49 protein-coding genes (1 of these 49 cut by a window edge) are annotated in these 55,755 nt (G+C 72.9%); 27 read left to right on the top strand and 22 right to left on the bottom strand.

The window, feature by feature from the left end; translation table 11 throughout:
• Positions 1–132: 132 nt before the first annotated feature.
• The gene (locus ACFV2X_RS05420) at positions 133–1,446 is read left to right on the top strand and encodes a phosphodiester glycosidase family protein (RefSeq protein WP_385612344.1); all 1,314 of its coding nucleotides are present in this window, start codon (positions 133–135) and stop codon (positions 1,444–1,446) included.
• An 18-nt stretch (positions 1,447–1,464) separates the two neighbouring features.
• Here ACFV2X_RS05420 and ACFV2X_RS05415 read toward each other — a convergent pair whose 3' ends face one another.
• The 4 genes from ACFV2X_RS05415 to ACFV2X_RS05400 form a co-directional block, all read right to left on the bottom strand.
• Positions 1,465–1,659 (bottom strand): hypothetical protein, encoded by a 195-nt coding sequence (locus ACFV2X_RS05415; protein WP_014174314.1) that lies wholly within the window; start codon positions 1,657–1,659, stop codon positions 1,465–1,467.
• A 200-nt stretch (positions 1,660–1,859) separates the two neighbouring features.
• Positions 1,860–3,035: an acyl-CoA dehydrogenase family protein gene (locus ACFV2X_RS05410; RefSeq protein WP_385611723.1), complete on the bottom strand. Its 1,176-nt coding sequence runs from the start codon at positions 3,033–3,035 to the stop codon at positions 1,860–1,862.
• Positions 3,032–4,231, bottom strand: a complete 1,200-nt coding sequence (locus ACFV2X_RS05405; RefSeq protein WP_385611721.1) for an acyl-CoA dehydrogenase family protein — start codon at positions 4,229–4,231, stop codon at positions 3,032–3,034. The genes ACFV2X_RS05410 and ACFV2X_RS05405 overlap by 4 nt, the downstream gene beginning before the upstream one ends.
• Entirely contained in the window at positions 4,228–5,232 is a 1,005-nt protein-coding gene (locus ACFV2X_RS05400; RefSeq protein ID WP_385611719.1) for an NADPH:quinone oxidoreductase family protein, read from the bottom strand. The genes ACFV2X_RS05405 and ACFV2X_RS05400 overlap by 4 nt, the downstream gene beginning before the upstream one ends.
• 272 nt (positions 5,233–5,504) lie before the next feature.
• Here ACFV2X_RS05400 and egtA point away from each other — a divergent pair, with 272 nt between their 5' ends.
• The 5 genes from egtA to ACFV2X_RS05375 all read left to right on the top strand — a co-directional run bounded on the left by egtA (position 5,505) and on the right by ACFV2X_RS05375 (position 11,377).
• Positions 5,505–6,770, top strand: coding sequence for an ergothioneine biosynthesis glutamate--cysteine ligase EgtA (gene egtA, locus ACFV2X_RS05395; protein WP_385611717.1), 1,266 nt, complete (start codon positions 5,505–5,507; stop codon positions 6,768–6,770).
• On the top strand, positions 6,767–8,101 hold the full coding sequence (gene egtB / locus ACFV2X_RS05390) for an ergothioneine biosynthesis protein EgtB (protein WP_385611715.1): 1,335 nt from the start codon (positions 6,767–6,769) through the stop codon (positions 8,099–8,101). Before egtA ends, egtB begins: the two co-directional genes overlap by 4 nt.
• 20 nt (positions 8,102–8,121) lie before the next feature.
• Positions 8,122–8,877 carry an ergothioneine biosynthesis protein EgtC gene (egtC, locus tag ACFV2X_RS05385; RefSeq protein WP_385611713.1) on the top strand — a complete coding sequence of 252 codons (756 nt, stop codon included), beginning with the start codon at positions 8,122–8,124 and terminating at the stop codon, positions 8,875–8,877.
• A complete protein-coding gene (egtD, locus tag ACFV2X_RS05380) occupies positions 8,874–9,839 on the top strand; it encodes an L-histidine N(alpha)-methyltransferase (protein ID WP_385611711.1) in 966 nt (321 codons plus the stop codon). The genes egtC and egtD overlap by 4 nt, the downstream gene beginning before the upstream one ends.
• A 293-nt stretch (positions 9,840–10,132) precedes the next feature.
• Positions 10,133–11,377 (top strand): transglycosylase family protein, encoded by a 1,245-nt coding sequence (locus ACFV2X_RS05375; RefSeq protein ID WP_385611709.1) that lies wholly within the window; start codon positions 10,133–10,135, stop codon positions 11,375–11,377.
• Here ACFV2X_RS05375 and ACFV2X_RS05370 read toward each other — a convergent pair.
• Positions 11,357–11,956, bottom strand: a complete 600-nt coding sequence (locus tag ACFV2X_RS05370; RefSeq protein ID WP_385611707.1) for a TIGR00730 family Rossman fold protein — start codon at positions 11,954–11,956, stop codon at positions 11,357–11,359. The two genes, ACFV2X_RS05375 and ACFV2X_RS05370, sit on opposite strands and share 21 nt — an antisense overlap.
• Positions 11,953–12,696 (bottom strand): isopentenyl transferase family protein, encoded by a 744-nt coding sequence (locus ACFV2X_RS05365; protein WP_385611704.1) that lies wholly within the window; start codon positions 12,694–12,696, stop codon positions 11,953–11,955. Before ACFV2X_RS05365 ends, ACFV2X_RS05370 begins: the two co-directional genes overlap by 4 nt.
• A gap of 210 nt (positions 12,697–12,906) precedes the next feature.
• Between ACFV2X_RS05365 and ACFV2X_RS05360 the strand changes: the two genes are divergently transcribed.
• Together ACFV2X_RS05360 and ACFV2X_RS05355 are read left to right on the top strand one after the other, a co-directional pair.
• Positions 12,907–13,635, top strand: coding sequence for a transketolase (locus ACFV2X_RS05360; protein ID WP_385611702.1), 729 nt, complete (start codon positions 12,907–12,909; stop codon positions 13,633–13,635).
• Positions 13,636–13,695: 60 nt separating this feature from the next.
• Entirely contained in the window at positions 13,696–15,336 is a 1,641-nt protein-coding gene (locus tag ACFV2X_RS05355) for a B12-binding domain-containing radical SAM protein (protein ID WP_385611700.1), read from the top strand.
• On the opposite strand, the gene ACFV2X_RS05350 is transcribed toward ACFV2X_RS05355, so the two are convergent.
• Complete coding sequence (locus tag ACFV2X_RS05350; protein WP_385611697.1) at positions 15,323–17,257, bottom strand: ABC transporter ATP-binding protein; 1,935 nt, start codon at positions 17,255–17,257, stop codon at positions 15,323–15,325. The two genes, ACFV2X_RS05355 and ACFV2X_RS05350, sit on opposite strands and share 14 nt — an antisense overlap.
• A gap of 184 nt (positions 17,258–17,441) precedes the next feature.
• Between ACFV2X_RS05350 and ACFV2X_RS05345 the strand changes: the two genes are divergently transcribed.
• Positions 17,442–18,503: an SGNH/GDSL hydrolase family protein gene (locus ACFV2X_RS05345; protein WP_385611695.1), complete on the top strand. Its 1,062-nt coding sequence runs from the start codon at positions 17,442–17,444 to the stop codon at positions 18,501–18,503.
• Here the strand turns inward: ACFV2X_RS05345 and ACFV2X_RS05340 are convergent.
• Together ACFV2X_RS05340 and ACFV2X_RS05335 are read right to left on the bottom strand one after the other, a co-directional pair.
• Entirely contained in the window at positions 18,498–19,412 is a 915-nt protein-coding gene (locus tag ACFV2X_RS05340; RefSeq protein WP_385611692.1) for an SDR family oxidoreductase, read from the bottom strand. The genes ACFV2X_RS05345 and ACFV2X_RS05340 overlap by 6 nt on opposite strands.
• Positions 19,409–20,200 carry an SDR family oxidoreductase gene (locus ACFV2X_RS05335; protein WP_385611690.1) on the bottom strand — a complete coding sequence of 264 codons (792 nt, stop codon included), beginning with the start codon at positions 20,198–20,200 and terminating at the stop codon, positions 19,409–19,411. Before ACFV2X_RS05335 ends, ACFV2X_RS05340 begins: the two co-directional genes overlap by 4 nt.
• Before the next feature lie 79 nt (positions 20,201–20,279).
• Between ACFV2X_RS05335 and ACFV2X_RS05330 the strand changes: the two genes are divergently transcribed.
• The 4 genes from ACFV2X_RS05330 to ACFV2X_RS05315 are packed head-to-tail and all read left to right on the top strand — an operon-like array spanning position 20,280 to position 23,720.
• Positions 20,280–21,071, top strand: a complete 792-nt coding sequence (locus ACFV2X_RS05330; protein WP_385611687.1) for an enoyl-CoA hydratase family protein — start codon at positions 20,280–20,282, stop codon at positions 21,069–21,071.
• Positions 21,072–21,088: 17 nt separating this feature from the next.
• Positions 21,089–21,937 (top strand): CoA transferase subunit A, encoded by an 849-nt coding sequence (locus tag ACFV2X_RS05325; RefSeq protein WP_385612342.1) that lies wholly within the window; start codon positions 21,089–21,091, stop codon positions 21,935–21,937.
• On the top strand, positions 21,934–22,671 hold the full coding sequence (locus tag ACFV2X_RS05320; RefSeq protein ID WP_385611685.1) for a CoA-transferase subunit beta: 738 nt from the start codon (positions 21,934–21,936) through the stop codon (positions 22,669–22,671). Before ACFV2X_RS05325 ends, ACFV2X_RS05320 begins: the two co-directional genes overlap by 4 nt.
• The gene (locus tag ACFV2X_RS05315; protein WP_385611682.1) at positions 22,671–23,720 is read left to right on the top strand and encodes an NAD(P)H-dependent flavin oxidoreductase; all 1,050 of its coding nucleotides are present in this window, start codon (positions 22,671–22,673) and stop codon (positions 23,718–23,720) included. The genes ACFV2X_RS05320 and ACFV2X_RS05315 overlap by 1 nt, the downstream gene beginning before the upstream one ends.
• A 106-nt stretch (positions 23,721–23,826) precedes the next feature.
• Here the strand turns inward: ACFV2X_RS05315 and ACFV2X_RS05310 are convergent, their stop codons facing one another.
• The 3 genes from ACFV2X_RS05310 to ACFV2X_RS05300 form a co-directional block, all read right to left on the bottom strand.
• A complete protein-coding gene (locus ACFV2X_RS05310; protein WP_385611679.1) occupies positions 23,827–24,984 on the bottom strand; it encodes an acetyl-CoA C-acetyltransferase in 1,158 nt (385 codons plus the stop codon).
• A gap of 43 nt (positions 24,985–25,027) precedes the next feature.
• Positions 25,028–25,615 carry a TetR/AcrR family transcriptional regulator gene (locus ACFV2X_RS05305; protein WP_385612339.1) on the bottom strand — a complete coding sequence of 196 codons (588 nt, stop codon included), beginning with the start codon at positions 25,613–25,615 and terminating at the stop codon, positions 25,028–25,030.
• A gap of 76 nt (positions 25,616–25,691) precedes the next feature.
• Positions 25,692–26,510 (bottom strand): SDR family oxidoreductase, encoded by an 819-nt coding sequence (locus ACFV2X_RS05300; protein ID WP_385612337.1) that lies wholly within the window; start codon positions 26,508–26,510, stop codon positions 25,692–25,694.
• Positions 26,511–26,571: 61 nt separating this feature from the next.
• Here ACFV2X_RS05300 and ACFV2X_RS05295 point away from each other — a divergent pair, with 61 nt between their 5' ends.
• The 3 genes from ACFV2X_RS05295 (at position 26,572) to ACFV2X_RS05285 (ending at position 30,000) form a co-directional block, all read left to right on the top strand.
• The gene (locus tag ACFV2X_RS05295; RefSeq protein ID WP_385611676.1) at positions 26,572–27,783 is read left to right on the top strand and encodes an acyl-CoA dehydrogenase family protein; all 1,212 of its coding nucleotides are present in this window, start codon (positions 26,572–26,574) and stop codon (positions 27,781–27,783) included.
• A 43-nt stretch (positions 27,784–27,826) separates the two neighbouring features.
• Entirely contained in the window at positions 27,827–28,831 is a 1,005-nt protein-coding gene (locus tag ACFV2X_RS05290; protein ID WP_385611674.1) for an acyl-CoA dehydrogenase family protein, read from the top strand.
• Positions 28,832–28,995: 164 nt separating this feature from the next.
• Complete coding sequence (locus ACFV2X_RS05285; RefSeq protein WP_385611672.1) at positions 28,996–30,000, top strand: LacI family DNA-binding transcriptional regulator; 1,005 nt, start codon at positions 28,996–28,998, stop codon at positions 29,998–30,000.
• Between the two features lie 21 nt (positions 30,001–30,021).
• Here the strand turns inward: ACFV2X_RS05285 and ACFV2X_RS05280 are convergent, their stop codons facing one another.
• Complete coding sequence (locus ACFV2X_RS05280; RefSeq protein ID WP_385611670.1) at positions 30,022–30,831, bottom strand: PaaX family transcriptional regulator C-terminal domain-containing protein; 810 nt, start codon at positions 30,829–30,831, stop codon at positions 30,022–30,024.
• A gap of 86 nt (positions 30,832–30,917) precedes the next feature.
• Here ACFV2X_RS05280 and ACFV2X_RS05275 point away from each other — a divergent pair, with 86 nt between their 5' ends.
• Positions 30,918–32,564 carry an acyl-CoA dehydrogenase family protein gene (locus ACFV2X_RS05275; RefSeq protein ID WP_385611669.1) on the top strand — a complete coding sequence of 549 codons (1,647 nt, stop codon included), beginning with the start codon at positions 30,918–30,920 and terminating at the stop codon, positions 32,562–32,564.
• Positions 32,565–32,726: 162 nt separating this feature from the next.
• On the opposite strand, the gene ACFV2X_RS05270 is transcribed toward ACFV2X_RS05275, so the two are convergent.
• Positions 32,727–33,332, bottom strand: coding sequence for a hypothetical protein (locus tag ACFV2X_RS05270; RefSeq protein WP_385611668.1), 606 nt, complete (start codon positions 33,330–33,332; stop codon positions 32,727–32,729).
• Positions 33,333–33,466: 134 nt separating this feature from the next.
• Between ACFV2X_RS05270 and ACFV2X_RS05265 the strand changes: the two genes are divergently transcribed.
• The gene (locus tag ACFV2X_RS05265) at positions 33,467–34,222 is read left to right on the top strand and encodes a hypothetical protein (protein ID WP_385611666.1); all 756 of its coding nucleotides are present in this window, start codon (positions 33,467–33,469) and stop codon (positions 34,220–34,222) included.
• On the opposite strand, the gene ACFV2X_RS05260 is transcribed toward ACFV2X_RS05265, so the two are convergent.
• Together ACFV2X_RS05260 and ACFV2X_RS05255 are read right to left on the bottom strand one after the other, a co-directional pair.
• Entirely contained in the window at positions 34,200–35,489 is a 1,290-nt protein-coding gene (locus tag ACFV2X_RS05260) for a cytochrome P450 (protein WP_385611663.1), read from the bottom strand. The genes ACFV2X_RS05265 and ACFV2X_RS05260 overlap by 23 nt on opposite strands.
• 65 nt (positions 35,490–35,554) lie before the next feature.
• Positions 35,555–36,406: a metallophosphoesterase family protein gene (locus ACFV2X_RS05255; RefSeq protein ID WP_385611661.1), complete on the bottom strand. Its 852-nt coding sequence runs from the start codon at positions 36,404–36,406 to the stop codon at positions 35,555–35,557.
• Between the two features lie 103 nt (positions 36,407–36,509).
• Here ACFV2X_RS05255 and ACFV2X_RS05250 point away from each other — a divergent pair, with 103 nt between their 5' ends.
• Positions 36,510–36,971, top strand: a complete 462-nt coding sequence (locus tag ACFV2X_RS05250; RefSeq protein WP_385611659.1) for a universal stress protein — start codon at positions 36,510–36,512, stop codon at positions 36,969–36,971.
• A gap of 67 nt (positions 36,972–37,038) precedes the next feature.
• Here ACFV2X_RS05250 and ACFV2X_RS05245 read toward each other — a convergent pair whose 3' ends face one another.
• On the bottom strand, positions 37,039–37,257 hold the full coding sequence (locus ACFV2X_RS05245; protein ID WP_385611656.1) for a dodecin: 219 nt from the start codon (positions 37,255–37,257) through the stop codon (positions 37,039–37,041).
• Between the two features lie 213 nt (positions 37,258–37,470).
• Between ACFV2X_RS05245 and ACFV2X_RS05240 the strand changes: the two genes are divergently transcribed.
• Together ACFV2X_RS05240 and ACFV2X_RS05235 are read left to right on the top strand one after the other, a co-directional pair.
• On the top strand, positions 37,471–39,795 hold the full coding sequence (locus tag ACFV2X_RS05240; RefSeq protein WP_385611653.1) for a toxin C-terminal domain-containing protein: 2,325 nt from the start codon (positions 37,471–37,473) through the stop codon (positions 39,793–39,795).
• Positions 39,780–40,661: a hypothetical protein gene (locus ACFV2X_RS05235; protein WP_385611651.1), complete on the top strand. Its 882-nt coding sequence runs from the start codon at positions 39,780–39,782 to the stop codon at positions 40,659–40,661. The genes ACFV2X_RS05240 and ACFV2X_RS05235 overlap by 16 nt, the downstream gene beginning before the upstream one ends.
• 10 nt (positions 40,662–40,671) lie before the next feature.
• Here the strand turns inward: ACFV2X_RS05235 and ACFV2X_RS05230 are convergent, their stop codons facing one another.
• From ACFV2X_RS05230 to ACFV2X_RS05215, 4 genes are all read right to left on the bottom strand, one after another.
• Positions 40,672–41,706, bottom strand: coding sequence for an NAD-dependent epimerase/dehydratase family protein (locus tag ACFV2X_RS05230; protein ID WP_385611648.1), 1,035 nt, complete (start codon positions 41,704–41,706; stop codon positions 40,672–40,674).
• 34 nt (positions 41,707–41,740) lie between these two features.
• The gene (locus ACFV2X_RS05225) at positions 41,741–43,579 is read right to left on the bottom strand and encodes a transketolase (protein WP_385611645.1); all 1,839 of its coding nucleotides are present in this window, start codon (positions 43,577–43,579) and stop codon (positions 41,741–41,743) included.
• A gap of 40 nt (positions 43,580–43,619) precedes the next feature.
• Positions 43,620–44,945, bottom strand: coding sequence for an NAD(P)/FAD-dependent oxidoreductase (locus ACFV2X_RS05220; RefSeq protein ID WP_385611643.1), 1,326 nt, complete (start codon positions 44,943–44,945; stop codon positions 43,620–43,622).
• 146 nt (positions 44,946–45,091) lie between these two features.
• Positions 45,092–46,333: an FAD-dependent monooxygenase gene (locus tag ACFV2X_RS05215; RefSeq protein ID WP_385611640.1), complete on the bottom strand. Its 1,242-nt coding sequence runs from the start codon at positions 46,331–46,333 to the stop codon at positions 45,092–45,094.
• 205 nt (positions 46,334–46,538) lie between these two features.
• On the opposite strand from ACFV2X_RS05215, the gene ACFV2X_RS05210 reads away from it, so the two are divergent.
• From ACFV2X_RS05210 to ACFV2X_RS05200, 3 genes are read left to right on the top strand one after another with little or no spacing between them, the layout of a single operon-like run.
• Positions 46,539–47,324, top strand: coding sequence for a hypothetical protein (locus ACFV2X_RS05210; RefSeq protein WP_385611638.1), 786 nt, complete (start codon positions 46,539–46,541; stop codon positions 47,322–47,324).
• Complete coding sequence (locus tag ACFV2X_RS05205) at positions 47,321–49,459, top strand: bifunctional serine/threonine-protein kinase/ABC transporter substrate-binding protein (RefSeq protein WP_385611636.1); 2,139 nt, start codon at positions 47,321–47,323, stop codon at positions 49,457–49,459. Before ACFV2X_RS05210 ends, ACFV2X_RS05205 begins: the two co-directional genes overlap by 4 nt.
• 2 nt (positions 49,460–49,461) lie before the next feature.
• Positions 49,462–51,612 carry a bifunctional serine/threonine-protein kinase/ABC transporter substrate-binding protein gene (locus ACFV2X_RS05200; RefSeq protein ID WP_385611634.1) on the top strand — a complete coding sequence of 717 codons (2,151 nt, stop codon included), beginning with the start codon at positions 49,462–49,464 and terminating at the stop codon, positions 51,610–51,612.
• Between the two features lie 51 nt (positions 51,613–51,663).
• Here the strand turns inward: ACFV2X_RS05200 and ACFV2X_RS05195 are convergent, their stop codons facing one another.
• The gene (locus tag ACFV2X_RS05195; protein ID WP_385611633.1) at positions 51,664–52,530 is read right to left on the bottom strand and encodes an Fpg/Nei family DNA glycosylase; all 867 of its coding nucleotides are present in this window, start codon (positions 52,528–52,530) and stop codon (positions 51,664–51,666) included.
• A gap of 183 nt (positions 52,531–52,713) precedes the next feature.
• Here ACFV2X_RS05195 and ACFV2X_RS05190 point away from each other — a divergent pair, with 183 nt between their 5' ends.
• The 3 genes from ACFV2X_RS05190 to ACFV2X_RS05180 form a co-directional block, all read left to right on the top strand.
• Complete coding sequence (locus tag ACFV2X_RS05190) at positions 52,714–54,081, top strand: hypothetical protein (protein WP_385611630.1); 1,368 nt, start codon at positions 52,714–52,716, stop codon at positions 54,079–54,081.
• A gap of 129 nt (positions 54,082–54,210) precedes the next feature.
• Positions 54,211–55,257, top strand: coding sequence for a LacI family DNA-binding transcriptional regulator (locus tag ACFV2X_RS05185; protein WP_385611627.1), 1,047 nt, complete (start codon positions 54,211–54,213; stop codon positions 55,255–55,257).
• A gap of 165 nt (positions 55,258–55,422) precedes the next feature.
• Positions 55,423–55,755, top strand: the 5' end (the start) of a protein-coding gene (locus tag ACFV2X_RS05180; protein WP_385611624.1) for a lipase maturation factor family protein. 1,113 nt of this gene lie beyond the right edge of the window; the window shows 333 of its 1,446 coding nt (coding positions 1–333); it begins with the start codon at positions 55,423–55,425; its stop codon lies beyond the right edge, outside the window.

Raw genomic sequence — 55,755 nt, 5'->3', positions numbered from 1 at the left:
CCGGTTGGGCAGGGGCGTGCGAAGAGTTCCGCGGGTGGTCTCCAGCCATTTCCGTACCGTTCCCGCGGCACGCGCGGCGCGTCCCGAAGCGATGGCCCTGGCCTGGTGGTTGACGGGAGGTGCGCCGTGGCAGTGAGGAGACCCGCGGGAAATACGCGAACGCGTGCGGGGGTGGCGGTGGCGGTGGTCCTCGCCTGGGGCGTACTGGCCGGAGCGGGCCCGGCCGGGGCGGGTTCCGTGCCCACCCTTCACGCCGCGCCCCGCTATCTGGAGCACACCGCGCTGGCGCCCGGCGTGGAGTACCGCCAGTTCACACTGGCCACCTCGCACGGCACGGCGCTGGGCCATCTGCTCACCGTCGATCTGCGGCAGCCTGAGGTCTCGCTCGACCTGCTCCACCCCGACGCGGTCGCCTCGCGCGCCCGGGTCTCCACGATGGCCGCCGAGCGCTCCGCGATCGCCGCCGTGAATGGCGACTTCTTCGACATCACCGAGACCCAGCACCCCGGCGTGAACGCGACGGGCGCCGCGGTGGGCCCAGAAGTCACGGGCGGGCTGCCGCTCAAGTCGGCGGTGCCCCAGGGCCAGCGGTTCGGCCCGGCGGCACCGCTCGGCACCTCCACCGAGGACGTCATCGGGGTCGGCGCCGACCGGATCGCCCGGGTGGGTCGGCTGACCCTGCGCGGCACGGTGACGGCGGAGGGGCGGGGCACCCGGCCGCTGCGCGGGCTGAACCAGTACGCGGTGGCCGTGGACGGCATCGGGGCGTACACCTCCGACTGGGGCAGCGCGTCCCGGGTGCGGGCCACCTGCGGTGTGGACACCGCCCGGTCGGCGCCCTGCAGCGCGGAGACCTTCGAGGTGACGGTGCGTGAGGGCCGGGTCGCCGAGCGGGCGGTCATGCCCGGCAAGGGCCCGATCGAGGCCGACTCGTTCGTCCTGGTGGGGCGGGAGGCGGGGGCGCGGGCGCTGCGCGAGCTGCGGGTGGGCGACCCGGTGCGCTTCGACTACGGGCTGCGCGATACGCACGGCCCACGGTTCGCCTTCGCGCTCGGCGGCTTTCCGGTCGTGCGCGACCGCCACAGGCTGAAGGGGCTCGACCCGGTCACCGGGGCGGTGCGCACGGCGGCGGGCATCGGCGACCGCGGGCATCGGCTGTATCTGCTGGTGCTGGACGGCGAGATGGCCTACCGCGCCGGGCTGACCCTCAGCGAGCTCGCGGATGTGATGCTGGGCCTCGGCGCCGACGATGTGGTCAACCTCGACGGCGGCGGCTCCTCGACGCTCGTGGCGCGGGAGGCGGACGGTGGGCGGTTGACCGTGCGCAACCATCCCTCGGGCGGCACCGAGCGACTGGTCCCCAACGGGATCGCGGTGTTCAGCCGCGCCCGGCCCGATGTACGGTCTCAGCCCGACGTACCGTCCCAGCCGGACGACCGCCGCTGAGCCCGCGCGACCCGCCGGTCAGGGCCGGACGCTGCTGACCACGTCCGCGGTCGCCGCCAGCCCCTCGGAGATGGTGGGCGCGATGCTGCTGCTGGCCAGGTAGAAGCCCAGCGTGACGCAGACCAGCGCATGGGAGATACGCAGCCCTCCGCTCCGCAGGAAGACCACCGCCAGGATCAGCAGCAGTAGGACCACGGAGATCGAAATGGCCATGGCGAGCCTCCTCAGGCGCTTCATGAGGATCGGAATCCGGCCGCCAGTTTCGCCCAGTTATGCCCTTGACCCGCGCCATCGCGGTGCTCCATACGAGTGCCGATCACGGGTGCGAACGCCCCGGCCGCCCTCGGACGGCACGCCACGGCCGCTCCCGGGGCCGCGCGAAGCGCCACGCGCGGCCCCGGGAACGGGGCTGCTCAGCCGACGGAGGCGGGCAGGTCCACCAGTCCGGCCAGCGCCTCGCGGTGGTGGCCGGGGGTGCCGAGCGCGATCTCGTCGCTCTTGGCCCGCTTGAGGTAGAGATGCGCCGGATGTTCCCAGGTCATGCCGATCCCGCCGTGCAGTTGCACGCACTCCTCGGCAGCGTGCACCGCGACCCGCGCGCAGTACGACTGGGCGACCGCCACCGCGATGGGGACCTCGGGGCCGTCCGCGGCGAGCGCGTCGGCGGCGTGCCGGGCCGCGGCGCGGGCGGAGACCAGCTCCAGCCAGAGCCTGGCCAATCGATGTTTGAGCGCCTGGAACGAACCAATGGGGCGGCCGAACTGATGGCGCTCCTTGGTGTGCCGTACGGTCTCCGCCAAACACCATTCGGCCAGACCCAGTTGCTCGGAGGCGAGCAGCCCGGCCCCCGCCATAAGGGCCCGGCCGACGGCGGCCCGGGCGCGGTCGGGCCCGGCCAGGCGGCGGGCCGGGGCCTGAGCGAAGTGGAGCGCGGCGAGCGGCCGGGTGAGGTCGAGCGCGGTCAGCGGCTCGACGGTGACGCCGCCGGTAACGCCGGTGACGCCTGGGGTGTCGAGGTCCACGGCGTAGAGCCCGTACCCGTCCGGGCCCTCGGCGGGGACCAGCAGCACATCCGCCCCGACCGCGCCCGCCACGCCGCCGACCCGGCCGCTCAGGGCGCCGTCGGCGCCGGCGGTGACGGTCGCGGGCGGCGCGCCGCCGGGCGCGGTGGACAGCGGCAGCGCGAGCGCGCCGACCGCACTCCCCTCGGCGAGCCCGCCGAGCAGCCGGGCCACCTGCTCCTCGTCGGTGTCGCAGCCCAGCAGGGCGGAGACGGCGAGCACGGCGCTGGTGAGATAGGGAACGGGGGCGACCGAGCGGCCCAGCTCCTCCAGCACGACGGCGGCCTCCCGTGCGGTGGCGCCCTGTCCGCCCAGCTTGTCGGGCACCAGCAGCCCGGCCGTCCCCATCTCCACGGCGAGCGAGCGCCACAGCGCGGGGTCGTACGGGCGGCGGCCCTCCGCCTCGGTGAGTACGGCGGAGGGCGGGCAGCGGTCGGCGAGCAGCGACCGCACGGCGGCGCGCAGATCGTCCTCGGCCTCGGAGTAGAGCAGATCGGCCTCGGAAGTGAGCTTGTCCGGGGTACTCATCGGGGCAGGTCCTTCCACGGGAGGTCCTTGTCGGTCCGCGGCTCGGACGGCAGGCCCAGGACGCGTTCGGCGACGATGTTGAGCAGCACCTCGGAGGTGCCGCCCTCGATGGAGTTGCCCTTGGCGCGCAGATACCGGTAGCCGGCCTCGCGCCCGGTGAAGTCGACGAGCTCGGGGCGGCGCAGCGTCCAGTCGTCGTACAGCAGGCCCTCCTCGCCCAGCAGTTCCACCTCCAGGCCGCTGATCTCCTGGTTGAGGCGGGCGAAGGCGAGCTTCATCGCCGAGCCCTCGGGGCCGGGCTGGCCCATCGCGAGTTGCTGGCGCAGCCGTTCGCCCGCCAGCCGGGCGGCCTCGGCCTCCACCCACAGCCCGAGCAGCCGCTGGTGGAGATCGTGGGTGCGCAGCTCGGGCCGCTCGCGCCAGACCGTGGCGATCCGGCCGATCATGCCGCCCTCACGGGGGACGCGGCCGCCGCCGATGGCGACGCGCTCGTTCATCAGGGTGGTCTGGGCGACCTTCCAGCCCTCGCCGACCTCGCCGAGGCGCCGGCTGTCGGGGATGCGCACGCCGGTGAGGAAGACCTCGTTGAACTCCGCCTCGCCGGTGATCTGGCGCAGCGGGCGTACCTCGACCCCGGGGTCGGTCATATCGCAGATGAAGTAGCTGATACCGCGGTGCTTGGGCAGGTCCGGGTCGGTGCGGGCGATCAGGATCGCCCAGCGGGCGAGGTGGGCGCTGGACGTCCAGACCTTCTGCCCGTCGATCACCCAGGTGTCGCCGTCGCGCACCGCCCGGGTGCCGAGGGCCGCGAGGTCGGAGCCGGCTCCCGGTTCGCTGAACAGCTGGCACCACACCTCCTCACCGGTCCACAGGGGGCGCAGCAGACGGGTGCGCTGCTCGTCGGTGCCGAAGCCGAGGATGGTGGGTGCGGCCATGCCGAGGCCGATGCCGATGCGGCGGGGGTCGTTGTCCGGCGCGCCCGCTGCGTCGAGTTCGGCATCCACGACGGACTGCAGGGAGCGGGGGGCACCCAGCCCGCCGAGCCCCACCGGGTAGTGGATCCAGGCGAGTCCGGCGTCGAAGCGGGCCCGCAGAAAGTCCAGCCTGGCCGTGGTGGCCACGGGGTGCTCGGCGAGCAGCTGCCTGACCTGGTCGCGCAGTCCGTCGGCGGTCACCCGCTCCGTGGTCGTACTCATCGCCCCTCCCCCTGGCGCTGCCCCGGGACGACCACGACGCGGCCGGTGGTGGTGCCGTCCGCGACGCGCTGGACGGCGTCGGCTGCCGCGTCCAGCGGCACCCGCTCGCTGACCAGGGGGCTGACCGTGCCCTGGGCGGCGAGGCGCGTCAGCTCGTCGTGGCAGGCGCGGACGGCGGCGGGGTCGTGGGTGTTGTACAGGCCCCAGTGGAGGCCGAGGATGGCGTAGTTCTTGACGAGGGCGTGGTTGAGGGCGGCCTGGGGGACGACGCCGCTGGCGAAACCGACGACCACGATCCGGCCCTCGAAGGCCACGCACTTGACCGACTTGGCGAACGCGTCGCCGCCGACCGGGTCGTAGATCACATCGGCGCCCCGTCCGCCGGTGGCCTCCTTGACAGCCACCACGATGTCCTCGTGCCGCCGGTCGATCACCAGGTCGCAGCCGAGCTCCCGGGCCACCTTGGCCTTGTCCTCGCCGCCGACCACGCCGATCACCCGCGCCCCGTGGGCCTTGCCCAGCTGGACGGCGGCGCTGCCGACGCCGCCCGCGGCGGCGTGCACGAGCAGCGTCTCGCCGGGCTGCAGCCGGGCCCGGCGGTGCAGGCCGAACCATCCGGTCTGGTAGCCGATGTGCAGCGCCGCGGCCTGCGCGTCGTCCAGCGCGTCGGGCGCGGGCAGCGCGGCCGCGGCGCTGACGACCGTGGTCTCGGCGAAGCCGCCGGTGGGCAGCGCGGGGGTGGCAATGACCCGGTCGCCCGGGCGGCCCTGCGCGCCCTCGCCGACGGCCAGGACCTCGCCGCACACCTCGACGCCGGGGGTGAACGGCAGTGGCGGGCGCACCTGGTACTGGCCGCGGCACAGCAGGGCGTCGGGGAAGTTGACGTCGGCGGCCCTGACCCGCAGCAGCAGCTGTCCGGGCCCGGCGGCCGGCTCCGCCACTTCTTCCAGCCGCATCACCGCACGCGGCTCGCCCGTCTCGTGCACTCGCCATGCCTGCATACCGGTGGCCTCCCACGCCCTGTCGGTCGGGGCGCGGTCCCCGCGCCGAGCGCATACTAACCAGTCGGTACGACCAGCGGAACCGTCCGGCGGGGCGCGTCCGGATCACTCCGCCGGGCGACGGATGCACTCTTGTGCGACGCTGGACGGGCCCTGAGGCTGGATGGGCCCTTGAGTCAGACGCCACCGACAGGTGAGGGTGGGCAGCGGCAACGCGGCTCGTAGCAGCCCAAAAAGGCGCGCGAACCGAGCCCATCCACACGGGACGGGAGATGACGACTGTGCCCGACAACCAGGCGATCAACGAAGCCGAGACAGAGGCCCGAATACGCGGCATCTGTTTCAAGACCGGACCGCCCCGGCGGTTCGGTGTCGAGCTCGAATGGCTCGTACACGATGTGCACCACCCCGCACACCCCGTGGAGACCGCCCGGCTGGAGGCCGCGGTCACCGCACTGCGCGAACTGCCGCTCCGGTCCAGCCTCACCTTCGAACCGGGCGGCCAGCTGGAGCTCAGCTCCCTCCCGGCCGGCTCGCTCACCGCCCTGGTGGAGTCCGCCGCCGCCGATCTGGCGCTCGTACGCCCGCTCCTCGCCCGCCTCGGCCTGGGCATCGCCGGCCACGGGCACGACCCCTGGCGCCCGCCACGCCGCTTTCTCGCCACTCCCCGCTACGCCACGATGGAGAGCTACTTCGACCGCCGTGGACCGGCCGGGCGTTCCATGATGTGCAACACCGCCTCCGTGCAGGTGTGTGTGGACGCCGGCCACGACGAGCCGGGACCGCTCGGCGTCGGGCGGCGCTGGCGGCTGGCCCACCTGCTGGGGGCCGTGCTGACCGCCGCCTTCGCCAACTCTCCCCTGCGCCAGGGCGCGCCCACCGGCTACCGCTCGACGCGGCAGGCCCTGTGGACCGCGATGGACCCGGGCCGGACGCTGGCGCCACCTGCCGGCCCGGACCTGCGGGCCGCCTGGGCCGGGTATGTGCTGGACGCGCCCGTGATGGCCATCCGGGACGGCGAGGAGGCGTGGGCCGTGCCGTACGGGCTCACCTTCCGCGACTGGGTCCGCACCGGCGCGCCCCGGCCGCCCACCCGGGACGACCTCGACTACCACATATCGACCCTCTTCCCGCCCGTACGCCCCCGCGGCCATCTGGAGCTGCGCATGATCGACGCGCAGCGCGGCGACGACGGCTGGATCGTCCCGCTCGCCGTCACCGTGGCCCTCTTCGACGACCCTGAGGCGACGGAGACCGTCTACCGCGTGGTGAAGCCCCTCGCCGAAACGGCGGGCCCGGAGCCCGCGCCCGCCAATCCGCTGTGGCGCTCCGCCGCCCGCCACGCCCTCGCCGACCCCGAACTGCGCGCCGCCGCGACCGTCTGCTTCACCACGGCCCTGGAGGCGCTGCCCCGGCTCGGAGCCTCCCCCGCCATCACCTCCGCCGTCGCCGCCTTCACCGACCGCTATGTCGCCCGCGGCCGGTGTCCCGCCGACGATCTGCTCACCCCCGTCACCGGGAAGGAGTACCGGCCATGACCGCTCCCGGCCCCGACACCGACCCCGAGGCGCTGCGCCGCAGCGCCACAGCGGCGCTGCGGCGCGCGCGCGAACGCACCGGCACCCTCACCACCTGCGTCGACGAACACGACCTCACCGCCCAGCACTCCCCGCTGATGTCACCGCTGGTCTGGGACCTGGCCCACATCGGCAACCAGGAGGAGCAGTGGCTGCTGCGCGCGGTCGCCGGGCAGGAGGCGCTGCGGCCCGAGATCGACTCGGTGTACGACGCCTTCGAGCACCCGCGCGCCAAGCGGCCCTCGCTGCCGCTGCTGCCGCCCGCCGAGGCCCGCGGATACGTGGCCGATGTACGCGGCCGGGTGCTCGATGTGCTCGAGCGGATCCCGCTGCGGGGCGGGCCGCTGGTCGACGCCGCCTTCGCGTTCGGCATGATCGCGCAGCACGAGCAGCAGCACGACGAGACGATGCTCATCACCCACCAGCTGCGCCAGGGGCCCGCCGCGCTCACCGCCCCGCCACCGCCGGACACCGCGAACGGCACCGCGCTGCCGGCGGAGGTGCTGATCCCCGGTGGCTCGTTCACCATGGGCACCTCCACCGAGCCCTGGGCCCTGGACAACGAGCGCCCGGCCCACCGGCGGGTGGTCCCCGCCTTCTTCATGGACACCACCCCGGTCACGGCCGGCGCCTACGCGCGGTTCATCGAGGACGGCGGCTACGAGCGGCGGCGCTGGTGGACCGAGGCGGGCTGGCGCCACATCCGCGAGCACAGCCTCACCGCGCCGCTGTTCTGGCGGCGCGAGGGCGGGCAGTGGTTGCGCCGGCGGTTCGGCGTGACGGAGCCGGTGCTGCCCGATGAGCCCGTGGTGCATGTGAGCTGGTACGAGGCCGACGCCTACGCCCGCTGGGCGGGCCGGCGGCTGCCCACCGAGGTGGAGTGGGAGAAGGCCGCCCGGCACGATCCGGCCGACGGCCGGTCCCGGCGCTACCCCTGGGGCGACGCCGACCCCACCCCGGTCCACGCCAACCTGGGCCAGCGCCATCTGCGGCCGGCCCCGGCCGGCAGCTATCCGCGCGGTGCCTCGCCGCTCGGCGTCCGGCAGCTGATCGGCGACGTATGGGAGTGGACGGCCAGCGACTTCCTGCCCTACCCGGGGTTCCGGGCCTTTCCGTACCGCGAGTACTCGGAGGTTTTCTTCGGTGACGCGTACAAGGTGCTGCGCGGCGGCTCCTTCGCCGTGGACCAGGTCGCCTGCCGCGGCACCTTCCGCAACTGGGACCTGCCGATACGCCGTCAGATCTTTTCGGGCTTCCGCACCGCGCGCGACGCGGCGCCCGGGGAAGCGTGAACCGGAAGGGGGTGATGCCGATGTGCCGGCATCTCGCCTATCTCGGACCCAACACCCCCGTGGGGGAACTCCTCATCGCGCCCCCGCACGGGCTGTACCGCCAGTCGTACGAGCCACGGCGGCAACGGCACGGCCGGATGAACGCCGACGGGTTCGGCGTCGGCTGGTACGCGGAGGGTGACCCGGTGGCCGCCCGCTACCGGCGCGCCGGGCCCATCTGGGCCGATCCGTCGTTCACCGATCTGGCCCGGGTGATCCGGACCGGCTCGCTGCTGGCCGCCGTGCGCAACGCCTCGGAGGCGAGCGCCGACGGGGAGGCGGGCGCCGCCCCCTTCGCCTCGGGGGCCTGGCTGTTCAGCCACAACGGCAGGGTCGAGGACTGGCCCCACTCCGTGGCCGACCTCGTCACCACCCTGCCGCCCGCCGATCTGCTGCGGCTGGAGGCGCGCTGCGACGCGGCGTTCCTGTGGGCGCTCACGCTGCATCGGCTGCGCCTGGGCCACGACCTGCCCGCGGCACTGGGCGAGACCACCGGCACAGTGGCCGCTTCGGCGCCCGGGTCGCGGCTGAATCTGCTGCTCACGGACGGCGAGACCATCGCCGCCACTACCTGGGGCGACACCCTCAGCTATCTGGCCGATCCGGGTCACAGCGTGGTGGTCGCCTCCGAGCCGTACGACGACGACCCGCGCTGGACCGACGTCCCCGACCGCACCCTGCTCACCGCCACCCGCTCCGATGTTCAGCTCACCGCACTCAAGGAGGCTTCCCTGTGAGCCCCTTCACCATCACCCGTACCCTGCCCGCCGACGCCACAGCCGCCGCGCTGCGCGCCGATGTGGCCGAGGGGCTTACCCGGACCCCCAAACAGCTGCCGCCGAAGTGGTTCTACGACGCCCGCGGAAGCGAGCTGTTCGAGCGGATCACCGAGCTGCCCGAGTACTACCCGACCCGCGCGGAGCGGGAGATCCTGGTCGCCCGGGCCGCGGAGATCGCCGCCGCGACCAGCGCCCGTACCCTCGTCGAGCTGGGTTCCGGCTCCTCCGAGAAGACCCGCCATCTGCTCCGCGCACTGCCGGATCTGCATGCCTATGTACCCGTGGACGTGAGCGAGAGCGCACTGACCCTCGCGGGGCGCGCCCTGCTCGCCGAGCATCCGGAGCTGACGGTGCACGCGCTCGTCGCCGACTTCCTGGAGGGGCTTGCCCTTCCGCAGGGTACGCCGGGCCCGCGCCTGGTGGCGTTCCTCGGCGGCACCATCGGCAATCTGCTGCCCGTTGAGCGGGCCGGGTTCCTCACCTCGGTCAGCGCCCTGCTGGCGCCCGGCGACGCGCTGCTGCTGGGCACCGACCTGGTCAAGGACGAGGCCACGCTGGTGGCCGCGTACGACGACGCTCAGGGCGTCACGGCGGAGTTCAACAAGAATGTGCTGGCCGTCCTCGACCGGGAGTTGGGCGCGGACTTCGACCCGGCGGACTTCGACCATGTGGCGCTGTGGGACGCCGAGCACGAGTGGATCGAGATGCGGCTGCGGGCCCGCAGTGCCATCACCGCGAAAATCCCGGCGCTGGACCTCGCGGTGCACCTCGCGGCCGGGGAGGAGATCCGCACCGAGGTCTCCGCGAAGTTCCGCCAGGAGCGGGTGCGGGCGGAGCTCACCGCGGCGGGGCTCCAGCCGCGGCGGTGGTGGACCGACAGCGAGGGGCGGTTCGCGCTGTCGCTCGCGGTCCGGGCGTAGGGGCTGAGCGCCGGGTCGCCCTCCTCCCCGCTCAGTCTCGGGGCGCACCCACCGGCGCCAGGGGCGCGCAACTCCGCTGTCACCACGCCCTGTTGAAATCACTACACTCCGTTCCACCCACAACACCGACCGAAATAATGTGATCCACGTCACTCTCCAGCGGTGAGGCCGCAGCGCAGCGCGTTGCGGCCTTCAACCGTGCCCCAACTCCCTCTTGATGTGGCGAAATCCACACCCTTAATCTTTGGCGCGCCCGGCAGCGCGCCGCGAAGGCGCATGAGAAGGAGCCGTCCATGGCCTTACGCGGACGCCACCGCCGCTACAAGCCCAACCGCATCTCCCGCGCCTCGCTCAGCGTCACCGCGGGCGGCGCCGGTATCGCCCTGCCGCTGGTCGGTGCGGCCGGGGCGGGCGCGGCCTCCGGGGAGACCTGGGAGAAGGTCGCCCACTGCGAGTCCACCGAGAACTGGGACATCAACACCGGCAACGGCTTCTACGGAGGCCTGCAGTTCACCCAGTCCACCTGGGAGGCGTACGGCGGGTCCGCGTACGCACCCCGGGCCGACCTGGCCACCAAGGACCAGCAGATAGCCGTCGCCGAGAAGGTGCTCGACGCCCAGGGCCCCGGCGCCTGGCCGAACTGCTCGGGGCGGGCCGGCCTGACCCGAGCCGACGCCGCCCCGCAGAGCGCGCCCAGGGCCAAGGCCGCGGGCGCGTCGGCGACGACACACCAGCAGGCCGACCGCACCCCGCAGACCAAGCGCGACACGCCGACGCCCACCAGCCTCCCGGGCCGCACACCGGCCAAGGACAGCGCGTACGTGGTCATCAGCGGCGACACGCTGACCCGGATCGCCAAGCGGCACGATGTCGACGGCGGCTGGCAGACGATCTACCAGGCCAACCGCGAGACCGTCGGCGGCGACCCGGATCTGATCTTCCCAGGTCAGAAGCTCTCTCTGAACGACTCCGGGGCCAAGGCCAAGGCCAAGCCCAAGGCGAAGCACGAACCCAAAGCCGAGCCCAAAGCCAAGGCGAAGCCGAAGGCCGAGCGGCCGTCGAAGGCCGCCAAGCCGGACCGCCACCACCGGACGCCCCACAAGCCCGCCGCCAAGAAGCCCGCCGGCACCTCGGAGTTCACCGCCCCGGTCAGCGGGGTCGGTCCGAGCACGGCGTACCGCGCGGCCGGGGGCAGCTGGTCGAGCGGCTATCACACCGGCATCGACTTCCCCGTGGGCATCGGCACCTCGGTCAAGGCCGTCGGTGCCGGCCGGGTGGTCTCGGCGGGGTGGGCCGACGCATACGGCTACGAGGTGGTCATCCAGCACCCGGACGGCCGGTACAGCCAGTACGCCCATCTGTCGCAGCTGTCCGTCCGGGCGGGCCAGCAGGTGGGCGGCGGCCAGCAGGTGGGCCGCAGCGGCTCGACGGGCAACGCCACCGGTCCGCATCTGCACTTCGAGATCCGCACCGGCCCCGGTTACGGCTCCGATATCAATCCGCTGGCCTATCTGCGCTCACACGGCGTCTCCATCTGAGCAGGCCGAGCAGGCTGAGCGGGCGCGCGCGGCGAGCCGGGGCAGGAGGTCCCCGGGCCGCTCGCAGACCACGATGCCGTCCACGTCGCGGCGCGACACGAACCCTTCGGCCGCGGCGTGGGCGAGGAAGGCGAGCAGGGGCTGGTAGAAGCCGTCGGTGTCGAGGACGGCGCACGGCTTGTCGTGCAGCCCGATCTGAGCCCATGTCAGCGCCTCGAAGAACTCCTCGGCGGTGCCGAGCCCGCCCGGCAAGGCGACGAAGGCATCGCCGAGTTCCGCCATGCGCGCCTTGCGCTGATGCATGTCCTCGACGACCAGGAGCCGGGTGAGACCGGTGTGGCGGATCTCGTGGCGCGCCAGGTGCCGCGGGATGACGCCCGTGACAGCGGCGCCCCCGCACAGGGCGGCGTCGGCCACGGCCCCCATCAGGCCCACCCGAGCCCCTCCGTAGACCAGCTCGAGCCCGGCCTCGGCCACGGCCCGGCCGAACTCGGCCGCCGCCCGCAGATGGACCGGGCGGCAGCCGGAAGAGGCCCCGCAGAAAACCGTGATCCGGCGCAGCCGCGCGTCCGCGCTCACGCCGGGCCATAAACGGCCGAAGGCATTCCGTCGAAAACTTTCGAGAAGATTCTTTCCTGCAGAATTCCGTGTTCGGCATGGCGTTCCGCCACCATCCACGCCATCTTCTCCAGTTGTGCTTCGGAGAGCTCATATGAGGCCAGGGACTCCACCCTCACCGAATACGTGGCGCACCATTCCAGAATCGCTTCGAGCCCGTTGACGGATGCCGCGAAGAAGCGGTGGTCCGGACTTTCCCACAGGGCGGCCAGCTCTTCGAGCATGCTGGTCCGCGATCCCCCTGGGGCCAGCATCCGGCGCGCCCTGCGCGCCAGCCGGACCACATATCCCTCCCGGTCCGGGATGTGCAGCAGCCGTACCGTCAGCCGGTAGGGGAGATCCGGCAGCCGCTCCGCGAAATCCCGCAGCAGCGATATGGAACCGCCTTCGACGATCACGAACCGATGGCGCTCGCCGAGCTCCGCCAGCCTGCGGACGAGCGCGTCCGCCGCCTCCTCGGACGGGTAGTCGCCGTCGGCGACGGTCCGGTCGCCCAGCCAGGAGCGCTCCACCTCGACCGTCTCCTCGCCGGCCCGGGCACTGGTGGTGGCCAGGTCGGTGAAGCACTGGATCCGGTCGGCCACCACGATCGGCGCGCCCGTGATCCGGGCCAGCGCGGTGGCGGCCGCGCTCTTCCCGACGCCGGTGGGCCCTGCGATGACATGCACGAACTGCGGGCTTCCGCCAGGTGATCCAGCCATTGAAATCCCCTCCGCCGCAACCTTCCTGACGGTCAATCACCGTAACCCCGGCCGCCTCGTGCGCATCCCTAGCCAAGGCATCAATACAGTAAACGAATGGGCAAGTAATTAAAGGTTGAATATTTAACGCCGCCCTTACTTGCTCCACGCCACACTCCGGATCGCACCATTCTCACGGCAGCCCGAACGGTATTCACGAGAGGACCGGGCATGACTCGACTTTCGGATCCGCCGTCACCAATTCTCGATCGATTCGGCAAGGGCTGGGATCCGGACACGCTCTCGGCCCTGGCCGGATCGGTCCCCATCGATCTCGCTGCGCCCGTCGAGCGCGTGCTGGAACAGCTCGGGCCGGTTCTCGGCCGCCCCGAGGCGCGTACGGTGCTGGTCGGTTACGGCGCCTCGTACGACACCGCGCCACAGGACGTGGCGCTGTTCGCCGCGCTCCCCGGCTGGAGCGTTCATGTGCCGGGACACCCCGACGAGGTCGGGCGGCTGATGCGGGAGGCCGTGGCCGGTGACGGGAGTACGTACCTCAGACTGCCCGAGCAGGGCAACGCCGAGCCGCACGGCGGCGCTTCGGGGTCGTTCGAGGTCGTCAGGCTCGGCGCGGGCGGTGTGGTGCTGGCCGTCGGCCCCACGCTGGACGCGGTGGTGCGCGCCACCGCCGGTCTCGATCTGACCATCCTCTACGCCTCGACCATCCGCCCCTTCGACGCGGTCGGCCTGCGCACGGCGGTGCTGGCCGCCGACCGGGCCGATGTCGTCCTGGTCGAGCCCTGTCTGGCCGGGACCTCGGCGCACTGTGTCGCCGAGACCCTGGTCAACGTCCCGCACCGGCTCCGCGCCCTCGGCCTCCCCTGGCACGACACCGAGCCGGGCGCCCATGGGCTCGACGAGGCCGGCATCGCCGCGACGGTCAGGGCCTTCCTGCGCTGAAGGAGTCACGCCCGCGCTGAAGGCATCACGACAGCACATCACTTCCCGGGGAGGAAGCCGATGAACGTTCTCCTGATCTCCGGCATGGGGCCGGAAGTACCGAACAAGAAGCTTCTGGAGGGCTCCTCGTTCCAGGCGTTACTGGCCCCCGAGGGCCACCGCGCGGCCGCCGGGCGGCCCAACGTGTTCGACCTCTCCCTCCTGCGCACGGCGGACGGAACGGGCCGGCCCCTGCTGCGCCCCAGGCGCGCCGGCGGCCGGGCCCGCGCGGTCAGCTCCGTACGCCTCACTGCCCCCGCCGGGGAGGAAGCCGAGCCGGGCAAAGCGCCCCATCTGACCACTTTCACCCTGCAGTCGATCCTGCTGGCCGCCGGGGTCGACCACGAGGTGTTCCCGATCGAGCGGATCTGGACCGGGTCCGCGGTGGAACCCCCGACCGACGTGGACATCGTGCTGCTCTCGACCACGTTCATCTGGGACCGCCGCACCCTCGCCAAGGCCGTCGCCTGGGTGGAGGAACGATTCCCCACCGCGGTCCTGGTGCTCGGCGGGCAGTACAGCAACCTCAAGTTCCAGCGGATCCTGACCGAGCACCCCTTCGTCCGGTACATCGTCCGCGGTGACGCCGAAGCCGCCCTGCCCGCTCTGCTGCGCGCCCTGCGCAACAAGGGCGATGTCGCCGATGTACCCAACCTGGTGTGGCGCGACCCCGATACGGACCGGGTGCGCATGACCAGGATCGAGTACGTCGATCTGGACGCGCTGCCCTCGCCCGGCCCGGTGGGTACGCTCCCGGTCGTCCCCTACGAGTCCATGCGGGGCTGCCCGTTCAGCTGCAAGTACTGCTCCTTCCCCGCCGCGTCGCCGAAGTGGCGTTACAAGTCGGCCCAGAAGATCGCCGACGACTTCCTGCGCTACCGCCGGGAGAACGGCGCCGAGTACATCAAGGCCCTGGACTCCACCTTCACCGTGCCGCCGACCCGGCTGCGCGCGCTGCTGCCGCTGCTGGCGGAGGCGGACGTGGGCTGGGAGGCGTATACGCGCGCCAACTCGATCCGCGACCGGAGCGTCGTGGACGATCTGGAGCGGGCCCACTGCCGCGCGCTGTCCATCGGCTTCGAGTCGATGAACGACACCACGCTGGGCTATATGCACAAACAGGTCAAGGCGCGCGCCAACCGGATGGCCTTCGAGCTGTTGCGGGACAGCTCGATCCACTCCTTCGTCTCGTTCATCGTCGGCTATCCCGGTGAGACCCCCGAACTCTTCGAGGACACCAGGCGGTTCCTGGTGTCGGAGTACTCCGGCCAGTTCGCGCTCTACGTCTTCATGATGAACGACGAGACCATGCCGATCTGGCAGGAGGCCGACCGCTTCGGTCTCGAGGTGTTCGACCTGGACGGCGAGGCGGAGGACTGGACCCACCACGGCATGGACAGCCGCACCGCCGCCCAACTGCAGTTGGAGACCCTGCGCGAGGTGCGCTGGAAGAACGACCACGCGATCGCCAGGGTGTGGCAGCACGGCTTCGAGTCCCCGCTGCTCCCCGACCGCTCCCCCGCGCAGAACGCGGCGGTCGAGAAGCTGGTGGACCGTCTCGGGATGCTGAGCGCCGACGTCCGCGACCCGGCCGAGGCCATGCGCCGCAGGGATCGCCTCCTCTCCGGCCTCGCCGGACATGGGGTGGTCACGGCCCGCTGAGGTCGTACTGGCAGGCCTGCAGATGGAACAGCTCGGCGTAGATGCCACCCCGGTCCAGCAGCTCCTGGGGGGTGCCCGACTCGGCGAGCCGCCCCTCGTGGAGGACGTGGATGAGGTCGGCGTGCCGGACGGACGCCAGCCGGTGGGTGATCAGCACGACGGTCTGTCCCTCCCCCGCGAGGGCGCGGATCTGCTCAAAGACGGCCAGCTCGGCGCGGGCGTCGAGCGCCGAGGTGGGCTCGTCGACCAGCAGCACGGGCGCGGTGCGGTAGCGGGCGCGGGCGATGCCGAGCCGCTGCCACTGGCCACCGGAGAGCTGGTGGCCGCCGCGGAACTCCCGGGCCAGCAGGGTGTCCCAGCCGTGCGGCAGCCCGGCGACGATGTCGTCGGCCCCGGCGTAGGCCGCCGCGCGGTCCAGGGCTTCGGCACGGATGGGACTCTGCGGGCTGCCGATCGCGACGTTCGCCTTGGCGGTGAACGGCCAGCGCTTGAAGTCCTGGTTGACCATGGCGATCCGGGAGAAGAGCTGTTCGCGGTCGGCCTCCGCGATATCGGTGCCCTCCCACAGGATGCGCCCCGAGTCCGGCAGATGGAGCCCGGCGAGCAGCTTGACCAGGGTGGACTTACCGGATCCGTTCTCGCCGACGAGGGCCACCACGCCTCCGCCGGGGATGGTGAGGCTGACCTTGTCCAGGGCGGGCCGGTCGCTGCCGGGATAGGTGAAGGAGACGGAGTCGAAGCGGATCTCCTCCGGCTCCTCGGGCAGCGGCAGCCCGCCCTCGGGGATGGCGTACCGCTCTGCGTCCTCGCACAGCCGGTCGAGGTCCTGGACGAACAGCATCTCCTCGTAGAGCTGGTTGAGCTGGAGCACCAGGGTGGACAGGTTCTGCGAACCGGTGCGGATCGCGATGACCGCGGTGCCCGCGACGGACAGCTCCATGCCGCCGGAGAGCAGCAGCCCGGCGAGCGCCGAGTAGGTGGCGAGGGTCGCCGCGCCGGTGAGCGTCGCGGCGATCAGCTCGGTGCCGGCCGCGGCGTCGGCCAACCGGGTCTGCTCCGCCTCCGCGGACTCCGACATCCGGCGGAAGTGCCGCAGCAGGAAGCCGCCGACGCCGTGCACCCGGACCTCCTGCGCCGCCTCGCGCTCGGTGAGCAGCCGGCTGAGCAGATGGCCCGCGCGGGCGTGCTCGATCATGGTGTGGAAGGAGAGATAGCGGCGGCGGGCGATGCGCAGCGAGCTCCAGCTGCGCGGCAGGGCGATGAGCACCAGCAGGGGCAGCAGCACGGGGTGCAGAACGGTCAGCACTCCGGCGGCGGCGACGACGGCGAGCAGTCCGTTGACCACCGCCACGCAGTACTTGACCATGCGCCGGGCCGAGGAGGCCCCGTATTGGGCGGAGTCCAGCAGCCGGTGGAACTCCGCGTCCTCGATGGCGGAGAGCTCCACACGGGCCGCGCACTCCAAGTACCGCTCGGTCGCGACCCGTTCGACCTTCGGCTCGAGTCGGCCGGTCCCGGCCGTCGAGGCCGAGGCCAGCAGCGCGCCGAGGACCGCCACCACGCCGACCACGATCAGCGACGGCAGTGCGCTGTGCAGCCGGTCGGCGGTCGCCCCGTCGGACAGCAGGGCCGCCAGCGCGTCGTTCACCGCGACCAGGCTGAACGCCTGGCCGATCCCCTGGCCGATCTCCGCCGCCGCGACCGTTTGCAGCGCCCTGCGGTCGGCGGCCCAGGCGAGCCGTACGGTGGAGCCCACCAGGCGCGGGAGCCTGCGAGCCATCGCCCACAACGACAGATGCAGATAGGCGTCGTCGTAGCGGCTGAATCCCATGTCGTACCGGAGCCGTCCGCCGAAGAGCAGTTGTTCGGACTCCGATGTCTCGTCAGTGGCCTGTCGCTTGCGTCGCCGCGGCCACGGCATCGCACCACCCCCTCCGCGTAGGCACCGCGTCAGTCTGTCGTAGCGGAGGGTCCGTCCGCGATGCATTTCCAGTCGGCCTCGGCCGCGCTCCGTGGCACGATGTGCGAGGTGTGGGGCATGGTGCGCCCGCGGTGGGGCGGGGTGCGCGCCCTTCCCCGAGCCGGAAAGCGGAGGAGAGTGCGGCGTGCGTCTGGCCCACGACGACCCACGGCTGTGTTACCGGGGGGCGGTATCGCTGCAACGGGGCCCCGGCTGGACCGCGCCGTGGCGGCTGCCGCATCCGGAGGCGGCGCTGTATCTGCCCGAGGGCGGGCTGGGGCGGGCGGCGATGCCGTCGGGGGTGCGGGTGGGCCTGCGTACCGACAGCACCGGGCTGACCTGCCGCTATCAGGCGGATCCCGCTCCGAAGCTCAACGGCCCGCCGGAGGTGGCGCGGCTGGATGTGCTCTGCGAGGGGCGGCACTCGGCCACCGTCGAGCTCCAGACGCACGGCGGGGACGCGGAGTTCCGGGTCGACGGCCTGCCGGGGCGGATGGCCGCGGTCGAGCTGTGGCTGCCCTTCTACCATCAGTTCCGGCTGTGCGAGGTGGCGCTGGACGCGGGCGCGGCGGTCGAGCGTGACGGCGGCGTCGGGCGGCCGCGCTGGGTGCACTACGGCAGCTCCATCTCGCAGGGGCGCGGCGCGGCCTCCCCGAGCCGGACGTGGGCCGCCCTGGTGGCCCGGCGCGCCGGCTGGGAGCTGACCTCACTGGCGCTGGGCGCGGCCTGCCAGCTTCAGCCGATGACCGCGCGGCTGATGCGGGACCTGCCGGCCGATGTGCTCACCGTCTGCGTCGGGATCAACATCCAGGCGCTGGGCAGCCACAACCGCGACTCGCTGGCCTCGGCGCTGGTCGGCTTCGTCACGACGGTGCGCGAGGGGCATCCCACGACCCCGTTCGCCGTGATGTCGAACATCGTCGCGCCCGAGCGGGAGGAGGTGCCGGGGCCCTCCGGTATGACGATGCGCGAGTGCCGGGCGCACATACGGCGCGCGGTCGAGCTGCTGCGTGCGCACGGGGATACGAATCTGCACTACATCCACGGTCCGAAGGTGTTCGGGCCCAGCTGTACGCGGCTGCTGCTGGAACCAGAGGGCCTGGACCGGCTGCACCCCGCGCCCGCGGGCCACCCCGTCTTCGCCGCCCGCTTCCTGGCGGCCCTGCGCCACGCGGGATGTGCACCGAAGGTCGCGGCGAGCTCATGACGCCCCGTACACCGGCAGCGGCGGCTCCGCGGCGGCGAGCAGCTTCCGGGCGGCGTCGCCCGCCTCGGCCGGGGTCCAGCGGGCGCCCTTGTCGGCGGTCGGGCCCGGCCGCCAGCCCTCCATGACGGTGATACGCCCGGCCTCGGCCTCGAAGACCCGGCCGGTGACGCCCGCGCTGTCGGCGGAGGCGAGCCAGACGACGAGCGGTGCGACGTTCTCGGGGGCCATCGCGTCGAAGGCGCCGCCCTGGTCCGGGGCGGCCATGGTCTCGGCGAAGGCCCGCTCGGTCATCCGGGTGCGGGCGGCCGGGGCGATGGCGTTGACCTGGACGCCGTAGCGGCCGAGCTCGGCGGCGGCCACGAGGGTCAGCCCCACGATCCCGGCCTTGGCGGCGGAGTAGTTGCCCTGGCCGACGCTGCCCAGCAGCCCCGCCCCCGAGCTGGTGTTGACCACGCGGGCGGCCCGGGCGCGGCCCGCCTTCGTCTCGGCGCGCCAGTGGGCGGCGGCGTGCCGCAGCGGCAGGAAGTGGCCCTTGAGGTGGACGCGCAGCACCGCGTCCCAGTCGTCCTCGTCCAGGTTGATCAGCATGCGGTCGCGCAGAAAGCCGGCGTTGTTGACGAGGGCGTCGAGCCGGCCGTAGGTGTCGAGGGCGGTGGCGATGAGGGAGGCCGCGCCGTCGGTGGTGGCGATGTCGCCGCCGTGCGCGACCGCTTCGCCGCCCAGCGCCCGGATCTCGTCGGCGACATCCTGGGCCGGGCTCCCCTGGCCCGCCGCGCCGTCCAGGGCCACGCCGAGGTCGTTGACGACGACGTTGGCCCCCTCGGCGGCGAGGGCCAGTGCGTGTGCGCGGCCCAGGCCGCGGCCCGCTCCGGTGACGACGGCGACGCGTCCGGCGCACAGTCCGGTCATCTTGGGTCCTCCTGCTCATTGACGTTGGCGGCATCGAGGAACGCCGGGCGCTCGCCGCCGCCGTGGACGCACAGGGCGGCGCCGCTGATGTACGCGGCGAGGTCGGAGGCGAGAAAGACGCAGGCGTCGCCCGCCTCGTCCGGTTCGCCCAGCCTCCCGAGGGGGATGGTGCGGCCGACGGCGGCGAGCCCGGCCTCGTCGCCGTAGTGCAGATGGGACAGTTCGGTGCGGACCATGCCTAGTACGACGGTGTTGACCCGGACCGCAGGGGCCCACTCGACGGCCAGGGAGTGGGTGAGGTTGGCGAGGCCCGCCTTGGCGGCTCCGTAGGCGGCGGTGCCGGGCGACGGGCGGGTCCCGCTGACACTGCCGATCATCACGATGGAGCCGCCGCGCTCCTGATGCCGCATCACCTCGTAGGCGGCGTGGGAGACGGTCAGGGGGGCGATGAGGTTCAGCTCGACGACGCGGGCCGCGTGGCGCGGCCCGGAGTCGGCGAGCAGTCCGAACCGGCTGCCTCCGGCATTGTTGACCAGGAGGTCGAGCCGGCCGTACGAGCCGCGCAGCCCTTCGAAGAAGGCGCCGACGGCGTCCGCGTCGCGCACGTCCAGCGGCAGGAAGCGGGCCGTGCGGCCCGCGGCCTCGACGGGCCGGTCCCCTGGCCGGCGGGCGCAGACCACGACTTCGGCGCCCGCGGTGAGCAGCGACCGTGCGATCCCCGCCCCCACGCCCCGCGTCCCTCCGGTGACGACCGCGACGCGCCCGGACAGGTCGATGGTGATGGCCACGTGACACCTCCCGCTGCGCCCCGAGCGCTGCTACCTTCTCGCCTAACAAATGTTTGGTGGAAAGGTAGCGGATCTGCTCATGGGTGTCTCCACCTCCGCCCCACACGCGGGCGTCGCCGTCGTCACCGTGGACTTCCCACCGGTCAACGCCCTTCCCGTGCAGGGCTGGTACGAGCTCGCATCCGCCGTGCGCGGCGCGGGCAGAGACCCGGATGTGCGCTGTGTCGTCCTCGCCGCCGCCGGGCGGGGTTTCAACGCGGGCGTGGACATCAAGGAGATGCAGCGCACCGAGGGACACCAGGCCCTGATCGGCGCCAACCACGGCTGCTACGAGGCGTTCGCCGCCGTCTACGACTGCCAGGTCCCGGTCGTCGCCGCGGTGCACGGCTTCTGCCTCGGCGGCGGCATCGGCCTGGTCGGCAACGCCGACGCGATCGTGGCGAGCGACGACGCGACGTTCGGGCTGCCGGAGCTGGACCGGGGCGCTCTGGGCGCGGCCACCCATCTGGCCCGGCTGGTGCCACAGCACCTGATGCGCGCCCTGTACTACACCTCGCGCACCGTGACCGCCGAGGAGCTGCACCGGCACGGCTCGGTGTGGCGTGTCGTACCGCGCGCGGAGCTGCCGGACGCGGCGCTGGAGCTGGCCCGCGAGATCGCCGCCAAGGACGGGGCGCTGCTGCGGCTGGCCAAGGCCGCGATCAACGGCATCGACCCGGTCGATGTGCGCCGCAGCTACCGCTTCGAGCAGGGCTTCACCTTCGAGGCCAACCTGAGCGGCATCGCCGACCGGCACCGCGAGGCGTTCATGTCCGGCCCCTCCTCCGGTCCTTCTGCCGGCCTTTCCGCTGAGGCGGGTGAGCGGCGTTGAGCCCCACCGACAAGCGGATGAGCCCGGAGGAGGCCGTGGGCCGGATCGAGAGCGGTATGACGGTCGGCATCGGCGGCTGGGGGTCGCGGCGCAAGCCCATGGCGCTGGTGCGGGCGCTGCTGCGCTCGCCGGTCACCGATCTGACCGTGGTCTCGTACGGAGGGCCGGACGTCGGGCTGCTGGCCGCCGCCGGGAAGATCCGCAAGCTGGTCGCCGCCTTCGCCACGCTCGACTCGATCCCGCTCGAACCGCACTTCAGGGCGGCGCGCGAGCGCGGAGACCTCGAACTGGTGGAGCTGGACGAGGCGATGTTCATGTGGGGGCTGACCGCCGCCGTCCACCGGCTGCCGTTCATGCCGGTGCGGGCGGGGCTCGGCTCGGACGTGATGACCGTCAACCCGGGGCTGCGGACGGTCACCTCGCCGTACGAGGACGGGGAGGAGCTGGTGGCGGTGCCCGCGCTGCGGCTGGACGCCGCGCTGGTGCACCTCAACCGGGCCGACATATACGGCAACGCTCAGTATCTGGGCCCGGACCCGTACTTCGACGACCTGTTCTGCGAGGCGGCCGAAACGGCGTATGTCTCCTGCGAACGCGTCGTGGACAGCGCGGAGTTCGCGGACGCGGGCGGCCCACAGACGCTGCTGGTCAAGCGCCACTCGGTGACCGGCGTGATCGAGATCCCGAACGGCGCCCATTTCACCTCCTGCGCCCCCGACTACGGGCGCGACGAGGCGTTCCAGCACGCGTACGCGAAGGCCGCCGCCGACCCGGGCGCGTGGCGGGAGTTCACCGAGCGCTTCCTGTCCGGCGACGAGGACGCGTACCAGACCGCGGTGGCGGCATTCGCCAAGGAGGGCGCATGAGTACGGTCACCCGGGCCGAGTACTGCGTGGTGGCCTGCGCGGAGGCATGGCGCGGCGACGGCGAGGTCCTGGCCGCCCCCATGGGCACCGTGCCGCGCATCGGCGCCCAGCTGGCCCGGCTCACCTTCGCGCCCGACCTGCTGCTCACGGACGGCGAGGCCATGCTGCTGGGCGCCGAGCCGGGGGTGGTGGAGGGCTGGCTGCCCTACCGCCAGCATCTGTCGCTGGTGAGCGGCGGCAAGCGGCACGTGATGATGGGCGCCAGCCAGCTCGACCGGCACGGCAACCAGAACATCAGCTGCGTCGGCGACTGGAAGCGGCCCCGGCGGCAGCTACTGGGCGTGCGCGGCGCGCCCGTCAACACGCTGAACAACCCGACGAGTTACTGGGTGCCCCGGCACTCCCCGCGGGTCTTCGTCGAACGCGTCGACATGGTCTGCGGCGTCGGCTACGACCGGGCGGCCGCCGCGGGGCCGTCCGCCACCCGCTACCACCGCATCCCATGCGTCGTGACCGACCTGGCCGTACTCGACTTCGCCACGCCCGACCGCACCATGCGCGTGCGCTCCCTGCACCCGGGCGTGACCGCCCAGCGGGTGCGGGAGGCGACCGGCTTCGCGCTCGACATCGCGGACGACGTCCCGTACACCCGCGAGCCCACGGGCGCGGAGCTGCGGCTGATCCGGGAGGTCATCGACCCGGAGGGGCTGCGCGAGCGGGAGGTGCCCGCCTGATGGACACCCCGCTGACCAAGCTCGTCGGCGTGCGCCATCCGATCGTGCAGACCGGCATGGGGTGGGTGGCCGGGCCCCGACTGGTGTCCGCCACCGCGGGCGCCGGCGCGCTTGGCATCCTCGCCTCCGCCACCATGACCCCGCACCAGCTGCGGTCGGCCGTACGGGAGGTCAGGTCGCGCACCGACGCGCCCTTCGGCGTGAACCTGCGGGCGGACGCGGGGGACGCCGAGGAACGGGTGCGGATCATCATCGAGGAGGGGGTGCGGGTCGCGTCCTTCGCACTCGCCCCCACGCGGGAGCTGATCGCCCGGCTGAAGGACGCGGGCGTGGTCGTCATCCCGTCCGTCGGCGCGCGGCGACACGCCGAGAAGGTCGCCGCCTGGGGCGCGGACGCGGTCGTGGTGCAGGGCGGCGAGGGCGGCGGCCACACCGGGAGCGTCGGCACCGCCGTCCTGCTGCCCCAGGTCGTGGACGCGGTCGACATCCCCGTCGTGGCGGCCGGCGGCTTCTTCGACGGACGCGGTCTGGTGGCCGCGCTCGCGTATGGAGCGGCAGGGGTCGCGATGGGCACCCGCTTTCTGCTGACTTCCGACAGCACGGTCCCCGACGCGGTCAAGGCCCGCTATCTGGCGGCGTCGGTCACGGACGTCACCGTCACCACGGCGGTCGACGGGCTCCCCCACCGGATGCTCCGCAGCGAGTTGGTCGCCTCCCTGGAACGCTCCGGGCGCGCCGCGGCGCTGGCGCGAGCGCTGCGCCACGCCGCGGCCTTCCGGCGGCTGTCCGGGCTGAGCTGGGCGCGGATGGTGCGCGACGGGCTCGCGCTGAAGCACGGCAAGGAGCTGACCTGGAGTCAGGTGCTGCTGGCCGCCAACACGCCGATGCTGTTGAAGGCGTCGATGGTGGACGGCCGTACGGACAGCGGGGTGATGGCCTCCGGGCAGGTCGCCGGGGTGATCGACGACCTGCCGTCGTGCGCGGAGCTGGTGGAGCGGGTGATGGCGGAGGCGGCGGAGGTCCTGGGCCGGCTTACACCCTCTCGATGATCGACCCATCCCGCACGGCCCCCTCGCACCGCTCGGCCCCAGGGGGCCTCACGGGCTTCGGGCGCCTGCGCCGGACTCCGTCCGTCGACCGTAGGGTTGCTCCCACTCACAACCGCTCGATGATCGTCACGTTCGCCTGGCCCCCGCCCTCACACATCGTCTGCAGGCCGTATCGCCCGCCCGTGCGCTCCAGTTCATGCAGCAGGGTGGTCATCAGCTTGGTGCCCGTGGCGCCCAGCGGGTGGCCGAGGGCGATGGCGCCGCCGTTGACGTTGACCTTCTGCGGGTCGGCGCCGGACTCCCGCAGCCAGGCCAGTACCACAGGCGCGAAGGCCTCGTTGATCTCCACCAGGTCGATGTCGTCGATGGTCATGCCGGTCTTCTTCAGCGCGTGCGCCGTCGCCGGGATCGGCGCGGACAGCATGCGGATCGGGTCCTCGCCGCGCACCGAGAGGTGGTGGACGCGGGCGCGCGGCGTCAGGCCGTGTTCGCGCACCGCGCGTTCGGAGGCGATCAGCATCGCCGCCGCCCCGTCGGAGACCTGGGAGGACAGGGCGGCGGTGATCCGGCCGCCCTCCATGACCGGTTTGAGGCCGGCCATCTTCTCCAGGCTGGTGTCCCGGCGCGGCCCCTCGTCGGCGGTGACCTCCCCGTACGGTACGAGCTCGCGGTCGAAGCGGCCCTCGTCCATGGCGCGTATCGCCCGCTGGTGCGACCGCAGCGCGAACTCCTCCATCGCCTCGCGGGTGATGCCCCACTTCTCGGCGATCAGCTCGGCGCCGTAGAACTGGTTGACGGGCCGGTCGCCGTAGCGCGCCCGCCAGCCCTCGGAGCCCGCGTAGGGGCCCTCGGTCAGCCCGAGCGGGACGGTCGCCTGGCGGCTGGCGAAGGCGATGGGCACCATCGACATGTTCTGCACACCGCCCGCTACCACCAGGTCCTGGGTGCCGGAGAGGACCGCCTGGGCCGCGAAGTGGATCGCCTGCTGGGAGGAGCCGCACTGCCGGTCGACGGTCACGCCCGGGACCTCCTCGGGCAGCCCGGCGGCCAGCCAGCAGGTGCGCGCGATGTCCCCGGCCTGTGGGCCGACGGTGTCCAGGCAGCCGAGGACCACGTCCTCGACGGCCGCCGGGACGGCGCCGGAGCGCTCCATCAGGGCGCGCAGGACGTGCGCGCCGAGGTCGGCCGGGTGGACGGACGCCAGTCCGCCGTTCCGCTTGCCGACCGGGGTCCGTACCGCTTCGACGATGTATGCCTCGGCCATGATCGCTCCTTCAGCCCGGTGTGAAGCCCGGTGTGCCCGGTGGTCAGGCCCGCGGGGTGATGCCGTCCAGGACCATCGACAGGTACTGGCGGGCGATCTCCTCGGGGCTGTGCTGTCCGCCCGGCCGATACCACGAGGCGGCGACCCAGACGGTGTCGCGCAGAAAGCGGTACGCCAGCCGGATGTCGAGGTCGGCGCGGAAGGCCCCCTCGGCCACCCCGCGCTCGAGCGTGCCCAGCCATGCCTCCTCGAACTTCCGCTGCGAGACGGTGAGATAGCCGAAGCGGGGCTGGGCGGAGAGGTGCTTGGACTCCTTCTGGTAGATGGCGACCGCCGCCCGGTGCCGGTCGATCTCCCGGAAGGACTCGGTGACAAGCGCCTCAATGGTCTCCCTGGGGCCGAGCCCGGCGCCGAGCACGGCCTCGTAGCCGGCCCAGAGCTCGTCGAGGAAGGTGGAGAGGATCTCGTCGACCATCGCCTCTTTCGAGTCGAAGTGGTAGTAGAGGCTGCCCGCGAGCATCCCCGCCTCGTCGGCGATGCGGCGCACCGTGGTCGCGTTGTACCCGTGCGCGGCGAACACCTCCGCCGCCGTCGAGAGCAGTTCGCGGCGTCGCTGGGGGGACGGGGTCACGGTGGTCTTCTTGCTGTTGTCGCTGGTCTTCGGCACATGACCATTGTCACTGTCCCGCCTCTCCGGCCCTTCCGCCTCACGCGTGCTGACTGCTGACGGACACCGTCTCGCCCGTCATGTACGAGGAGTAGCCGCTGGCCAGGAAGACGATGACGTTGGCCACCTCCCACGGCTCGGCGTATCGGCCGAACGCCTCCTTCTCGGTGAGTTCGGCGAGCAGTTCGGGGGTGGTCACCTTCACCAGGTGCGGATGCATGGCCAGGCTCGGCGCGACCGCGTTGACGCGTACGCCGTAGGCGGCGGCCTCGACGGCGGCGCAGCGGGTGAGGGCCATCACGCCGGCCTTGGCCGCGGCGTAGTGGGCCTGGCCGGCCTGGGCGCGCCAGCCGACGACGGAGGCGTTGTTGACGATGACGCCGCCGCGGCCGTCGGCCTTCATCCGGCGCAGCGCGGCGCGGGTGCAGCGGAAGGTGCCGCCCAGTGTGACGTCGATGACCTTCTGCCACTGCTCGTCGGTCATCTCGGTGAGCTCGGCGGTGCCGCCGAGCCCGGCGTTGTTGACGACGGCGTCGAGGCGGCCGTGGGCCTCCTCGGCGAGGTCGAGGAGCGAGGCCACCTGGTCCTCTTCGGTCACATCGCAGGCCGTCCCGGCGACCCGGTCCGCCCCGAACTCCCCGGCGAGCACCGTGACCGTCTCCTTCAGCCGGCGGGCGTGGGCGTCGCCGATGACGACGCGGGCGCCCTCCTCGAGGAATTTGCGCGCGGTGGCGCCGCCGATGCCGGTGCCCGCCGCGGCCGTGATGACGGCCGTACGGCCGGTGAGGAGGCCGTGGCCGGGGACGTAGGGCACTCGGTCGGCCTGGTTGCCCGCCTTGCTGTCCGCCTTGTTGTCCATCACGGCGCCACGGTAACCTACCAAACACTTGTTAGGGAACGGGGAGGGGGCGGGAGCTCCGGTGGATCTGGACCTGACCGAGCGACAGCAGGCGTTCCGGGACGAGGCGCGGCGGTGGCTCGCGGCCCATGTGCTCGCCGAGCCCCTGCCGTCCCTGGAGACCGCCGAGGGCTTCGCCGCCCACCGCGGCTGGGAGCGGACGCTCGCCTCGGGCCGATGGTCGGCGGTGAGCTGGCCCGATGAGTACGGCGGGCGGGGCGCGTCGCTCATCGAGTGGCTGCTGTTCGAAGAGGAGTACTACGCGGCGGGGGCGCCCGGCCGGGTCAGCCAGAACGGGATCAGCCTGCTGGCCCCCACGCTCTTCGAGCACGGCACGGCGGAGCAGCGGGCCCGGGTGCTGCCGCCGCTGGCCCGCGGCGAGGTCATCTGGGCGCAGGCCTGGTCCGAGCCCGAATCCGGTTCGGACCTCGCGTCCCTGCGCTCCACCGCCGAACGCACCGACGGCGGCTGGCTGTTGAACGGCCTGAAGACATGGTCGTCCCGGGCCGCCTTCGCCGACCGTGCCTTCGGCCTGTTCCGCAGCGACCGGGGGGCGTCGGCTCCCCACCGCGGACTCACGTATCTGATGTTCCCGCTGCGCGCGCCGGGCGTGACCGTGCGCCCCATCGGCCGGCTCGACGGCAAGCCCGCCTTCGCCGAGCTCTTTCTCGACCAGGTCTTCGTGCCCGACGAGGATGTGATCGGCGAGCCGGGCGACGGCTGGCGCGTGGCGATGAGCACGGCAGGGAACGAGCGCGGGCTGACCCTGCGCAGCCCGGGGCGGTTCACCGCGGCCGCGCGCCGTCTGGCGGCGCTGTGGCGCGAACGGGCCGCGGACACCACCCCCGAAACCGACCCCTGCGCCGACCCCGCGGCCGACGTCTCCTCCGCGCTGCGCGACCGGGTGGCCGACGCCGTGATCCGCGCCCGCGCGTATGAGCTCTTCGCCTACGCGGGCGCCTCCCGGCTGGCCGCCGGTGGCTCCCTGGGCGCCGAGTCGAGCCTCAACAAGATCTTCTGGTCCGAGCTGGACATCGCCCTCCACGAGACGGCCCTTGACCTGCTCGGACCCCACGGCGAACTCGCCGACTCCGCCCCCGACGCGCCCGCGCGCGGCGCCTGGGCGGATGGCTACACCTTCGCCCTGGCGGGCCCGGTCTACGCGGGCACCAACGAGATCCAGCGCGACATCATCGCCGAGCGGCTGCTCGGACTGCCGAAGGGCCGCAGATGAGGCGGGGTCCCCTGCCGGGACAAGCGATGAAGGGGCGGTACGGATGAGATTCCTGCTGGACCAGGAGCAGAAGGATTTCGGCCACACCCTGGACCGTATGCTCTCCGCCGCCGGGACCCCGGGGGCGGTACGGGCCTGGGCACGAGGCGAGCGCGAGCCGGGGCGGGCGGTGTGGGGGCGGCTGGGCGAGGCCGGGGTGTTCGCGCTGGCCATTCCGGAGGCGTACGAGGGCGCGGGACCGCTGCCGGTGGAGCTCGCCGTGGCATACGTCGAGGCGGGCCGGCACGGGGTGCCGGGGCCGCTGGTCGAGACGGCCGCCGCGGCGGTCCTGCTCGCGACGCTCGCCGAGCGCGGCGACGCGGCAGCGGCGGCGGCGAAGGACTGGCTGCCGCGCATCGCGGCGGGGCAGGCGATGGTCACGCTCGCGGCGCCCGCGGGCGGTCCGTACGCGCTGGACGCGGACGCCGCCGACGCGGTGTTCGCCGTCGAGGGCGAGCGGCTGCGGGCGGCTCCGGGGCACGGGCCGGTGCAGCCCTCGCTGGATCCGGCCAGGCGGCTGGCCCGGCCGCTCGGCGGCGGGGAGACGCTGGCAAGCGGCCCGGCCGTCGCGGCGGCGGCCGCGCGCGCCGCGGACTGGGCCGCGTTCGCGACGGCCGCCCAAGCACTCGGCACCGGGCTCGCGCTGCTGGAGCGGACCGTGGCATACGCCAGGCAGCGCACCCAGTTCGGCCGCCCGATCGGCTCGTTCCAGGCGGTCAAGCACCAGCTCGCGGACGTCCTCGTCGCCCTGGAGTTCGCCCGGCCGCTGCTGTACGGGGCCGCGCTGGCGCTTGCGGACGGCACCGGCCGGGCCGGCGCGGAGGTCGCCGCCGCCAAGGTCGCCGCGGGCGAGGCGGCGTACGCGGCGGCCAGGACCGCGCTGCAACTGCACGGCGCGATCGGCTACACGGACGAGTACGACCTGTCCTTGTGGCTCCGTAAAGCCCGTGCGCTGCGCGCCGCTTGGGGCTCGCCCTCCGTCTGCCGCGCCCGCGTCCTCGCGCCCTGAGTGGGCGCCGCCGGGAGCCGTCCACGTTGCTCCGGGAGCCGTCAGCCGATGACAGTTCGGCCGAAGGGTGCCGTCCGCTACACCGGGTGATCCATGCTGTGACGACCGACCGGCACGGACCAGCGGCTCGGCGGAGAGCGACGGAGAACAGAGGTATCGCGCACATGCACCGGACCCGGCCGACATTGGAGAGTGTGGCGCTGCACGCGGGCGTCTCGCGCGCCACGGTGTCCCGCGTCGTCAACGGCTCCACCAGGGTCGGCGAGGACGCCCGCGAGGCGGTGCAGCGGGCCATCCGGGAGCTGGGCTACGTCCCCAACCAGGCGGCCCGCAGCCTGGTCACCCAGCGCACCGACTCCTTCGCGCTCGTCCTGCCCGAGGAGCCGGGCCGGGTGTTCTCCGACGACCAGTTCTTCCCCGGCGTGGTGCGCGGGGTCAGCCAGCGGCTGGAGGAGGCCGACAAGCAGCTGGTGCTGATGATGGCCCGCTCCCCCGCCAGCCGGGACCGCATCGAGCGCTTCGCCCTGGCACGCCATGTCGACGGGGTCATGGTCGCCTCCGTACACGGCGCCGACCCGCTGCCCGCCTCCCTCGCCCGCATGGGCATCCCGGTGGTCTCCAACGAACGGCTGCTCGGCCCGGTGTCCCTGCCGTACGTCGGCGTGGACAACGTCGGGGGCGCGACCGCCGCCGTGCGCCATCTGGTGCGCTCCGGGCGCACCAGGATCGCCACCGTCGCGGGCCCACAGGACATGGTCGCCGGGATCGACCGGCTGACCGGCTACCGGGCGGCGCTGGACGAGGCGCGGCTGCCCGCGACCGTCGCCGTCGGTGACTTCACCCAGGAGTCGGGCGTGGCCGCGACGCGCGAGCTGCTGCGCGAAGAGCCGGGTCTCGACGCGGTGTTCGCGGCCTCCGACCTGATGGCGGTGGGGGTGCTGCGGGCGCTGCGGCAGACGGGCCGCCGGGTGCCGGACGACGTCGCCGTGGTCGGCTTCGACGATATCGAGACCACCCGCTACACCGATCCGCCGCTGACCACGGTCCGCCAGCCCATCGCTCACATCGGCAGGCGGCTCGCCCATCAACTGCTGCGCCTCGCCTCCGGCGAGCAGATCGAGCCGTCGCTGGTCCTGCCGACCGAACTGGTCCTGCGGGAGTCGGCCTGAAGCACCCCGGGGTTCCCGGGGTCAGTCCCCCGCGTATTGGGGCAGCAGGGCCCGCAGCTCGCGCTCGAAGGCGTCGTAGTGGCGGCGCAGATCGGCGCCCGGCCAGTCGGATGGCAGCAGCCCGGTGGGCAGGACCGGGTCGGCCAGGAGGTGGCGGAGCACCGCGGCCGCCACGGTGAACCGCTCGGCCGGTCCGTCGGCCCGCTCCAGCGCCGCCGACAGCAGCCGGGCCCGGGCGGCCCAGCCGTCCAGGTCCCACAGCCAGGCCGCGAGCCGGACCGGGTCGCCCTCGGGCGCGCCGGTGAGCCACGCGCACTGCTCGGCGGCGACGGCCGGGCGCGGCCGTACCAGGTTGGCGGGGCGCAGCCAGGTTCCTTCGCGCAGCTCGGCCAGGCGCAGGGCGGCCATGGCCTGGCGCAGCGCGGCCCGCTCGGGCGCGGCGCGGCGGTCGGAGGTGACGACCGCGATCTCCCAGCCGCCGTCCCAGCGCCGGGTACGGGGGGCGCGGCTGTCGTCCTGCCGGGCCTGGCGGGCCAGGAGGCGGTCGGTGAGCCGGTACGCGCCGCCGCTCTGCTCGAGGTCGCCGGCCGCGACCATACGGGTGAGCGCGACCCGGACGGTGCCCTCCGCGGCGCCGAACAGCGCCCCTGCGCGGACCAGGGCGCGGGCGGGCAGCTGGGGCGGATGGTGGCCGAGCAGGGTGCTGAGCACGATCGAGCGGGCCGTCAGCGGGCGCAGCGCGAGCGCCCCGGCGGCGGCGTTTCCGGCGGCGGCGCTGGGAGCGGCGGCACGGGGTTCAGCGGGATCGCGAGTGTCGCGGGTGTCGTCCATATGTGCCCGAACCCTATCCATTACAGTTCTTCGTCAAGCATGATGGAAGTGTAAGAGAGCAGGGCCCCCGCACACGAGGAGACGCCATGGGTGCCACGCATGAAGTCCTCAACCAGGCCCCGCCGCTGATCGACTTCAGCACGGCCGACGACCCGGCCCTGCTGGAGGCCCTGCGGCGGGACGGAGGGCGCTGGGGCGAGCAAGAGGTGCGGGAGCTGGGCGCGCTGGCCGGGTCCGCCGAGGTCCAGGACTGGGCGCGGATGGCCGAGGAGCACCCTCCGGTACTGCACACCCACGACCGGTACGGCCACCGCGTCGACGAGGTCGAGTACCACCCGGCCTACCACCAGCTGATGGCCGCCGCCGTGGCCGGCGGGCAGCACGCCGCCGCCTGGACCGAGACCCGGCCGGGGGCGCATCTGGTGCGCGCGGCCAAGTTCTACTGCTTCGCGCAGGCCGAGCCGGGCCATGGCTGCCCCATCTCCATGACGTACGCCGCGGTCCCGGCGCTGCGCGCCGAGCCGGAGCTGGCTGCCACCTACGAGCCGCTGCTGGCCGCCCGCGTCTACGACTTCGGGCTGCGCCCGCCGCTGGGCAAGCGGGGGCTGATCGCCGGTATGTCGATGACGGAGAAGCAGGGCGGCTCGGACGTACGGGCCAACACCACGCGGGCGCTCCCGCAGTCGGACGGCAGCTACCTGCTGACCGGTCACAAGTGGTTCACCTCCGCCCCGATGAGCGACATCTTCCTCACCCTCGCCCAGGCCGACGAGGGCCTGACCTGCTTCCTGGTGCCGCGTGTGCTGCCCGACGGGAGCCTCAACGCCATGCGGCTGCAGCGGCTCAAGAACAAGCTCGGCAACCGCTCCAACGCCTCCTCCGAGATCGAGTACGACGCCGCGGTGGCCTGGCGGGTCGGGGAGCCGGGCCGAGGGGTGCGCACGATCGTCGAGATGGTGAATGTGACCCGGCTGGACTGTGTGATCGGCTCGGCGGCGGGCATGCGGGCCGGGCTCCGGCAGGCCCTGCACCACACCGAGCACCGGCGGGCGTTCGGCGCGGAGCTGATCGACCAGCCGCTGATGCGCAATGTGCTCGCCGATCTGGCCGTCGAGTCGGAGGCCGCCACGACGCTCGCGATGCGGCTGGCGACGGCTCTGGACCGGGCCCAGGCCGGGGACGAGTCGGAGGCGGCGCTGCGCCGGCTGGGGCTGGCGGTGAGCAAGTACTGGGTGTGCAAGCGCGGCGCCACACACGCGGCCGAAGCTCTGGAGTGCCTGGGCGGCAACGGCTATGTCGAGGACTCCGGCATGCCGCGCCTGTACCGGGAGGCGCCGCTGCTGTCGATCTGGGAGGGCTCGGGCAATGTCGCGGCCCTCGACGTACTGCGCGCGCTGGGCCGCGAGTCGGGCGCGCTGGACGCCTTCCTGGCCGAGGTGGACACCGCCGCCGGGGCGGATGCGCGGCTGGACGCGGCCGTCGCCCGCCTCCGCGATCTGCTGCCGCAGCTCGCCGATCCACAGCGGGCGCAGCTGCTCGCCCGCCGCCTCGCCGAGCAGATGACGCTGGTCCTGCAGGGCAGTCTGCTGGTGCGGTACAGCCACCCCGCGGTGGCGGACGCGTTCTGCGCCTCGCGGCTCGACGGCGACTGGGGCCACGCCTTCGGCACCCTGCCGCCCGGCGTGGACACCGGCCCGATCCTGGACCGAGCGCGGCTCAAGGACGCGCGGTGACCGTCTTTTAAGGCCGCTGTTTCGCGCTTTCAATGCCGCTGTTCGAGGCCGCGGCCCTGCCGGGCGCCCAGCACGACAGAGCCACAGCCCGGACGGGCGGATTCCGCGCAAATTCACCTATTCGGGGGAATCCACGCGGGCATACGGCTGTAACGGGTCCGATCAGCCGAAGATCTCGGTCGTGAACCGATGGCAACGCACGTTGCGTTCAGGGATTCTCGCCACGGCCCTGGTACTCGCCTCGGCGGGGGCGGGCCCCGTGGCCGAGGCGGACCGGGCCGGGGCTGACGGGCCCGACCACTCGGCACATGGCCCGCACGGGGGCATCCACCTCCACATCGAGGTGCGCATTCCGGGTCTCGACGTGATCTGGCCGGGGTGGTGTCCGACGCCGACGCCCACCCCCACAAAGACCCCGACGCCGACTCCTACGCCCACGCCGACGCCGACGGACACCCCCAGGCCGACCCCCACCCCCACGCATACGTCGACGCCGACGCCCACCCCCACGCAGACGACCGCACCCACGCCGACGCACCGCCCCACCCACACCGCGGCGCCCACCCCTCCCGCGAAGCCCTCCTCGGCCGCGCCGCCCCCCGCACGCCCCACCGCGCCCCCGGCGCCGTCCCGGTCGGCCGCCAAGAAGCCGCCCAGGACGCCGCTGCCGAGCTCACCGACGCCGACCGGCCCGCCCCGTACCGCGGAGTTGCGCTCGTACCACGCGCCCGCCCCCCAAAAGCCGGGCGGCGGCGTCTCGTTGGTCACCTTCACCCTGCTGATCACCGCGCCCGCGGTGCTCGCGGCCGCCGCCCTGCGCCCCCGTTCGCGCTCGCGCTCCGCCGCGCGCGGCCGCGGGGCGCGCGGCTGACGCCGACGCCGAGACCTGACGGAGGTTGTCCATGCCCGAATGGCTGATTCTGATTCTCGTGACGGCGGGGGTCTGTGCGCTCGTCGTGGCCGTCACGCTGCTCAACCAGCGGCGGGTCCCCGAGGACGACGACCCCTCGGAGACCCCCGATGTCATCGAGTACATGACCATGATGATCGGCGTGGTGTACGCCATCGTGCTGGGCCTGGCCATCGCCGGCGTCTGGGAGGCGCGCGGCGCCGCTCAGGACGGCGTGCGCACGGAGGCGCAGGCGCTGCACGAGGTGAGCGAGCGCGCGGCCGGCTACCCCGCGCCGGTACGCGACCGCATCCGCGCGGACGCCCGGACGTATGCGGACCATGTGGTGTCCAAGGAGTGGCAGGTGATGATCGACAAGGGCGAGCTCACCGACCGCGGCGCCACGCTGCTGGCCGAGTTGCGGCGCGATGTCACCGACTACACACCGCGCACCGAGCGCGAGTGGCATATCTACCAGCCGCTGGTGGACCAGGTCGCCGCGGTGGACGCCGCCCGCCAGGCACGGGCACAGAACGCCGGGCCGACGATGCCCAGAGTGGTCTGGATCGGGCTGGTCGTCGGCGCGGCGCTGGTGGTCGGGCTGCTGTTCACGCTGCAGATCCGCCGCACACCGCGCGAGTTGGCGATGTCCGCGATGTTCTGCGCGCTGATGGTCTTTCTGCTCTTCCTCGTCTGGGACTTCGACGCGCCCTTCGGCCGGTCGGTCGGTGACGCGGCCGACCCGTTCAGCGATCTGTTTCCCAGCTGATCGGCAGGTGTTTGAGGCCGTTCTGGAAGTTGGACGTGAGCCGCGCCGGCTCGCCTGCCCGGCGCAGCCCGGGCAGACGGGTCAGCGCGCTGCGCAGCATCGCGCGCATCTGGAGCCGGGCGAGGTGCGCGCCCAGGCAGAAGTGCGGGCCATGGCCGAAGCTGACGTGGTCGTTGGGGCCGCGGGTGATGTCGAAGCGGTCGGGGTCGTCGAAGACCGTCTCGTCGCGGTTGGCGGAGGCGTGGTAGACGACGACCTTGTCGCCGCGCCGGATGCGCTGCCCGCCCAGCTCCGCCTCGCGGGTCGCGGTGCGGCGGAAGTCGATGACGGGCGGCCAGAAACGCAGCATCTCCTCCACGGCGGAATCGGTCAGCTCCGGGCGGGCCAACAGGAGTTCATGGCTCTCGGGGCGGTCCAGCAGGGTCAGCAGCCCGCCGGGGATGCCGTTGCGCAGGGTCTCGTTCCCGGCCACCGCGAAGAGGAAGAACATGTTCTCGAACTCCTCGCGGCTCAGACCGCCCTCCCGTAGGTGGGCCATCACGGTGCCGGGCCGGGGCCGTTCGGCCAGCGCGTGGGCGTAGGCGAACATATCGGCCAGGGCCTCGCGGGAGCGCGGATTCATCGGCCGGCCGTCCGGGCGGGTCAGCGACCGCGGCCGGTGGACGAGGGCCGCGCGCGCCATCGGGCTGAGCCCCGCGGCCTCGGTGGTGCTGGAGGCGGCGTATTCGGCGTCCTGGTAGCCGATGACCCGGCTCGCCCAGTCGAACAGCAGCCCCCGGTCGCTCTCGGGGACGCCCATGACATGGGCCAGCGTCCACACCGGCAGATCCGCCGCGAGCTCCACGAAGTCGGCCTCGCCGCGCGGTGCCACGCCCTCGACGAGCGCCCGCGCGCGTGCCTCGATGACCGTCCGGAGCTCGCGCACCGCGCGCGGGGTGAAGGCCGCCGCGACGACCCGCCGCGTCCGGGAGTGGTCCGGCGGGTCCTGATTGAGCATCATCGCCCGGACGAACTCCAGATCGCCGGGCGTATCCGGGTCGCGGATCTGGGTGGCACCCAGATGGGAGGAGAAGACCTCCGGGGTGCGCAACACATGTTTGACGTCGGCGTGCCGGAAGACCGCCCAGAAGCCGGGGCCCGCGGGCCACGCCCCGACCGCGGGTTCCTCGATCCAGCAGACGGGGCGGGTGGCGCGCGCCTCGGCGAAGAGCGCGTACGGGACACCGGCGGCGTAGGTCTCGGGCAGGAACACCGCGTCAGGGTTCACAGCCGTGACCGTACGGCGCCACCCGCCGGTGCCGTCAAGACGGGCGCGTACGGGATGCCGGCGGGTCAGGACACCGGCACCGGCAGCACCCGGCGCAGCGGGTCCTCCGGCAGCAGCCCGTGGCGCTTCCACTCCCTCGGATAGCCGACCGACACCTCCTGGAAGCGCACCCCGTCCTCCACGGTGGTCCTGGGAATGTGCAGATGTCCGTAGACCACGGTCTCGGCGCGGAACCGCACATGCCAGTCGGCGCTGAGCTCGGTGCCGCACCACAGGGCGAAGTCGGGGTAGCGCAGCACCCGGGTGGGCAGCCGGGTCAGCGGCCAGTGGTTGATGAGCACCGTCCGCAGCTCGGGGTCGCATGCCTCGAGCCGCGCCTCGGTCTCCTTGACGCGGGCCCGGCACCACGCGTCGAGGGTGGCGTACGGCTCCGGGTGGAGGAAGTGCTCGTCGGTGCACACGACCCCTGCCTCGTGCGCATGGGCGAGGGCCGCCTCCTTGGTCTCCAGGCCCTCGAGTCGGAACGAGTAGTCGTAGAGCAGGAAGAGCGGGGCGATGGTCAGCGGCCCGCCGATGCCCTCCCACACCGGGTAGGGGTCCTCGGGGGTGACGATCCCCTTCGCCCGGCACATGTCCACCAGCGCCTGGTAGCGCCGTACGCCACGGGACTTCTCCGGGTCCTTGGGGTGGCTCCACAGCTCATGGTTGCCGGGCGACCAGATGACCTTGGCGAAGCGCTCGCTCAGCAGGCCCAGCGCCCACTCGATATCGGCGAACAGCTCGCCGACGTCCCCGGCGACGATCAGCCAGTCGTCGTCCGAGCCCGGCCGCAGCCGTTCCACGATCTCCCGGTTCTCCTGGTAGGCCACGTGCAGATCACTGACGGCGAGAAGCTCGCCACGGTGCGTTCCGCCCATCGATTCTCCTGTCGTACGGTGCCGGTCATGGTGGGTCGCGGCGCGGGCGCCGCGGTCCGGGCCGGTTGATCACCTACCCTTTCCTGGCGCTAGCCTCGCAGATGTGGTGGACAAACTCCCCGCGTCCTTCGAACGCGGAACGGACGGCCCGAAAGTCATCGTGGTCGGAGTGGACGGCTCCGATTCTTCCTGGCGCGCCGCGTCGTACGCGGCCGGCCTGGCCCGGCGGCAGCGCGCGCTGCTCGCCGTGGTCTACGTACAGCCGGTGCTGGCCGCGGGGGCGGCACTGGGGGCCTCGGTGGCCCAGACCACCGAGCAGGTCGCCGAGGAGCTGATCCAGGAGATCCGTCAGGCGGCGGAGCGGCTGCGCGGGGTCTTCGAGGTGCGCTGGGAGTTCCACACCTTCCGCGGCGATCCGTACAACGGCCTGGTGCAGGCGGCCGACGAGCTCAAGGCCGACGCCGTGGTGGTGGGCGCGTCGGAGCAGGCGGGGCACCGCTTCGTCGGCTCGGTCGCGATCCGGCTGGTCAAGGCCGGGCGCTGGCCGGTGACCGTGGTGCCCTGACCGGGGCGGCCGGGCGGCCGGTCACACGTCCGTACGAGGCGTTACGAGCGACCTTGCCCGCCGGGCGTCAGGAGTCGGTGTCCTCGATCCGGAAGCCGATCTTCAGCCCTACCTGGTAGTGCGCGATCCGCCCTTGTTCCATGTGTCCGCGAATCTCGGTGACTTCGAACCAATCAAGCTCACGCAGGGTCTTCGACGCCCGGTCGATACCGCTCGCGATCGCGGCGTCGACGCCGTCCCCCGATGACCCGACGACCTCGACAACGCGGTATATGTGGTTGGACATGGTCCTTCCCCTCACCGTGGAACTGCCCCTCCCACCGTGCATCACGCCGCCCCCGTCCGCGACTCGATGACGCGCGGGGCCACCGGGCGCGTCCCTGGCCATCAGGCCCTGTTGCTGCGAACATGGGCTCTCTGACCTGCAGTTGGGGCAGGGAGTCGCGCGGGTGACGCGATCACCTCGCGGCGGCGGCATCGACAGCACACGGGGGATGTCATGACGGAGCCGGCACGCCCGGACGGCCAGTGGTCACCGCAGAGCCCGCCGCCACAGGGCGGCGCGTACGGTCCACCTCCACCGCAGGGCGGCGGGTTCGGCCCGCCCCCGGACGCCTTCGGGCCGCCGCCGGAGCCCCCGTACGCGCCCCCGCAGGGCACCCCGTACCCACCCCCGCAGCACTCCCCCTACGGACCGCCGCCGGGCCCACCGTACTGGCCCCCGCCGCCCCCACCGCCGGCCCCGGGGCCGCACGGCGGAGCGCGGCGGCTGCTGCCCTCGGGGCGGCGCGGGCGGCTCTTGCTGTTCGGCGGGGTCGGTGCGCTGATCTTGGCGCTGGTGGCCGGGCTGCTGCTCTGGAACGACACCTCGGGATCGGAGGAGCCGCAGGCGAAGCGGAAGAGCCTGCCGAAGCTGAACCTGGCGCCGTTCCGGCAGGCGGTCGACAATCTTCTGCTCGCCCCCGGCCTGCGATACGAGGAATCCTCGCCGACCGACACCACGAAGCGGGACATCACCGTCACCGCCTCCGGAAGCCGCTTCGGCACCATGGGCCACGGCCAGAAGTCACTCGACCGCGAAATCTTGAACGTGGGCGGCAAGACCTTCACCCGCTGGCGGGTGGACCCCGCACCCGACAAGGACGCCAAGCCCGGCAAGGAGGCTCCCGGCACGTGGGAGGCCGGGTACGGGAGCGGCGCCGACTCGGCGAAGGAAGTGGTCGAACGCCGTCCGTCCCCGGCCGCGCTGGCGACTCAGCTCTCCCGGGCCCTGGACGCCTTGGAGGGCACCCCGGCCCCGAGCGAGTCGGCTCGGTCACCCCGCACGGTGCGCGGCACACCGGCCCTCGCGGTGGACACGTCCGCGGGCCGTCTGCTCATCACCGAGAAGAAGCCGCACCGAGTGCTGCGCCTGGAGCCCTACGCCCCGTCCCGGCTGACGGAACCCACGCCGAGCGGGGCCGCCGGCAAGGTGAGCCTGACCACGGCCAAGGATTCCCCGGAGGTGACGGACGGCCCTCTCGAGGGCAGTGATTCCCAGGGCATGGACCTCGCCCCGGTCACCGGGGATGACGTCGACCCGATGCTCGACACCCTGGAGAAGCGGACCAAGGAACTCAACAACGCCACCGACAGCGGCATCTCCCTCACGCTCAGCGGTTCGGGGTCGGTCAAGTGCGGCTCCGGGGGCTGCACCGCCGGCCAGAGCTTCACCGGACAGATCACCACCAGCGCGAAGAGCCGCCTGGTGGACGGCAAGGTCACTGCCGTCATGAACGCCACCTTCACCATCGACGGCAGGTCCGCCGGCGGGTGCACGAGTCAGCAGGGCACCTTCGCCGTCACCGGCACCAGCGTCTCGGGCAACCTGTCCTGCTCCAACCCGGGCGCCGGCCCGACCTTCGCCTCGATCGAGGCACAGAAGAAGGCGGAGGCCCGGGCCCGCTCCCGGGCGAACGGCGGCCGACCGGTCCAGTACCGCATCCCGTACACCTCCCGCACCCTGGTCACCGCCCGCGCGCTGGCGACGGTCGAGGTGAAGCGGCTCGTGGACCGGGTGAAGCAGGAGCGGAACAGCGCGAACTGCGCCAGGCCGCACAGCTTCCCCACCGGCACCCGGGTGCTCCTCGCCGACGGCACCCGCCGCCCCATCGAGGAGATCCGCCCCGGCGACCGGGTGACGGCCAGCGACCCCGTACGCGGAATCACCGCGGCACGGCCGGTGACCCAGGTCTTCACGACCTACGGCGACAAGGATTTCACCCGGATCACCGTCGCCACGGACCGAGGGCCCGCCACCCTCACGGCGACCGACAACCACCCGTTCTGGCTGGCCGACGCACAGCAGTGGAAAAAGGCCGGCGACCTCCGCCCCGGCAATATGCTCCGGAGCGCCAAGGGCGCGCCCCTTCGGGTCACCGCGGTCCTGGACCAGCGGATCCGGCAGCGCACATACGACCTCTCGGTCGGCGGAATACACACGTACTATGTGCTGACGAAGACCGCCGCGGTCCTGGTCCACAACAACGGCAACTGCAACCCGATCACACGTCAGCAGTCCGACGACATCGCCAAGTACCTGGGCTACAGAAACACCGGCAAAAAATCCGCCGGAGGATCCCCGATCTGGGAGCACAAGAAGCCGGGGCGGACTCTTCCGCGCTACATCACCTGGGACCGGACCGGGCACAAGGGCGGTATTTTCAAGGGCGCCAACTTCAAAAATCCCTTCCAGTCCACCAAGGACTCGGCCCGGGACGGCACCTACGATTTGGATGTCGGACCCAATGGAGAGATACGAGGCCTCAAGTGGATCGCGAAGTAGTCACCGAGCTGGCCGTCGGCCCTCGTGACGAAAACGTGCGAGACGCGCTCAGCGAAGCCGAGGGCTGGGATGCTTACGCCGCGGAGTTGCGCGGAGTGCTCGGGGCCGTGATCGAGGCGAGCGGCGCGGCCAGGCTCGAGGTCGGCGAGTTGTTCGTCGGCCAGCCGTTGCCCGACGAGCTCTCCGCGCTCCGCAACGGGCTGGAGATCAGCCCGCGGGAGGCTGTGGACCTCGCCGTGGGCATGGCGGCCGGTCACGGTCCCTACTGCCGGCTGACCAGCGCGGATCAGCTGCGCATCGAATCGGGATGGAATGGTTTCGTGCATCTTCTTCTGACGCCGGAAATGGCCGGCCGGATGGCGGGCCTGCACGGCGACGACGTGAGTCTCGAATGGCGCACCGCGGCACCGGAACCCGCGGATGAGTCACGGATCGTCGGCAGACCGGCCGATGCGGAATTCTGGGCCGCCGTACGAACAGCTACCACGGAGCTGACCCTGCTGTGCGAGCGCTGGGCGTACGGCGCGTACGGCTACCGATGGTTCCAGGTGACCCCGGAAAACTCCGCCGAGGTGGCCGAATCCGTCCGCCCTCGCTCACTGCTGTGTGTCGTGTCCGACCCCGAATTGCGGCTCGACGCGGATCTGCTGGACGACGACTTCACGGCCTTCAAGGCTCCATTGACGCCCGGAGAGTTGACCTACCGTTCCTATCCGGGTGGCGCGGACTCTCTCGCCGAAATCACCGACGAGGGCTTCACGTTCATGCTCAAGGATTCCGCCATGGAGAACTGGCGCGCCGTCGTGCCGGACTCCGACGGAGTGGTCAGAGCGCGATGGGAGGATTTCACGGAAGAGGACGGGTAGCCGTACCCCCTCAGCGGCTCGGGGCCGCGTGTCCCACCAGCGGTGCCGTCTCCATGCCGGTGTCGTGCCGCAGACCGTGCAGGAACTCCTCGATCGTCTCCGCGGAGGTGCGCCGCGGCTGCCACCCCAGTTCATCGCGGGCGCGGCCCGCATCCATCAGCGGCAGCCGCAGCGCGGCGTCGAACAGCTGAGGGGAGGCGGGGACCAGGCGGAGGTGCCAGGCGGCGGCCAGTGCCGAGCGGGCGGCGATGCGGGGCGTCCGGACCACCCTGGCGCCCAGCATCTCGGCGAGCACGCGCGCGTCGAGCGGGGGTTCGGCGGCCAGATTGAAGGCGCCGCGCACATCCCGGCCGATCGCGAGCCGATATGCCTCGGCCGCGTCGTCGGTGTGCAGGGCCTGCAGCAGCAGTCCGTGGATGTCGGGCACCACCGGCAGCAGGGCGGGGCGCACCAGCCGGCGGGGCAGGAACGGTCCCAGGAACAGGCGGCGCTGCTCGGCCGCGGACTGCTCCTTGAAGAGGAAGGCGGGGCGCATCCGCACCACCCTCACCTGCGGATGCTCGCCCTCATAGGCGTCCAGCACCCGTTCCAGGTATGCCTTTTCGCGGCAGTACGCGGCCTCGGGCCAGCCGTGGGTGGGCCAGGACTCGTCCACCCGGCGGTCCTGGGGACCGGGCGCGTACGCCCCCACGGAGGACGCGTACACCAACACCGGCACCTCCGCGGCCGCGACGGCCTCGAAGAGGCGGATACTGCCCAGGACATTGGTCCGCCAGGTGGTCACCGGGGCGTGGCTGGGCTGGATGAGCCAGGCCAGATGGATCACGGCGTCGGCGCCTTCGAGGGGCCGGACCAGGTCGTCCGCCTCCTCCGCGATATCGGCCCGGATCCAGGTCACCTTCGGCGGCGTCCAGGCGGGGATGCGGCGGGCGACCCCCACGACGGAGGCGACGTCCGGGTCCTCGCCGAGCGCCCGGAGGACGCTGGTGCCGGTGTTGCCGGTGGCGCCGAACACCACCACACGCTTTCCGCGGTCGTTGCTCATGATCCGCTCCTCGTACAGTCACAGCGGTTGTACGTCAGGTCGCCGCGCCGACCAGTTGGCGGGCGGCGGCGGCGATCGCCTCCGCGTCGATCCCGGCCGCGGCCAGTTGCTGCGCGGGGGTGGCGGAAGTCGGCATGTCGCGCACGGCGAGCCGGGCCGTGGGGGGCATCGGGTAGCCGTCGCAGAAGGCCTCCAGCACCGCGTCACCCAGCCCCCCCTCGGGGTGGTGGTCCTCGACGGTGACCAGGGCCCCCGTCAAGTCGGCGGCGGCCCTCAGGGTTTGCGCGTCCGCCGGCTTGACCGTGTACAGGTCGATGACGCGGGCGTGGATGCCCTCCTGGGCGAGCCGGTCGGCGGCGGCGATCGCCTCGTGCAGGGTCACTCCGGCCGCGACGATGGTCACGTGGTCGTCGTCCGTGGCGCGCACCAGCTTGCTGCCGCCGATCGGGAAGCTTTCGGAGGGCGGGTAGATGACCGGGGTCTTGCCGCGCGTGGTGCGCAGATAGCGGATGCCCGACTCCTCGGCCATCTCGGCGGTGAGCCGGGCGGTCTGGTTGGCGTCGCACGGGTACAGCACCGTGCTGCCGTGCACCGCGCGGAAGGCCGCCAGGTCCTCCAGCCCCATCTGCGAGGGACCGTCCTCGCCGATGGCCACTCCGGCGTGCGACCCGACCAGGTTGAGGTCCGCCCGGCTGATGGAGGCCATCCGTATGAAGTCATAGGCGCGGGTGAAGAAGGCCGCGAAGGTGGACGCGTACGGGGTCCAGCCGCGCACCTGGATCCCGATGGCGGCGGCCACCAGTTGCTGTTCGGCGATGTAGCACTCGAAGAACCGCTCGGGGTGTTCCTTGGCGAAGAACTCGGTGCGCGTGGAGTCGCCCACTTCGCCGTCGAGCACGACCACATCGCCGCGGGCCGTGCCGAGCGCGGCCAGCGCCTGCCCGAACGCGTCCCGTGTCGCGACCTCTTCGCCGGGGTCGAAGTGCGGCAGGGTCAGGGGGCCTTCGCGGGACGGCTGCGCGATGCCGACCGCGGGCGGGCCGAGGACCGGTACGGCCATCTCCCGTACGCCACCGAGTTCGGCGACCGCTTCCTCGGGGTCCGGCAGCGGCTTGCCGTGCAGGCCCTCCCGGTTCTCCACGGCGGCCACGCCCCGCCCCTTCACGGTACGGGCGATGATCGCCGTGGGCCGGCCGACCGTGGAGGCCGCGTCGCCATAGGCGCGGTCGATCGCGGCGACGTCATGGCCGTCGATCTCGATGGTGTGCCAGCCGAAGGCGTGCAGACGGCGCGCGTACGCGCCCAGATCCCATTCGTGGCGGGTGGGCCCGCGCTGGCCCAGCCGGTTCACGTCGATGATGGCGGTGAGGTTGTCCAGGTGCTCGTACCAGCCGTGCTCGACGGCCTCCCACACCGAGCCCTCGGCCAGTTCGCTGTCCCCGCACAGCACCCAGACGCGGCTGTTCACCTTGTCCAGGCGCTTGCGGGCGAGCGCCAGGCCGACGCCGATGGGCAGCCCCTGTCCCAGCGACCCGGTGGCCACATCCACCCACGGCAGCCGCGGCGTGGGGTGTCCCTCCAAACGGCTGCCGATCTTGCGGAAGGTGAGAAGCTCCTCGTCGCTGATCGCCCCGGCCGCCTTGAACAGGGAGTACAGGAGTGGGGACGCATGCCCCTTGGAGAAGACCAGGTGGTCGTTGCCGGGGTGGCGGGGCTGTTCGAAGTCATAGTGCAGATGGTTCGCCAACAGGACGGCCATCAGGTCCGCGGCCGACATCGACGAGGTGGGATGGCCGGATCCAGCCGCCGCCGCGGCCCGTACCGAGTCCACTCGGAGCTGCTGCCCGAGCTCGCTGAGCAGATGGTCTTGCATATCGCTCCTTCGTGGTCTCTGGTCTCTGGCCCCTGGCCCATCAGCGGCCGTCCGGGGCCGTATGGGGCATCCGGACCCGCTCGGGCGCCTCGGTGTCCAGCGGGACCGCCCAGGAGCGCACCATGCCCAGCTGTACGCCCTGCGGCGGCAGCACCACGTCGATCAGCCAGTCGGTGGCGACCCGGACGCGGTTGCCGGGCATCGCCATCAGGTGATAGCCGCGGGTGACCAGGTTGGCCACCGGTCCGGACAGCGGCACATGCAGCGGATTGGCGGCTCCCTGCACCCCGCCGAGGTCGACGGTGAAACCGAGGTCGTGGTGTTTGTACGGGCGCCGCGTGCCGTACCCCAGCGTGGCCGCCACATTGCGGCCCGCCACCTTGCCCTGCCGCTGCGCATGCTGCGCGGTCATCGGCGTGAACTGACCCGGCCGGGTCAAATCGGGCACCGCCGCCGCGTCCCCGCAGGCCAGCACCTCGGGGTGACCCGGCACGGCGAGATACGGGTCGACGCACAGCCGCCCCCGCTCCGTCGGCAGACCCAGGTCGTCCACGAGCGGGTCGGGATGGACGCCCACACACCAGATCAGCGACCGGGTCGCGATGAACTCACCGGTGTCGAGCAACACGCCGTCCTTGGTGGCCTCCTTGACCGAGGTGCCCGTACGGATGTCCACGCCACGCTTGGTCAGCACCCGGTCCGCGGTGTCGGACAGCCTCCGGTCGAGCTCGGGCAGCACCCGGTCCGCGATGTCGATCAGCAGCCAGCGCGGCGGCGGGGCGCCGCGCAGCGCGGCGTTATGGCGAGCGAGGGCGTCGGTGAGCAGCACGCCGTGTGCTGCCACCTCGGTGCCGGTGTACCCCGCGCCGACCACCACGAAGGTGCGGCGGGCGGCCCGCTCCGCGGGGTCGTCGGCCGCCCCGGCCAGCTCGATCTGGCGGATCATGTGGTCGCGCAGATACAGCGCCTCGGGCATCCCCCGGAAGCCGTGCGCATGCTCGGCCACGCCGGGGATCGGCAGCAACTTGTTGACGCTGCCGACGGACAGCACGAGCCGGTCGTAGTCCATCCGGCCGCGCCGGCCCTCGGGGTCCGTCCAGTTGATCCGGCGGGCGTCGAGTTCGACCGAATCGACCTCGCCGAGCACCAGGCGGACCCCCGGCAGGGTCTGGGTGAGGGAGATCGAGACCCGGCGGGGTTCCAGGACGGCGGCCGCCACTTGCGGCAGCAGCGGCAGATACAGAAAGTAGTCGTTGGGGTTGACCAGGACGATCTCCGCCTCGTCCCGCAGGGTGCGGGAGAGCGTACGGGCCGCCTGGTAGCCGGCGAATCCGGCGCCGACGATCACGATGCGGACTCGGTTCACACGGGGCTCCCGGGCGTGCGGATCTCATGGAACGCTCCAAGTGCCCCCCGGTCGCCCAGGCCAAACCCAGGACAGCAAGCCCCCTGGTGTTCGAGGCTCGGCCCCAGGGGCCTGAGGCCGAGCCGCCGTGCCGCGTCCGCGGCCCGTTACCGACGGGCCCGCGCCACCTCCCCCGTGACGCGCTCGTCCCAGTCGATGCGGTAACCGGTCAGCCAGTCCGCGCCGCCGTCGGCGTCCGCCCGCTCGAGTTTCCGCGGGAGTATCGCGTCCCGCAGGGCCCGGCCCACCGGCCCGGGCACGGTGCGGCGGACCAGGCCCGCGCTCGTCGCGACCACCCGCTCCACCCGCTCGCGGCGCAGCCGCTCGTACGCGGCGAAGGCCGACCGGGGCGTGCGCAGGTCGCGCAGGCACTTGGCGAGCACCACGCCGTCCTCGATGGCCAGGGACGCGCCCTGGGCGGCGTTCGGCGCACAGGCGTGCACCGCGTCCCCCACCAGGACCATCGTCTCGTCGGACCAGGTGGGCGTCGAGGCGATGTCGTAGGCGTTGGTGGCGACGATGGACTCGCCGCTCGCGCGGATGATCTCGGCCGCCGGGGTGTTGTCGTCCGCGAACAGACCGGCCAGTTGCTCCCGCCACTGCTCCGGGGTGGTCGCCGCGAGCTCGTCCTTGGACAGCTCGGCGCCCGGGGTGTTGGCGAACCACCAGACCTCGCCGTCGGGGGCCGTGGTGCAGCCGAAGAACGCGCGCTTGCCGTAGATCATGGCGTAGCTGTCGGGGTCCGGGGGCGACGCGGCGTCGCGGGTGTAGCCGCAGACCGTGTGCTGGCCGGTGAAGCGCGGCCGGGGCGCCGCGGCTTCGATGGTCCTGCGGATGAGGGAGTGGATTCCGTCGGCGCCGATGAGCAGGTCCCCCTGGGCCCGCCCGCCGTCCGCGAAGGAGGCCACCACGCGTCCGTCGGGGCCGGTCTGGGCCGCCAGGAGTCGCTTGCCGTGCTCGACGCGCACACCGCGGCGCGCCGCCTCCTCGCGCAACACCCGTGCCAGGGTGGCGCGTTTGATCGTACGGGCGCTCAGCGCGCCCTCCTCGGAGCCGGCCATGGGCCGCCCGCCGAGCCGTTTGCCGGTGTTGCTGATGAAGTCGGCGCGGCCTGCCGGGAAGGAGTTGTCCAGCACCGGCTGGTGTGCGCCGATGGTGCGCAACGCCTCCATGCCGTTGGCGGAGATGAGCAGAAACGCACCCGCTTCGGTGGCGGCTGCGTCGGCTGTGCCTGCCGTGCCGGCTGGGGGATACGCCTCGTACACGGCCGCGTTGATTCCGGCCTTGCGCAGGGCGATCGCGGTCACGGTTCCGGCGATTCCGCCACCGATGATCAGGGCATTGGTCATGGTGCTCCGTGGAGTGGAGTGGGGGGGCAGTGGGTGGTGCGGGTACTTCTCGGCACAGCGCTATCAGGGTCGGCCGATGCCGTCCAGTCCCCGGCGGATATGACGCCGGGTCCCGTGTGGAACGGCGGCATTTTAAGGTGTCATTGACGGTCGCGTGTGGGGGGAGAGTGCAACTGTGCGATGTCACGGGGTGCTTCGGGGCGGTGTGGCCGCCTTGTCGGTCGGCCTGCTGCTGGCCGGCTGTTCGTCGGGGTCCGGCGGGACGGGCCCCAAGCGCCCGGGTACGCCTTCGGACCTGGGCGCGCCGCCGTCGGTGAACGACGCGCCGCGGGCGAGCCCGACCCCGTCCGGCCCCGACTTCACGGTGCGCCCCGACCGGGTGCCCGACACCTCCGCGCGGGCGCTGCGGCTGGCCCGCCAGGTGATCGCCGGGCCGCGGGACTTCGGCGCCGACTTCGTACGGCAGCACCCCTTCGAGAACGACCCGCGCACCTGGGCGGTGCTGGACGGGGCGTGTGTATGGCAGCGCGAGAAGCTGCCCAAGGGGGTGCTCACCAGCCTGTCGCAGCACAGCGTGCTGCCCGCCAAAGGGGCCGGGAAGGGGCCGGTCCGGGTGATGGTGGTGGTGTCGGTGCACGCCGACGCCGACAGCGCCGACCAGGAGATGGCCACCACGCTGGAGGAGGTGGTGCGCTGCCCCGAGCAGCGGCTGAACCAGGACGAGCGAATCATCTCGCTGTTGTCCTCGGGCGCCCCGTGGGGGCGGCGTGGCCAGGAGACGGCGGACGACCAGATCTGGGAGCACGGCGAGTACGAGAGCGACTCGGCCGGCGGCCCGTATCCGTACATCTGGGGCTCCTCGCGGATCGGGCCGGTGACCGTGTCCGTGATGGTCAAGGGAGCCAAGGGATACAGCGAGAAGGAGACCGACGACCTGCTGTACTCCCCGCTGGTCAAGATGGCCGAGGCCGCGAAGGGAGAGCTGAAGTGATCCCGCTGCGTTCGGGGGATCCGGCGCGGATCGGGGGCTACCGGCTGCTGGGCAGACTCGGCGCCGGCGGTATGGGCATCGTCTACCTCGCCCGCTCCACCGGCGGCGCCCTGGTCGCCCTGAAAATCATCCAAGCCGAATACGCCCACGACCCCCAGTTCCGCGCCCGCTTCCGCCGCGAAGTCACCGCAGCCCGCCGCATCAACACCCCCTGGGCCACCACCGTCCCCGACGCCGACACCGAATCAGACACACCCTGGCTCGCCACCACCTACATCCCAGGCCCCTCACTCACCGAAGCCATCACCACCCACGGCCCCCTCCCCCACACCACCACCCACACCCTCGCCACCAACCTCGCCCAAGCACTCCACACCATCCACCAAACAGGACTCATCCACCGCGACATCAAACCCGCCAACATCCTCCTCGCCCCCAACGGCCCCCGCCTCATCGACTTCGGCATCGCCCGCGCCCTCGACGACACCGCCATCACGGCCACCGACATGGTGGTCGGCTCCCCCGGGTTCCTGTCGCCCGAACAGGCACAGGCGCACGGCGCGGTCATCGGGCCGCCGAGCGACATCTTCTCGCTCGGCTGTGTCCTGGCCTACGCCACCACCGGACGCCCGCCGTTCGGCACCGGCGACCCCGCCGCGGTTCTGTTCCGTACCGTCCATGACACGGTCGCGCTGGACGGTGTGCCCGATCGGCTGCGCCCGCTCATCGAGACCTGCCTCGACAAGGACCCCGAGCGCCGCCCGACCGCCGCCGAGCTGGTGCGGGAGTTGGCCCGGGACGCCCCGCCGGAGGGTGACGGCTGGCTGCCGGAGCCGATCGTCCAACTCATCGCGGAGCGGTCGGCGGAGCTGGTCGGCCTGCCCGGCATCGAGGCGACCGCGGCCGACCCGGCGGGGGAGCCGGGAGCTGCGCCGGCCCGGCCCGGCCGTCGGCGGTTGCTGGCGGCCTCCGGGGCCGTGGTGCTCGCGGGCGGTTGCCTCGCGGCATGGGCGGCCTGGGGCCGGGACGGCAAGAGGGGCGAGCAGGTGCCCGGGCTGCCCCGCCGTACCGTGGCGCTGCACGCGGATCTGTCGGGCGGCGCCGCCGCGGCGGGCCGGGCCCAGGCCAGGGGCGCCCAGTTGGCGGTCGAGGAGTTCAACGCCCGCAAGGACAGAACCTTCGAACTGGTCCTGAAGGTGTTCGACGACGGCGGCAGTCCGGATACGGCGAAGGCCGTCGCAAAGCAGCTGACCGCCGACCGCTCGGTGCTGGCGGTGATCGGCCCGACCACGGACGAGACCGCCGAGACCGCCGTCGCGGTCTACGACGAGGCGAAGCTGCCGATGCTGGCGGTGTCCGTGAGGGCGTTCCCGCCGGCCGTCACCTACCGCTCGGCCCTGCTGGCCCGGCCGGAGTACATCTGGCAGGGGTACCCTCTCGGCCTCCGGCTCCGGCAGACGCTGCACAGCCGGCGGATCGGGCTGATCGAGGACCGGAAGGGCGACGACGACAGCCAGCGGTTCGCCCTGACGTTCGCCCGCCTGATGCAGTCGGCCCGGTACGAGATCGTCCCGCAGGTCGTCCGCGCGGGAACCGACAACTTCGGCCCGGCCGTGTCGTACCTCATGGGCGAGAAGGTGGCCGCGGTGGTCTTCGCGGGCTTCTGGGAGTCGGCGGCGAAGGTCGCCCGGGAGCTGTCCGCGGCGGGCTTCCGCGGACCCCGGTACGCCACCGAGCCGGTCGTCGACCCGCGCTTCGTGGCGCGGGCCGGGCAGGCGGCGGAGGGGTGGACGTGCACGGCCACGTTCGTCGACCCGGCCGCCCAACCGTCCGCGGCCGGTTTCACCACCGTCTACCGGCGCCGCTTCAAGGCCGCACCGGAGCGGTACGCGGCCGAGGCCTACGACACGGGGCGGCTGCTGGCCCGGAGCATCCAGGCGGCGGGCGGGCGCACGGCGGACCGGGCCGCGGTCCTGTCACGCGTGCTGAAGACGGACCATCAGGGCATCACCAAGAAGTTCACGTTCAGCGCCGAGGACCGCTCCTTCGAGCACACCAAGGGGACGCTCTTTCTGTACCGGGTCCAAGGGGGCCGCTTCCGCTTCCTGGGCGACGCCCCGTACGAGGGCGGCTAGCCGTGCGACCGCTGCGTTCGGGGGATCCGGCGCGGATCGGGGGCTACCGGCTGCTGGGCAGACTCGGCGCCGGCGGTATGGGCATCGTCTACCTCGCCCGCTCCACCGGCGGCGCCCTGGTCGCCCTGAAAATCATCCAAGCCGAATACGCCCACGACCCCCAGTTCCGCGCCCGCTTCCGCCGCGAAGTCACCGCAGCCCGCCGCATCAACACCCCCTGGGCCACCACCGTCCCCGACGCCGACACCGAATCAGACACACCCTGGCTCGCCACCACCTACATCCCAGGCCCCTCACTCACCGAAGCCATCACCACCCACGGCCCCCTCCCCCACACCACCACCCACACCCTCGCCACCAACCTCGCCCAAGCACTCCACACCATCCACCAAACAGGACTCATCCACCGCGACATCAAACCCGCCAACATCCTCCTCGCCCCCAACGGCCCCCGCCTCATCGACTTCGGCATCGCCCGCGCCCTCGACGACACCGCCATCACCGCCCGGGACGTGGTCATCGGGTCGCCCGGTTATCTCTCGCCCGAACAGGCCCTCGGCCGGGGCCCGGAGCTCGGGCCGCCCAGCGACATCTTCTCGCTCGGCTGTGTCCTGGCCTACGCCACCACCGGACGCCCGCCGTTCGGCACCGGTCCGGTGGCCGCGATGCTGTTCCGTACGGTGCACGACACGGCCGATCTGACCGGGGTGCCCGATCAGCTGCGCCCGCTCATCGAGACCTGCCTCGACAAGGACCCCGAGCGCCGCCCGACCGCCGCCGAGCTGGTGCGGCGGCTGGCGGAGGCCGGGCCGCCGGTGGACGGTACGGGGTGGCTGCCGCGGCCGGTCGCCGAGCTGATCGCCAAGCGCTCGGCGGAACTGCTGGCGCTCCCCGACGTCCCGCCCACGGTGGTCGGTCCGGCGGATGAGGCGCCGAAGCAGCCGCGCCCCGGCCGCCGCAGGTTTCTGGCGGTGGCCTCGGGCGGCGCGGTACTGGCGGCCGGGGGCGGCCTCGGCATCTGGGCGGCCTCGCGCCCCGACGCGGGCAGCGGCGGGGGCGGCCGGCCCACCCCGCCCCGGTGGACGGTCGGGGTGCAGGCCGATCTGACGGGTGGCCAGGCCACGGCCGGAACGGCCCAGCGCCGGGGCGCCGAACTGGCGGTGGAGCGCCTCAACGCCCGTGCGGACCGGCCCGTCACGCTCGCCCTCAAGGCCCTCGACGACCGTGGCACCCCGGGCGACGCGCGTGGCGTCGCCGAGCGGATGGCCGCCGACCCCGCGGTCATCGCGGTCATCGGGCCGACGACCGACGCGACCTGCGCGGCCGCGATCGACGCCTACGACAAGGCGGGGCTGCCACTGCTGTCGGTGTCGGTCGGCACCGCCGAGGTGTCCGCCGTCGAGCACACGTCCTATCTGCAGACCCGGCCGGACGACGGCGGTCTCGGCCTCCCGCTGCTGTCCTACCTCGCCCGGCACACCCGTCCGCACCGCACGGCCCTGATCGACGACCGCGCGGCCGGGGACTACAGCTGGAACCTCATCCGGTCCATGGCCACCGCGATGCGCGGCGGGGACCTGCCGTCGCTGACCGTCACCGTCCCGGCGGACGCGAGGGACTTCGGCCGGGCGGTGGACGAGGTGAGCCGAAGCGGCGTCCGTGCGGTGGTCTTCGGCGGCCTCGCGCCCCGGGCCGCGCTGTTCGCCCGGGAGTTGGCGTCCGCCGGCTTCACCGGGGCGCGGCTGGCCACGCAGCCGGTCATCGACGCCGCGTTCCTGAAGCGGGCCGGCGAGGCCGCGAACGGCTGGCTGCTCAGCTCGGCCTTCACCGACGCGACGGCGCTGCCCGCGGCGCGGCCCTTCGCGGCCGCCTACCGGAAGCGGTACGGGTCCGCGCCCGGGCGTTACGCCGCCGAGGCGTACGACGTCGTCGGGCTCATCGCCCAGGCGCTGCGCGAGCTGGGTCCGCAAGGCGCCGACCGGGAGGCCATGGCGCGCAGGCTGCGCGCGGTCCGGTACCGGGGGATCACCAAGACGTACGCCTTCGAACGGGGCAACGGCTCCCTGACGCCGGGCACCGGGCTGTTCCTCTACCGGGTCGAGAAGGGGCGGTTCCGTTTCCTGGGCGACTACGAGAGTGCGACGCGCGCCTGAGGCAGCCCCCCGGCGAGAGTGCGACGCGCGGCCAAGGGGCCCCGGCCGGCGCTACTTCAGCAGCCGGGACAGCCGCCGGTCGGCGAGCGGCTTCCCACCGGTCTGGCAGGTCGGGCAGTACTGCAGGGAGGAGTCCGCGAAGGACACCTCGCGGACCATGTCGCCGCACACCGGACAGGGCTGGCCGGTGCGGCCGTGCACCCGCATACCGCCGCGCTTCTCCGCCTTCAAGTCGCGCGCCGCCAGCCCACGAGAGCGCTCGACGGCGTCGCGCAGCGTGCTGCCCATCGCCTCGTACAGCCGGGCGATCTCCTCCTGCGTCAGGTCGGTTGCCAGCCGGTAGGGCGACATCCGGGCGGCGTGCAGGATCTCGTCCGAATAGGCGTTGCCGATCCCGGCGATGACGCTCTGGTCGCGCAGCACGCCCTTGATCCGGTGGCGCACTCCGCGCAGCAGCCCGGCGAACTCCTCGAGGGTGAAGGACTCCGCGAGCGGGTCCGGCCCCAGCCGGGCGATGCCCGGCACCTCCTGGGGGTCGCGCACACAGTAGACGGACAGCGCCTTGCGGGTGCCCGCCTCGGTGAGGTCGAAGCCGGCGCCCTCCGGGCCGGCCAGGCGCAGCCGCAGCGCCAGCGGGCCCTTGCCCGGGCGGGGCGGGTCCTCCGGGAGGCCGTCCCGCCAGCGCAGCCAGCCCGCCCTGGCGAGGTGGAGGACCAGATGCGGGCCGTCGGTGGCCAGGTCGAGGAACTTGCCGTGGCGGCGCACCGCGGTGACGGTGCGCCCTTCGAGGTCGGTCAGCGGCGGATCGTACGTCTTGAGGACGCTGACCGCGGCAGGGTGGACACGCGCGATCTCCCGGCCGACGGCGCGCTCGGCCAGGATCTGCGCCAGGGCCTCCACCTCGGGCAATTCCGGCATATGACCAGTGTGCCCCAGCGGCCGGGACCCGGCCGGTCACCCCTCCAGCGGCGCTGAGCTGCAGGTCCGATACCCCGCCCCTACGCTGACCCAAGAGCTGGACCCGCGCCGCGCACCGGCTCGGCACGCCCGCGCCGCCCCGCAGTACCGCGTCTCTCCCCGTTCCGCACGGAGGCTTCCCCCATGGTCGACACCGCACAGCACGAGCGGTCCACACTTCGTCACGCTGCGTCATTCCTCCGTTACGAACGGTACGAGGGTGGCAGTCTGGAGGCGGAGCGGCGGGTCCTGGACAAGCTGGCGCACGAGCTGGTGGGCGTGCGGGGGGCGTACCGGCCCGGCGGCAGCCCCGCGCGTCTCCTGCGCACCTTCCAGGCCAGGCCGGCACTCGGCGTGGACAACGCCCGGCTGCGCTTCCACGACGACCTGCCCGAGGTGCTGCGGGTCGGCTACGCGCAGCCGGGCGCCGAGTATTCGGCCGCGGTGCGGCTGTCCGACGCACGCGGCGCCGAGCGGCCGCACGCCGCGCCCGGTCTGCGGCGGATGGCCGTACGGGTGCGGGCCGGGGCCGAGGGGACACACGACCTGCTGGCCACCGGTTTCCCGGTGTCGCATGCCGCCGACGCGCGCGAATACGTTGCCTTCGCCAAGGCCATGGCGGGCGCGGGCAGCGCCGCCGAGCAGGCCTTCGGGCTGCTGGTGAAGCTGCCGCTGGCCGTCGGCTGGTCCACGGCGGCCCGGATGCGCCGCAATGTGCACACCGCCGCCCGGCACGCCGTCGGCTCGCTGGCCCGCGAGACGTTCTGGAGCTGCGGGGCGATCCTGTGGGGCGACGCGGGGCCGGTCCGCTACCAGCTGCGCCCCGCTCCCGGCGGCACCCCGGCCCCGCCGCCCGACCGGGGCGATCCCGACTATCTCCACCGGGAGCTGACACAGCGCCTGTTCACCGGCGACATCAGCTTCGAGCTGTGTGTGCAGCGGTATCTGGACGAGCGCCGCACCCCGGTCGAGGACGGCTCGGTGGAGTGGCGGGAGAGCGACGCGCCTGTCATCCCGGTGGCCCTGCTGACCGTGCCGCGCCAGGACCTGGACGCGGCCGCGGCCCGCTCGGCGGCGCGCCGGGTGGAGCGGCTGGCCTTCGACCCCTGGCACACCACGGACGAGTTCCGCCCGCTGGGCAACCTCAACCGCGCCCGCAAGGCCGCGTACGAGGCGAGCGGCGCCCATCGGCTGGGGCTGCGGCTGACCCCCGCCGGACTGCTCGCCCCCGCCGGACCGCCGGCCCCCGTCACACCGCGCCCTGTCGCCGTCCTGCAGGCCCCGGTGCGCGCGGCCTTCGGCCTGGTGGGGCGGTATGTCCCCTGGCACCGGCTGCCCCTTCCGGCCGGGCTGCGGGGCCTGATGGCGCCGGGCCCGTCGCTGCCCCGCGCCGGCGATCTGCTCAAACCGCCGATGGGCGCGCTCGGCCAGGTCCTCGGCCGCGGGCCCTTCTCCGCTCCGTCGGCATCCGCATCGTCGGCATCCGCGTCGGCGTACCGGCGGAGTGGGTGAGGGGCCGCGAGCGGCGCGGCCGGTGGCCGTTCGCGGCCAGGGCACCGGAAAATCGACCTTGACCGGTTTACCGACGCGGTAGGGTGTGGCGTTCGTCGCGAGCGGCAGCCGAGCAGCGGGAGTCGGTGCATGGACAGCGAGGTCACGGCAGGGCCGGCGCGGCGCGTCACCATCAAGGACGTCGCCGCGCTGGCCGGGGTCTCCAAGGGCGCGGTGTCACTGGCCTTCAACGACCGCCCGGGCGTCTCCCAGGCCACCCGGGCCCGGATCTTCGAGGCCGCCCGGGAGCTGGGGTGGGCGCCGCATCTGTCCGCCCGGTCGCTGTCCAACGCACGGGTGGACGCCGTGGGCCTGGCCATCGCCCGGCCGGCCCGGATGCTGGGGCTCGAGCCGTGGTTCATGGAGTTCGTCTCGGGCATCGAGAGCGTGCTCGTCGAGCGGTCCTGCTCGCTGCTGCTGCGGCTGGTGCGGGATGTGCGGGAGGAGATCGAGGTCCAGGAGGCGTGGTGGCGAGGGCGGCAGGTCGGCGGGTCGATTCTCGTCGACCTCCACGACGGGGATCCGCGCGTCCCCGAGTTGCACCGGCTCGGGGTGCCCGCCGTGGCCGCCGGGCACCCCTCCCTGGCCGGCGGCTTCACCTGCGTATGGACCGACGACGGCACCGCCGTCACCGAGGCGGTCCGCTATCTGGCGGCGCTCGGCCATCGGCGGATCGCCCGGGTGAGCGGCCCCGCCACGCTGGGGCACAGCATGATCCGTACCGCCGCCTTCGAAGCAGCCGTACGGGAGTTGGGCCTGGCCGACGGGCGCACGGTCGCCACCGACTTCTCGGGAGAAGAAGGGGCGCGCGCCACGCGGGCGCTGCTGGCCTCGGCCGACCGGCCGACGGCCGTCATCTACGACAACGACATCATGGCGGTGGCCGGCCTGTCGGTGACCGCCGAGATGGGGCTTTCGGTGCCCGCCGACGTCTCGCTGCTGGCCTGGGACGACTCCCAGCTGTGCCAGCTCACCCACCCCACGCTGTCGGCGATGAGCCATGACGTCTTCGGCTTCGGGGCCGAGGTGGCCCGCCGCCTGTTCGATGTGCTCGGCCAAGCGGCGCCCAGCGCCCACCAGGCGCCCACCCCGGCCCTCACCCCGCGCGGCAGCACCGCCCCGCCACGGCGGCCCTGAACCGGTTAAGCGAGGACCGGCGGGCGTACCGCGCCGACCGGATGAACTCGGCCCGCCCCGGGGCCCGCCGGACAGCGCGCGTCCGGCGGTAGGTGGTACGGATAGCCGGGTGTCCGGCGGCGAGCACGAACCGAGCCGGGAAACAGGCCCAGGGAGCGGTTCCGCATGGACTGGTTCACCTCATCCGACTACTGGCTGACCCGGCTGGTCTTCCAACGGGGGCTGGCGGCCCTGTATGTGATCGCCTTTGTGGTCGCGGCGAATCAGGGGCGGGCCCTGATCGGCGAGCGCGGACTGACGCCGGTGCCCCGGTTCACCGCGCACATGCCGTTCCGACGCTCCCCCAGCCTGTTCCACCTCCACTTCTCGGACCGCTTCTTCACCGGCGGCGCCTGGCTGGGGGCCGCGCTCGCCGCCGCGGTGGTGGCGGGGGCCGCGGACCGGGTGCCGCTGTGGGTCGCGATGCTGATGTGGCTGGTGCTGTGGCTGCTGTATCTG

This window comes from Streptomyces sp. NPDC059679 (assembly GCF_042734105.1).
Classification (GTDB): domain Bacteria; phylum Actinomycetota; class Actinomycetes; order Streptomycetales; family Streptomycetaceae; genus Streptomyces.
The sequence above is the reverse complement of the archived record's forward strand: the minus strand, read 5'-3'. Positions and strand labels throughout refer to the sequence as shown.

What these genes read in the sequence shown, in the direction of transcription:
- ACFV2X_RS05325 (WP_385612342.1), top strand. Translation starts at nt 21,089, where the DNA reads ATGAGCCCGGAGGAGGCCGTGGGCCGGATCGAGAGCGGTATGACGGTC.
- ACFV2X_RS05215 (WP_385611640.1), bottom strand. Translation starts at nt 46,333, where the DNA reads ATGACCAATGCCCTGATCATCGGTGGCGGAATCGCCGGAACCGTGACC.
- ACFV2X_RS05310 (WP_385611679.1), bottom strand. Translation starts at nt 24,984, where the DNA reads ATGGCCGAGGCATACATCGTCGAAGCGGTACGGACCCCGGTCGGCAAG.
- ACFV2X_RS05320 (WP_385611685.1), top strand. Translation starts at nt 21,934, where the DNA reads ATGAGTACGGTCACCCGGGCCGAGTACTGCGTGGTGGCCTGCGCGGAG.
- ACFV2X_RS05255 (WP_385611661.1), bottom strand. Translation starts at nt 36,406, where the DNA reads ATGGGCGGAACGCACCGTGGCGAGCTTCTCGCCGTCAGTGATCTGCAC.
- ACFV2X_RS05340 (WP_385611692.1), bottom strand. Translation starts at nt 19,412, where the DNA reads ATGACCGGACTGTGCGCCGGACGCGTCGCCGTCGTCACCGGAGCGGGC.
- ACFV2X_RS05195 (WP_385611633.1), bottom strand. Translation starts at nt 52,530, where the DNA reads ATGCCGGAATTGCCCGAGGTGGAGGCCCTGGCGCAGATCCTGGCCGAG.
- ACFV2X_RS05290 (WP_385611674.1), top strand. Translation starts at nt 27,827, where the DNA reads ATGAGATTCCTGCTGGACCAGGAGCAGAAGGATTTCGGCCACACCCTG.
- ACFV2X_RS05375 (WP_385611709.1), top strand. Translation starts at nt 10,133, where the DNA reads ATGGCCTTACGCGGACGCCACCGCCGCTACAAGCCCAACCGCATCTCC.
- egtB (WP_385611715.1), top strand. Translation starts at nt 6,767, where the DNA reads ATGACCGCTCCCGGCCCCGACACCGACCCCGAGGCGCTGCGCCGCAGC.
- ACFV2X_RS05225 (WP_385611645.1), bottom strand. Translation starts at nt 43,579, where the DNA reads ATGCAAGACCATCTGCTCAGCGAGCTCGGGCAGCAGCTCCGAGTGGAC.
- ACFV2X_RS05350 (WP_385611697.1), bottom strand. Translation starts at nt 17,257, where the DNA reads ATGCCGTGGCCGCGGCGACGCAAGCGACAGGCCACTGACGAGACATCG.
- ACFV2X_RS05230 (WP_385611648.1), bottom strand. Translation starts at nt 41,706, where the DNA reads ATGAGCAACGACCGCGGAAAGCGTGTGGTGGTGTTCGGCGCCACCGGC.
- ACFV2X_RS05265 (WP_385611666.1), top strand. Translation starts at nt 33,467, where the DNA reads ATGCCCGAATGGCTGATTCTGATTCTCGTGACGGCGGGGGTCTGTGCG.
- ACFV2X_RS05365 (WP_385611704.1), bottom strand. Translation starts at nt 12,696, where the DNA reads ATGGCTGGATCACCTGGCGGAAGCCCGCAGTTCGTGCATGTCATCGCA.
- ACFV2X_RS05400 (WP_385611719.1), bottom strand. Translation starts at nt 5,232, where the DNA reads ATGCAGGCATGGCGAGTGCACGAGACGGGCGAGCCGCGTGCGGTGATG.
- ACFV2X_RS05355 (WP_385611700.1), top strand. Translation starts at nt 13,696, where the DNA reads ATGAACGTTCTCCTGATCTCCGGCATGGGGCCGGAAGTACCGAACAAG.
- ACFV2X_RS05405 (WP_385611721.1), bottom strand. Translation starts at nt 4,231, where the DNA reads ATGAGTACGACCACGGAGCGGGTGACCGCCGACGGACTGCGCGACCAG.
- ACFV2X_RS05280 (WP_385611670.1), bottom strand. Translation starts at nt 30,831, where the DNA reads ATGGACGACACCCGCGACACTCGCGATCCCGCTGAACCCCGTGCCGCC.
- ACFV2X_RS05300 (WP_385612337.1), bottom strand. Translation starts at nt 26,510, where the DNA reads ATGGACAACAAGGCGGACAGCAAGGCGGGCAACCAGGCCGACCGAGTG.
- egtC (WP_385611713.1), top strand. Translation starts at nt 8,122, where the DNA reads ATGTGCCGGCATCTCGCCTATCTCGGACCCAACACCCCCGTGGGGGAA.
- ACFV2X_RS05275 (WP_385611669.1), top strand. Translation starts at nt 30,918, where the DNA reads ATGGGTGCCACGCATGAAGTCCTCAACCAGGCCCCGCCGCTGATCGAC.
- ACFV2X_RS05360 (WP_385611702.1), top strand. Translation starts at nt 12,907, where the DNA reads ATGACTCGACTTTCGGATCCGCCGTCACCAATTCTCGATCGATTCGGC.
- ACFV2X_RS05245 (WP_385611656.1), bottom strand. Translation starts at nt 37,257, where the DNA reads ATGTCCAACCACATATACCGCGTTGTCGAGGTCGTCGGGTCATCGGGG.
- ACFV2X_RS05240 (WP_385611653.1), top strand. Translation starts at nt 37,471, where the DNA reads ATGACGGAGCCGGCACGCCCGGACGGCCAGTGGTCACCGCAGAGCCCG.
- ACFV2X_RS05410 (WP_385611723.1), bottom strand. Translation starts at nt 3,035, where the DNA reads ATGAGTACCCCGGACAAGCTCACTTCCGAGGCCGATCTGCTCTACTCC.
- ACFV2X_RS05415 (WP_014174314.1), bottom strand. Translation starts at nt 1,659, where the DNA reads ATGGCCATTTCGATCTCCGTGGTCCTACTGCTGCTGATCCTGGCGGTG.
- ACFV2X_RS05285 (WP_385611672.1), top strand. Translation starts at nt 28,996, where the DNA reads ATGCACCGGACCCGGCCGACATTGGAGAGTGTGGCGCTGCACGCGGGC.
- ACFV2X_RS05190 (WP_385611630.1), top strand. Translation starts at nt 52,714, where the DNA reads ATGGTCGACACCGCACAGCACGAGCGGTCCACACTTCGTCACGCTGCG.
- ACFV2X_RS05330 (WP_385611687.1), top strand. Translation starts at nt 20,280, where the DNA reads ATGGGTGTCTCCACCTCCGCCCCACACGCGGGCGTCGCCGTCGTCACC.
- egtA (WP_385611717.1), top strand. Translation starts at nt 5,505, where the DNA reads ATGACGACTGTGCCCGACAACCAGGCGATCAACGAAGCCGAGACAGAG.
- ACFV2X_RS05315 (WP_385611682.1), top strand. Translation starts at nt 22,671, where the DNA reads ATGGACACCCCGCTGACCAAGCTCGTCGGCGTGCGCCATCCGATCGTG.
- ACFV2X_RS05185 (WP_385611627.1), top strand. Translation starts at nt 54,211, where the DNA reads ATGGACAGCGAGGTCACGGCAGGGCCGGCGCGGCGCGTCACCATCAAG.